Raw genomic sequence first — 56,726 nt, forward strand, 5'->3', positions numbered from 1 at the left:
GCCCGCCGCATGGCCGAGCTGGCCCCGCTGGCAGATGGTGAGCGCGGCGTGATCATCAACACCGCCTCTGTTGCCTATGAGGATGGCCAGCTTGGGCAGGCGGCCTATGCGGCCTCCAAAGGTGCCATTGCCTCCATGTGCCTGCCTGCGGCGCGTGAGTTTGCGCAATCCGGCATTCGCGTCGTGGCGATTGCACCGGGCCTGTTCCAGACCCCGATGATGGAAGGTCTGCCCGAAGAGGTCTCTGCCAAGATCACCGTCAATATTCCGTTCCCCGCTCGTCTGGGTGCGCCCGAGGAATACGCGCTCCTGGCCGAGCAGATCGTGACCAATCCCTTCCTCAACGGAACAACCATCCGGCTGGACGGCGCCGTGCGCCTGCCGCCGCGCTGAAGGATATTCGCAGATGAGCGACCCCATTCTGAAGATCGAGATCGAAGACAGCATCGCCACCTTGACGATGAACCGCCCGGACAAGCGCAACGCCATGTGCGAGGAGCTGCTGGAGGCGCTGGATGCGTTCTTTTCCGCGCCACCAAAGGAGGTGCGTGTCGTGATCCTGACCGGCACCGCAGGGCATTTCTGCTCGGGGCTGGACCTGTCGGAACATGTGCACCGCTCGGCCGAGGATAACCTGTACCATTCGCGCCAGTGGCATGGGGTGATGGAGAAGATCCAGTTCGGCGGCTTGGCGGTGGTTTCGGCCATGTTCGGGGCGGTGATCGGCGGTGGGTTGGAACTCGCGACCTCGACCCATGTGCGCATCGCCGAACCTTCGACGATCTTCCAGTTGCCCGAGGGGCGGCGTGGCATCTTCGTGGGGGGCGGCGCCACCGCGCGGGTGGGGCGTATCCTAGGTGCAGACCGGATGACCGAGATGATGCTGACGGGGCGCAAATATGACGCAGAAACCGGCGTTGCGCTGGGCCTGGCCCATTACGCGGTTGGCGAAGGCGAGGCGATGGAGCTGGCACAGACGCTGGCCGGAAAGATTGCCCGCAACGCGCCCCTGTCAAACTACCTGATGATCCAGTCCATCGCGCGCATCACCGATATGTCGCAGTCCGATGGGCTGTTCACTGAATCCCTGGCCGCCGCCCTGTCGCAGACCACCCCCGACGCCGAGGAAGGCCTGCGCGCCTTCCTTGAAAAACGCGCGCCAAAGTTCCGGTGATCCGATGAAGAAAGCAATGTCCGATCCCGATATGCAGCACCGCTCCGCAGAGGTCAGCGACGAGACCCTGCGCGGTTTCATCGGGTATCACATGAAACGCGCCTTCAACGTGCTGCAGGCGGATCTGACGCAGACGCTGAAGCCTTTTGAGCTGCGCATGCTGACCTATACGGCGCTGACGCTGATCGTGGACAATCCCGGCCTGCGCCAGTCACAGCTGGCAGATGCCATGGATGTGGAGCGGCCCAATCTGGTGATCGTCATCGACGAGCTGGAGCGGCGCGATCTGATCGTGCGCGACCGGGAGCCGACCGACAGGCGCGCCTATGCGCTGCGGGTCACGCTGGCCGGGCGGCAGCTTTATGAAAAGGCCTTTGCCGCGATGAAAGACCACGAGAAGCGGATGCTTGAGGGGCTGGACGCAGAGACCTGCAAGACGGTCGTTGCCGCCCTTGAGGCGATCCAGAAACACCAGGTGAAAGGATAGACCATGAAACGGACCAAGACCTTTCTACCCCATTCGGTCAACCGCGAGGACCGGTCTGATGGCGCGATCCTGCTGCGCTCGGACTATGATTTGGGCCCGGTGACAGACCGCACCGGAGACTGGCTGCATCGCTGGGCGGATGAGGCCCCGGACCGTGTGTTCCTGGCCGAGCGCAGTGGCGCGGGCTGGCGGGAAGAGTCCTATGCGGAAACGCTCCAGCAGGTGCGTGCCATTGCTGCCTCTTTGCTGGCGCGGGGCATGGGACCCGAGACACCGATCCTGATCATGTCCGGCAATGGCGTTGATCACGGGCTGTTGTCGCTCGGCGCGCAATATGCCGGTGTTCCGACCGTGCCCGTGGCGGAGCAATATTCCCTGATCCACGGCGCCCACGGACGTCTGCGCCACGCGATCGAGCTGGTGCGCCCCAGGATGGCCTATGTGGTCGATGCGGACCAATACGGCGAGGCGCTGAAGCTGGATGCCCTTGAGGGTGTCGAGATCGTCGCCACCCGCACTGGCGGCGCCAAGGTCACGCCTTTCGCGGACCTGCTGAAAGGCGATGGGAGCGTCGATGTCGATGCGGGCTTTGCTAGGGTGACGCCCGATACCGTTGCCAAGATCCTGATGACCAGCGGGTCGACCTCAAACCCCAAGGGGGTGCTGACCACGCAGCGGATGATGTGCGTGAACCAGACCCAACTGGCCGACAGCCTGCCGTTCCTGCGCGCCCGCCCGCCGCGCATCGTGGACTGGCTGCCCTGGAACCACGTCTTTGGCGGCTCGCACAATTTCAACATGATGCTGGCCAATGGTGGCAGTTTCTACATCGATGACGGCAAGCCGGTGAAGGGCCTGTTCGACCGCACCGTGGAAAACCTGTCGATGGTGACGGGAAGCCTGGTGTTCAATGTGCCCATGGGCTTTGCCATGCTGCTGGAGGCGCTGGAAAAGGACACGGGGCTTCGCCAGAGGTTCTTTGAAGATCTGGACATGATTTTCTATGCTGGCGCGTCCCTGCCGCAGGAGGTCTGGACGGGTTTCGAGGCCATGGCGATGGAGATCAAGGGCGAGGTACCACTGATGACCTCCTCCTGGGGGCTGACGGAAACAGCGCCTGCGACGATGATCCAGCAGGAGCCGACGGAAAGCTCTGGCGTGGTGGGCGTGCCCATGACCGGTGTGACGCTGAAGCTGATCCCCGACGAAGACATGCGCTGCGAAATGCGCGTCAAGGGACCCAACGTGATGCCGGGCTATTTCGAAGACCCGGAAAAGACCGCCGATGCCTTTGACGAGGAAGGTTACTTCATCACCGGCGATGCGATGGTGTTCGTCGACAAGAACGACATCAACAAGGGCATGCGGTTCGACGGGCGCATCTCCGAGGACTTCAAACTGCTGACCGGCACCTGGGTGCGGGCTGCGGGCCTTCGGATCGAGATGCTTTCGAGCCTGGCGCCGCTGGCCGCCGATCTGGTGGTGACCGGTCAGGACAGGAACGAGATCGGCGTGATGATCTTCCCCAATCGCGAGGCGATCGAGGCAGAGGGCTACACCCTTGAGGAAGATCGCGGCGCATTGGTCTGTCCGCAGCTATTATCCGAGATCCACCACCGGCTGAACGAACGGGCCGGGCGCATTTCCGGCTCTTCCACGCGGGTTGCACGGGCGATTGTGCTGGCCGAGCCGCCCTCCCTCACCGATGCTGAGATCACAGCCAAGGGCAACCTCAACTTCCGCAAGGTGCTGATGCGCCGCGCAGATCTGCTGGAGCGGCTTTATGACGACGCTGCCAGCGGCATTGCGAAACTCTGACAGGAACAAAACGATGGTAGATTTTTCCAAGGTCCGCGCGATCGACATCCACACCCACGCCGAAGAGCCCTGCGGCTGCCACGCCGATGATGGCTATGATGAGCTGCAGGCCACCATGGCCAACTATTTTGGTGCACCCTGGCAGCATCCGCCGACCGTGCCGCAGACTGCGGCCCACTACCGCGAGCAGAACATCGCCGCGGTGATCTTCCCGGTCGATGCCGAGCGCGAAACCGGCTATCGGCGCTACAAGAACGAGGAAGTCGCCGAACTGGCGGCGGAAAACGACGACGTGCTGATCCCCTTTGCCAGCATCGATCCGCACAAGGGCAAGATGGGCGCCCGCGAGGCGCGCCGCCTGATGAAGGATTTCGGCATCAAGGGCTTCAAGTTCCATCCCACCATGCAGGGCTTTTACGCCAATGACCGCATGGCCTACGACCTTTATGAGGCCATCGCCGAAGAAGGCGGGATCGCTCTTTTTCACACCGGCCAGACGGGCGTCGGCAGCGGCATGCCGGGCGGCAATGGCATGCGTCTGAAATACTCCAACCCGATGTATATGGACGATGTGGCGGTGGACTTCCCGGAGATGAAGATCATTCTGGCGCATCCCTCTTTCCCCTGGCAGGAAGAGGCGCTGGCCGTGGCCCAGCACAAGCCCAACGTCTATATCGACCTCTCGGGCTGGTCGCCCAAGTACTTCCCTGAAATCCTTGTGAAATACTGCAACTCGATCCTGAAGAAGAAGGTGCTGTTCGGCTCTGACTGGCCTATGATCACGCCGGAACGCTGGCTTGCGGATTTCGAGAAGATCGCCATCAAGGACCACCTGCGCGAAGACATCATCAAGGGCAACGCCATGCGCCTGCTCGGGGTCGACTGATATGGAGATCCCTGCGCCGCAGCTGCGCCATGCCTTCCGCCTTCGGGTAGAACTGGGTGCCCCGATGGAACTGGGGCAGGGCCGGGCGGGCGTGCGGCGCATCATACCAATCATCGGGGGCAAGGCCCTTGGCCCCGATCTGACCGGCGAGGTGCTGAACCTCGGGGCTGACTGGCAGACCATCTATCCCGATGGCGCCGCGCATCTTGATACGCGCTATGCGGTGAAAACCGAGGACGGCGCGGTGATCGAGATCGTCAATGTCGGCAGCCGCCACGGCCCTGCGGATGTGATCGCGCGCCTCGCCAAGGGTGAGGATGTGGATCCCTCCAGCTATTACATGCGCACCGCCGCGCGGCTGGAGACGGGCGACGAGCGCTATGCCTGGGTCAATCACATGCTGTTCGTCTGCTCCGGCATACGCCGCGCCTCTGCCGTGGAAATCGACTATTACGTTGTGGAGTAATCCATGAAGCCATTTGTTGCGCCGGTTGAGGACATCCTGTTCACGCTCACTCACGTGGCAGGCGCAAGGGAACTGCCGCGTTGGGATGTGGAATTTGTCTCTGAGGTTGCAGGCCATTTCGCAGCCTTTGCTGAGGGCGAGATTGCCCCGCTGGATGAGTCGGGTGATCTTGAAGGGTGCACGCTGACAGAAGGCCGCGTTGCGATGCCTGCTGGCTTCAAAGATCTTTACCGCTCTTATGCCGAACAGGGTTGGCCGGGCCTCACCATCCCCGAGGAATTCGGCGGGCAGGGCATGGGCGCGATGATGCTGGCGATCACGTCGGAGATCTTTTCCGGCGCCAATCATTCTATGCAGATGGTCACGGGATTGGTGCCGGGCGCCGCGCGCACCCTTTTGCGGTTCGGCACGACGGACCAGCAGGCGCGCTACCTGCCGTCTCTGGCATCTGGCGAAACTCTTGCCACCATGTGCCTGACCGAGCCCGGCGCGGGCTCGGACCTGTCCCGTGTGCGCTGCCGCGCGATACCCGATGGGGACAGCTGGCAGATCAGCGGTGAGAAGATCTTCATCTCCGGCGGCGATCAGGACATGAGCGACCAGATCCTGCATCTGGTGCTGGCGCGCACTTCGGACAATGGGATCAAGGGCTTGTCGCTGTTCCTCTGCCCCTGCACCCGCCGGGACGGCAGCCGAAACGGCGTTACCGTCACCCGGATCGAGGAAAAGATGGGCCTTCATGCGTCACCGACCTGCCAGCTGGCCTTTGACGGCGCCGGGGCAGAGCTGATCGGCGCCGAGGGGCAGGGGCTGATGGCGATGTTCACCATGATGAACCACGCCCGCGCCGATGTCGCCCTGCAGGGTGTGGCCCATGCGGCCCGCGCCCATGATGTGGCTTCATCCTATGCGGCCGAGCGTCAGCAGGGGCGCGGCGCAGATGGGCGGCCCGTTGCGCTGGACGGTCACGCGGACGTGCGTCGCATGCTGGACGAGATCGACGCCGCAGCCCTCGGTGCGCGCGCCATCGCGCATCTGGCTTTTGTCACCATGGAGCGGGGCGACACCCCAGATCTGGTGGAGTTTCTGACGCCATTGGCCAAGGTCAGCGGCACCGAGGCCGGTATCCGTGGCGCCGAACTGGGCATGCAGGTACTTGGCGGCTATGGATACCTTCGCGAATACCGTCTGGAGCAGACCTACAGGGACGCCCGGATCTGCGCGATCTACGAGGGTGCAAACGGCATTCATGAACGCATGCTGGCCACCCGGCTGTTGGGGGGCGCGTCCGCGGAGGCCTTTGCGACCTTCCTTGCGGGCGAGAGTGCCGGTGAAGTTGCTGCCGCTCTGGAGGGATGGCACGCGGCGCGGCAAATCCTGCTGCGCCAGGATGACCCGGCCCCCTTTGCTCATGAGTTTTACCTTCTGACGCGCGATACACTCCTGACGGCCGTGTGGCATCGGATCGAGGCGTCGGCTCCGCACCATTCGCAGCCAGAGCGGCTGATCCGTGTCGCCAGGGCGCAGCTGACCGCTCTGGCAGTGCGGCGTGCCGGAGACTTGACGCTTCTTTCAGCGCGGGTAAAAAACCTGGCTCACGCCTAGCAACGGGTTCAGGCTGCGGCGGCCTTCAAAAGAAGACGTCGTCCAGATCATCGTCATCAGCCGGCGCGACTGCCGAATATGAAGCAGGTTCCGTGCCGGGGTAGAGCGTGCTATGGACGTGTCTTTCGTCATCCATACTGTATGAGTTCCACACCTCTGACAGAACCTCCTGCGATGGCGGTTCTGGGTTGTCCACCTGCTCCAGCAGCGTGGCCATGTCGTTCAGCTCTTGCGAGATGTGCTCCACATCCTGCATGCAGTGGATTGCGTCCTGAACCTGCTCCAGCAGTCTTGACGTTACGGAGACGGCCGCGTTTCGCAGCGCATCAAGCTGATCAAACCGCTTCTGCCCGGTCGCGATTTCACCCTCGTATTGGGTAATTGCCTGTTCCAGCGCGGTGCCTGTGTCCATCAGCTCCTGTATGCCGAAAGCGGCGTTCTGGGCCACGGAATCCAACTCACGCTGACTCGCTTTCACGGCGGTCAGACACTTGTTCGCCGTATCGCGCACCTCGAAGGAGAGCGTCGACATGGCATGCCTTGCCTTTTGGGACCGCGATGCCAGCAGGGAGGAGTTCATCGCCGAATACGCCACTGCCCGCGAATTGTCCTCAAGCCGTTTGAAATTCTGCTTGGCGGCTGCGATCATGTCGGGCAGGGCTTCGGCGTCCTTGAAGGTGGAGCGAAGCGCCACGCGTATCTCGGAGAAACGCGACACGATTGACTGAGCGGTCTGTCTGCGCGTTTCCAGGCTTTGTTCGATCGAGTCGGCGATGGTGCCACTTGCGTAGATTGCGGTGCCTTCGCGCCAGATCGAAAGCAGCACCTGCATCGTTTGGGAGACCTCTTGAGCGACGGCTGTCACATCCCTGGACAGGCTGCGCGCCTGCGCTGCTGCCAGGGTTTCAAGATTGCTTCCAGGGCGGTTCAGCATGGCCGCAAGATGGTCAATCCGTTGTGCAAGCCGGTCGGAGAACTGAACGGCCGTCACAAAGGCATTCATGTGCCGATTGGTTCTGCCGACCAGGTCACGGGATGTATCTGCAATACCCTGTGCAGCGGTTTGTTCTTTCTGCTGCAGTTCGCTGATCTGCTGCGCCCTGTTCTGGACGATCGGCAGCAGGCTGTAGATGTGGTTTTGGGCCGACATGCAGCTGCTGATGCTAGCAGCCTCGCGCTCGGCGAGATTGTCCAGCGTTGACAGGACCGTTTCGGATGCCTCGCGGATCACCAAAGCGATCTTGGCAAGATCACCGACATATTCGATGAAAGCCGAAGTGCCGTAAGAGGCGGCAGTTGTTTTTGTCAGGGTTGCGATCACCGACAGGGTTTGGCCATGCCGGTTTATGTCCGCCAAGAGCCGCCCCACTTCGCTTTGGCTGCTGCGTGCGTCTGTGTCGGTATGGGTTCTGCAAAAGGTCTCCAGCGCGGCGTGCATCGACTGGATGTTGTCGTACAAACGCTGCAATGGATCACCGCTCTTGTCGGGGTCTCCTGCCGCCAGGCTTGCAAAGCTATCCAGATCTGAAAGGGCTTTGCCTTGCAGATCACGCACCTCGGACAAGCAGTCAATCAAACGTGAGAATGCGCGCGTTCCTTCCCCGGACAGCCTTTCGGCCTTGTCCGGCAGCGCAAAGAAGGGTGCCTCAGGTTGTAGCGTTTTTGTGCGCATTTTTTGGGCGTTTTTCATTGTTTTGCGTTTGGTTAATGGTGCGATGTGTTCGATTTGTTCTTTGTTGCACAAATTTCTGAACTCTGAGTGAAAATGATTCATTGAATTTTTTATATGACGGCGATTTTCATTAATCTAAATTTCATAATGATACTGCAATTTTTAGCTCATAAAATCCGGTTTGGCGAGCAAGATCATGAATGCAGTTTCGGGATTCGTTGTATCTCATGACATAAGTCCGATTTCCGCAAAGGTGGAGCAATCCGCTCTTCTTGAGGCAATCGGAGGCGGTGATGGAGCAAAATTCCGTTTGGAAATAAGCGATAAGGAGGCAACGCAGGTTGCGCTTCAGCTGTTGTTTTCCGGAATCCGTGAATTGCGGGAGCGTGGCGTTTCATTCGAGGTCGGACCGATCGCGTCAAGTCTAATAGAGCGAAGCCATTCCGAAATAGAGAGGCCAGGGAAATGACAAAAACGATCCTTACAATCGACGATAGCAAGGCCGTTCGGGATATGATTTCGTTCACGCTGGAGCCACAGGGTTTCAGGGTGGTGGCGGCCGAGAATGGTGCGGATGGGTTGCAGAAACTGCGCGCAGAGCGCCCGGATCTCGTAATTACGGATCTGAACATGCCTGTCATGAACGGCATTGATTTCATTTCAAATGCCCGGCGAGATGCAGCCGGAGCGGGTGTCCCGATCGTGATGCTGACCACCGAGTCGTCTCCGGACATGAAAGCAAAGGGAAAAGCCGCCGGCGCGACGGGTTGGATCAACAAACCCTTCGACACGGCAAAGCTGATCGCTGTGACAAGAAAGCTTTTGGGTTGAGGCTATGATTGAGCAGGCGACCGAAGCATTCGTTCTGGAGGCACGTGAGTTACTGACAGAGCTGGAGACCCTGTTCCTTGAACTGGAAGACGAGGTAAGTACGGCCAGAATTGATGAGATCTTCCGAGCCTTGCACACGGTCAAAGGGTCGGGAAGCATGTTCGGCTACACGGCCTTGTCACGCTTCACCCACCATTTTGAAAACGCCTATGACCTTGTCAGATCCGGGCAGCTCGTGGTCGAACGCGGTCTGATCGACCTGTCGCTGTGCGCCCGCGATTTGATGGTATTGTTTCTGGATCTGGGCGGTGACGGTGCGGAGGCCGAAGCCCTGTTGGTTTCCGAGGACGCAACGCGCATCGTCAGCCAACTGTCTGGTCTGACCTGCCAAGGCAGCGACGGGGCGGCGTCTGGACATAGGGATGATCATGCCGTCGAGCGGAGCGAGCCCTCCCGCCCGCAGGCGGAGCAGGCAAGCCCGCGGAAGTTCCGCATCAGGTTTCGCCCGGCAGTTGATGCCCTGCGCAATGGCATGCGCCCTGACCTTCTCGTAAAGGAATTGGCGGATCTAGGCAGGATTTCGGTCGAACTGGAAGTTTCGGCGGTACCGCGCCTGACCGAACTAGATCCTACGGATGGATTGATCGGGTGGGTCGTGGAGCTTGAAACGCCCGAAGGTCGGGAGGCGATCGAGGATGTCTTCATTTTTGCGGACGATGCGGATCTGTCCATCGAAGCGATCGGCGACGAAGTCCCCGCCTCAGGAGAACTGACCGCCCCGCAGGCAGAGGCCGCCAAGCCGGCGCTTCCGGTCGCAGCGCCGGATGCAGTGGCGCCTTCGCAGCCGACGAACACTGCCAGGCAGACCTCGGCGGCAAAATCCGAAAGCATTCGCGTCACCTCGTCCCGGTTGGACGACATGATGGATGCCCTTGGCGAACTCGTGATTGCCCAGGCCCGGCTCGAGGCGGTCTGCGAAGAGGTCGGAAACCCGACGCTGGAAACCGTGGTGGAGGACATGCAGCGCCTGGTGATGGGGCTGAGGGATGCGACCCTGTCGATCCGAATGCTGCCGGTCGAATCCGTCTTTGGCAAGTTCCGGCGCGTGGTACGGGATCTATCTGCCGATCTGGGCAAGGATGTGCGCCTTCTGACCGAGGGGGGCGAAACCGAGATCGACAAGAATGTCATCGACCGCATCAGCGAGCCCCTCGTGCACATGATCCGCAATTCCATCGATCATGGGCTGGAAACCGCACAGGAGCGGGCCGAACTGGGAAAACCCTCGCAGGGTACGGTCTGGCTTTCGGCGTGCCAGGAAGGTGGAGAGATACTGGTTTCGATCGAGGACAACGGAAAGGGTCTCGACGCAGAAGCGATCCGGAACCGGGCCGTTGAACGGGACCTGATCAGCGCCGAGGCAGACCTCAGTGACCAGGACTTGCATCAACTGATTTTTGAGCCCGGTTTCTCAACCGCAAAGGTTGTCTCGTCGGTATCGGGGCGTGGCGTCGGTATGGACGCGGTGAAGACGACGATCGATGCGCTGGGTGGCAGTATCAATGTCCTGTCGCGGGCCGGGCAGGGGACCCGGATTACCCTGCGCCTGCCAGTGACAATGGCCATTATCGACGGTCTTCGGGTCCGTCTGGGAGAGTCCGTCTATGTCATCCCGCTGTCTGCGGTGGAAGAATGCGTCGAAATGGACGAGGCGGAAAACGCGCGTGACAGCGGGCGGTCGTTGATTCAGATCCGCGACGAGACCGTACCTTATCTGGAACTGGACAAGCTGTTCGGGCAGGAAGCGCGCCCCGAGGAAGGGCGCCGTGTCGTGGTGGTGCGGGTCGATGGGATGCGGGCCGGCCTGATCGTGGATGACATCCTCGGACAAGGCCAGACGGTCATAAAGGGGCTCAGCATCTACCACCGCGATATCCCGGGGCTTGGGGGGGCAACCATTCTTGGGGACGGTCGCGTGGCGCTGATTATCGACGTCGCTACGCTGATCCGTTGGGCTGAAACGCGCCGGGGCCAGGGCCCCAGGAAGGCAGCTTGAGAGGCGCAGATGAAAAACAAGGACATGGATGTGACAAGTTCCGATCTCTTGCTGATCTTTCGCCTCGAAGGCGAAGCCTTTGCGCTGTCGGTGAGCTGGGTCCATGAAATCCTGGATGCCCAGCCCTGGGCACCGGTCCCGAATTCGGGCCCCTTTGCGCCGGGTCTGATCAATGTACGCGGCGCTGTGGTGCCGGTGATCGACATCCGGTACCGGCTGGGGCTGCCTCCGGCCGGGCCGGACCTGACGGGACGCATGATCGTCTTCGAACATGTGATCGACTGTGTCTCGCACAAACTGGCCTTCAATGCGGACAGCGTTGAACAGGTCATCGAATACGATCTCTCTTCGCTCGAACCGGTCCCTCCTCTGGGCACCTCGTGGCCGCAGGACTGCCTGCGCGGTGTTGTCCGCCACGACGAGGAACTGGTCATTCTTCTTGAAACCGAAACAACCTTTGCGCCGCCTACAGAACCCTTTGTGGCAGCCTGATACCTGGAGACCTTGGCATGCATATGACTATCAAGAAAAAATTGATCGGCGCCTTTGCCATCGTTCTGATCCTGATGAGCGGTCTGGCATGGGTATCGATCACCCGTCTGGCCGGATCGCATTCGGACCTCGAGCACCTTGTGAGCGTGACATCCAAGAACGCTCTGATTGCGGCAGAAATGGAGGCAGATTTCATCGAGATCGAAGCGGCACAGGCCGAGATGATACTGGTCCGGGGCGATGCAGAGCTGGATGTCTTTGATCGCAAGATAAAAGAGCGACTGGCAAGCCTTCAGGCGCATCGTGCGGCTTTGGAGGAAACCTCCGACAATCAGGTGCGCGCGCAGCTCAGGGAACTGGATGCCGCGTTTGATCGCTATGCGGAACTGGAAGGGCAGATTTCCGAGCTACTCCACACCGACAGCGAAGGGCGTGCACTGGCCATGTCTCAAGGTGAGGGCCATGAGGCTTACACGCGCTTCCTTGCCGGTCTTGAACGGCTTGAAGGCGCCCTGCCGTTTGGAACGTCCACTGCCGGTGGAGAAGCAGCCGGTGTCCGAAACGGCCTTCTGCCGGTGAGAAATGCCGTGAGTGCAGCGCGCATTGCAGAACAGTCTGCCCTGATGCAAAAGGACCCGGCAGAGCGCAAAGCTTCCATGGAGACCGTCGAAAAGCAGTTGGCGCAAGCCGTAGCCGCTCTGGACACATTCCGTCGCACCAACCGCCAGGCAGATCCCGCGGCCGTCTCTGATGTGAGCGATGTTCTGGCTGAAATTCAGAGCAGATCCGGCGAAATTGCTGCGCTCGCGCTGTCAAACACCACCGGGCAAGCAGTCGACCTCTTTTCGGGGCCAGTGATGTCCCTGATTGCGTCCTCAAAGGCCATCCTGGCGGATATTGCCCAGCATAACATCGATGCCATGCAGGCGGAAACCCAACTGTCTGCAGAGCACTACACCACGGCCCGTAACACGCTGCTGACTGTTGCCGCCGTCGCCATAGTGGTCGGTCTGACGGCTGCGATCCTGCTGGCGGTGTCCATAGGACGGGGGCTGGACCGGGCCACCGCCCTGGTGCGCAAGGTCGCGGCCGGGGACCGCCGCGTGGACACCTCTCACGTATCGCGTGACGAGATCGGCGATCTGATGAACGAAATGAAAAAGATGAATGATGCCCTTGGCGAGATGGCGAATGCAGCAGAACGGATTTCCGACGGGGACCTGACCGTCAAGGTAAAGCGCCGTTCTGACTACGATGGCCTTGGCATCGCCCTGGAGAAGATGATCGAAAAACTGCGGGAGGTCATGGAGGGGGCGACGGTCAGCTCGGCCGCGGTGGCCGACAGCAGCCTTGCCATGAGCGCAACCGCCGAACAGCTCAGCCAGGGGTCCACCGAACAGGCCGCTGCTGCAGAAGAGGCAAGTGCCGCGATGGAGCAGATGACCGGCAATATTCGCCAAACGGCGGACAATGCGGCTCAGACCGAAAAGATTGCCGTGCAGTCCTCCAAGGATGCCGCCGAGAGTGGTGCGGCCGTTGCGGAAGCCGTGACAGCCATGAAAACGATCGCCGAGAAGATCAACATCATTCAGGAAATTGCCCGTCAGACCGATCTTCTTGCGCTGAATGCGGCGGTCGAGGCAGCCCGTGCCGGCAACCACGGCAAAGGCTTTGCCGTGGTTGCCTCCGAGGTGCGCAAACTGGCCGAACGCAGTCAGCAGGCCGCTGCAGAGATTGGTGAGCTGTCTGGCAAGACGGTATCCGTCAGCGAGCGGGCCGGGGAAATGCTTCAATCGCTCCTTCCCAGCATTCAGCGAACCTCTGATCTGGTGCAGGAAATTTCGGCTGCAACGCGTGAACAGAATGTCGGGGCCGATCAGATCAACCTTGCCATCCGCGAGCTGGATGCCGTGATCCAGCAGAATGCGGCCTCGGCAACCGAAGCGGCCTCGGTGTCACAATCGCTGGCAACACAGTCCGATCAGCTGCGCGGCCTGATTTCCTATTTCGATCTGGGAACGAAGATGGCCGGATCCTCACAGCGGGCAACATCCGGGCACATCCCGACCGGGCAGAGCCAGTCCTCGTCGCCGCGGATGTCGATGGCGCGCCCGCAGGCTGAGCGCGCACGTCCGGCTGCACAGGCCGAAGAGGGCGGGTTTGCGCTGGATCTGGGGCCGGAAGAGCTTTCGGACGCCGAGTTCGAACGCCATCAGGCTGCGTCCTGAAGGCAGAAAAGGAAACAGCCATGAGGGTCGAAGCGCTACGCGGAGAAATCGTTGCGGACAGCCGGGTCGAGGATGAGGCCGAGGAGGGAAAATCCTCATCGGCCACCTACCTGATGTTCCAGCTTGGGCAACGCATCTTTGCGGTGGATGTCCGCTGTGTTCGGGAAGTCTTGGCGGTTTGCGAGATCCTGCCACTTCCCAATGCGCCGCCTGACGTGGTTGGGGTAATCGACCTCAGGAACCAGGGCATTGCGATCGTTGATCTGGCATCCCGTCTCGGGATGGCATCAGCATCGTCGAAGGATGCAAGGATCGTCGTTTTCGAAATTCCCAAGGGTGCCGAAATTGTATCGCTGGGAGTGGTCGCGGACCAGGTCTTGCGCGTGCATGAGGTTGCGGATGAAGACGTTGAAGCCGTGGCACAAACTGGGGCGGATTGGCAGGGTGACGGGGTGAAGGGCATGATCAGAACCGAGGATGGACTTGCACTTGTTCTCGGGATCGAGCGTTTCCTGACCGTCTCTGACACTGCGGGTGAATATGATTTCGAGTGATCTGCGGCGCAGTGAGTTCGGGCGTACCGTGCTGTGACAGTCAACCATCAACAAGACTGGACAAGAGGCATGAAAACGGTGAGCCCTGTCTTGCAGCTGACCGCAGAGGATTGCCGCTTTCTGGCGGAACGCGCCTTTGCGGTTGCGGGGGTAAAGATCGATCCCGGCAAACCGGATTTTTTCCAGTTGCGGATTTCCCGCCGTTTGAGAGCGCTTGGGCTGGACTGTTTCGACGAATACATCCGAATTCTGAAATCGGATGACGCTGGCTCCGAAACCAGGTGTCTGGTCGAGGCTTTGACTACACACACCACCAGTTTTTTTCGCGAAAACCATCAATATGACTGGTTGAAGGATGAGGGGCTCAACCGGCTTGGGGCATCCGGCGTTGGGTTCGATCGCCCGCTTGTGGTCTGGAGTGCGGCGTGTTCCACTGGCGCTGAACTGTGGTCGGCGGCCATGATCCTTGAGGATGCCTCACATCAACCCGGTGGACTGCGCAAATACCAGCTGGTCGGTACGGATATTTCTCGGCCGGTGTTGAAAAAGGCAAAGGGCGCCACCTACACCGAGACAGAAGTCGAAGGGGTCGGCGCAGCGCACCGAGAGCGCTACCTGATGCGTTCGACCACAGCAACGGACCGGGAAAAGCGGCCCTACTACCGGATCGTGCCCGAGTTGCGACAGCGCGCCGCGTTCGAAGGGGCAAACCTCAGCAACCTGGTCGGGTTCAGGGATTGCGCGGCCGATGTTGTCTTCTTGCGCAATGTGCTCATCTATTTTTCCCAAGAGGTACAGGAACGGGCGTTGAACGGCGTGATCGCAAGAATGCGCCACGGGGGCATACTGATGACGGGCCACGCCGAGGTTGTATCCCCCAGACCGTCTTTGCGCATGATCGGCCCGTCCATCTACGAAAAGGTCTGATGTCATGGCAATCGAGAGAAAGCGCGGTCCATGGAAGGTGCTGATTGTCGACGACAGCGCTGTCGTCAGGCAAACCATGCAGCAGATTCTTGACGGTGATCCCGATCTGGATGTCATCGCAGTCGCTTCGGATCCACTGGTCGCGGCGGAGCGGATCAGGCGTCAGGTTCCCGATGTCATAACCCTGGACGTGGAGATGCCGCGCATGGATGGCATCACCTTCTTGCGGCGTCTGATGGCGCAGAAGCCCATTCCGGTGGTGATCTGTTCGACTCTGGTGACGGATCGGTCCGAAACACTGTCAGAAGCTCTTGACGCTGGGGCCGTCGACATCGTTCTGAAGCCGGAACTCGGGGTCAAGGAGTTCTTTGAAGAGGCCTGCACGACCCTGCGCGATACGGTCAAGGCTGCGGCCCAGGCCAAACTGCAAGTCGTGCGGCGTCCGAAAGTTCAGGAGAAACTCAGCGCCGACGTCATGCTGGCCCCGCCCAGCAAGGCCATGGCCCGCACCACCGAAAAGGTGGTCGCAATCGGTGCTTCAACCGGTGGCACCGAGGCCTTGCGTGTTGTGCTTGAGGGGTTGCCCATGGACTGCCCTCCGGTCCTCATCGTGCAGCACATGCCCGAGACGTTTACGGCTGCCTTTGCCCGTCGCCTCGACAGCATCTGTGGTGTGACCGTGCGCGAGGCGCGGTCCGGTGATCGGATGTTACGAGGCCACGTACTGATCGCGCCGGGCAATAAACACACGCTCCTGACCCGCAGCGGCGCGCATTACAGTGTCGAGGTGAAAGACGGTCCCCTCGTGTCGCGCCACCGCCCGTCGGTTGATGTCATGTTCCGCTCGGTGGCGCGCTATGCGGGCAAGAATGCGGTGGGCGTCATCATGACCGGAATGGGGGATGACGGGGCCAAGGGGTTGTTGGAACTGCGTCAGGCCGGCGCCCGCACCGTGGGGCAAAACGAAGAAAGCTGCGTGGTCTACGGCATGCCGAAGGAGGCCATGAAGGCGGGCGGGGTCGAAGAGGAGGTACATCTGGACCGCATTGCGGGTGTGATCCGGCGGCTTTCCAGTTCGTGAACGGCTGAACCCGACATTCGATCCGGCTGACTGTCTTACTGGTTGTTGTCTTCAGGGGGAAATGGCAGCCCGTAGGGGAATCGAACCCCTCTTTCCAGGTTGAAAACCTGGCGTCCTAACCGATAGACGAACGGGCCACGCTCTGCATGTGGCGCTGTTTACTCATTGCGTTGGGGGCGTGCAAGAGTGTTTCTTGCTCAATTGCGAAGAAATCATTTGGACGTCTCCCGGGCCGCAAGTGTGCGAGGCTTTTGTCCGACAGGTTTTCGTTTCGCGGCGGTTTGGGGGCGTGGCGCAGGTTCAAGAGATGTTGCGGAGCAGTTGAATAAGCTGCGCGCTTTCGTTCTGGCCCAGTTGGTCCAGAATTGCGGCGTCCTGTTCTTCGATCTCCTTGCGGATCTGCATCATCCTCTTGCGGCCAAGTGCCGTGGGTAGAACGTTAATCTGGCGGTGATCGTTCTGGGCGACCTGCCTATGCACCAAACCGTCAGAGACCATGCGGTCCACCAGTTTGCTCAGGGTCGGGGGATTCATCAGAACGATCTCGGCAAGCTCACCCATGGTCAGCCGTTGACCGCTTTCCAGTGTCTCCAGCACGCGCCAGGCTTCGATCTGGATGCCATGCTCGCGCAGGCGCGCACTCAGGGACGCGTTGACCTTCCTGTGGGCGGCGGCCAGTGCATAGGACAGGTAGTTGTGGATCGGGCTGCGAGGCTCCATATGCTCACCGTTTATGCTCAGCGATTGCAGGTTGTCTAAATTTAGTTGACTTGGAAAGTAAACTCAATTGCTATGTGACAGTCCCCTATCCGGTTGGAAAGGGCGTGCCTGCCATGACGCCATGTTTTTCTGCTCCGAGTGTTCCCACTGAACTGGAAGAGCTTCACGATCATCCGCTTGCGCATAGCAAGGGAATGTACCGTATTGCCTTGCTTATTCCCCTGTGCGGATCAGCGGGGCTTTGGGCGCCGTCCTGCATATCCAGCGCCCAGGTGGCGGTCGAGGAGTTGAACAGGGCAGGAGGCATCAACGGGCGCAAGATCCAGTTGATCATGATCGATGCCGCGCTTGAGGCCAGCATCTCGATCGAGAAGGCGGTCAATGACCTGATCGAGACCGGATCGATCGATGCAATCGTCGGGATGCATATCAGCGCCATCCGCCAAAGGCTCAGCAAGGTTGTGCGCCAGAGGATCCCCTACGTCTATACGCCTTTGTACGAGGGCGGAGAGAGCACGGCGGGCCTGTTCGCCATCGGTGAAACACCGCAAGAGCAGCTTGGCCCGTCGATGGACTTGATCCAGCAGCAATACCGGCCCAAGAGCTGGGCCTTGATCGGCAACGACTATGTCTGGCCCCGCACCTCGCACCTCTTTGCCAAGTCCAAGCTGCGCGAGATGTCGGTGGGGCTGGCCTATGAGAAATACCTTCCCTTCGGTCTCAGGAACATGGCGCATCATGTCGAGGAAATCGCGGCAACCGGCGCAGAGGCCGTGCTGATCTCTCTGGTCGGGCAGGACGCGGTCGCCTTCAACAGGGCCTTTGGCAGTGCAGGTCTGCATCGGCGCATGGTGCGCCTGTCCTGTGCTGTTGAGGAAAACGCCCTGATGGCCAGTGGATCCCGCAACAGCCAGCGCCTTTTTGTGGCGTCCTCGTATTTTGCAACGCTGCCAACCGAAGCGAATGCTGCCTTCAAGGAGCTGTACTATGGCGTGCATGGCGACCAGGCGCCTGCCTTGAATGCCCTTGGGCAATCGACCTATGAGGGGGTCCACTTCCTGGCCGGATTGATGGGCGGGCACGCATCGGTCTGGCGCGAACACGGTAGCTATGACGTTTTGCCGGTGCGCCATCGAAGCGGGCGGAAATCAATGACTTCGGATCAAAGCAAACGCGCTCCCATTTATCTGGCACGCGCCGATGGCCTTCGATTTGAGGTCATAAAAGAACTTTAAAACAGTGCATTAGGGCGTATTATTTTCCATTTCAAATTTTTACTTGATTTGGAAAATAAATTCTCTCACCGTAAAGCGAGAATGATCTCGTCCCGTCACAGGGCCGCGAGACACACGCAAAGTCGGGGAGAATTGCCTTGCTCTGGATCTCAATTTTGGTGCTGGCGCTGCTGATCGGACTGATCGGAATCTGGTTTCTGCAACGCTATTTTGCAAAGGCAACTCTGGACACGGCCCTGGTCCGCACCGGGTTTGGCGGGCGCAAGGTGCTGATCGACAGGGGCTGTTTTGCCTTGCCGATCCTGCACCGGCTGCAGCGGGTTTCGATGGGGGCGATCAGTTTTCAGATCGAGCGCAAGGGGCGCGATGCGGTTCTGACCCGGGACCAGATGCGCGCGGACCTTGGTTTCGAGTTCGAGCTGCGCGTTGCGCCAACAGATGCGGCCATCGCAACGGCCGCCCAGGCGCTGGGCCAGCGGATCGCGCGGGGCGGAGAGACCGTCTCCGAACTGTTGTCCGGTTCCCTTGTCAACGCGATCCAGAACGCCGCAGCTGCCCGCAGCCTTGAAGAGATCCATCTCGATCGCAGCGGCTTTGCCCGCGAAGTGGCCGAGGTCGTGGAAGGGCAGGCCGAGCGTCTGGGTCTGACGCTGGTCTCTGCCGCGCTCGTTTCCTTTGATCAAAGCGATCTGACACAGTGGAACGAGAACAATGCCTTCAACGCGCAAGGCATGCGCCGTCTGGCCGAGCTGGTGGCGGACCAGCGCAAGGCCCGCGTGCGGGTGGAGACAGAGGCGGATATTTCCGTGCGCGAAAGCCACCTGGCCCAGCACCAGCGCCAGCTTGAATTGCAGCGCGCCGAGCGGGAAAGCGAGATCGCCCAGAAAGAGCACCTCGCCAAGCTGGAGGCCGATGCCGCCTCGCGCGAAGAGCAGGTCCGCGAAGAAGCCCGGTTTGCCGTCGAAACCGCCCGTGTCGAGGCCGAAAGCCGCGCCAAGGCCGCGAAGGTCGAATATGACGAGGCGCTGCGCAAAAGCGAAATGGCAGCCATCCTGGCCTTGGAAGAGGAGCGGATTTCCAACGACATAAAGCTGGCCCGTAAACGCACCGAAGAGGCCGAGGCCAAGGCCGCCGAGGAAGAATCCCGCGCCAAGGTCATTCTGGCCGCCGAACAGGTGCAGGCCCAGAAGGAGCGTGCCGTGGCCGAGCGCGAGCGCGAAATCGCGCGCCTCAGGCAGCAAAAGGATATTGAGCTCGAAGATGCGCGGGTCAAAAGCGATGTCGAAACCCTGCTGGCACGGGCGCAGGCCGAAGCCACGGCCACGACCCGGGCGGCCGAGGCCGAACGCCTTCGCATGGAGGCCGAGGCCGCGGGGCGCGTCGCGCTCAATTCGGCTGAAAACACCCTCAGCGACGCCATCATCCGGATGCGCCTCGAAGAGCACAAACTGGACCGTCTGCCCGAGATCATGACCCAGATGATGAAGCCGGTGGAGAAGATCGACTCGATCCGGATCAACCAGATCACCGGCGCGGGCGGTGTTGGCGGCGGCGCCGCAGAAGGCGTCGACGGGGCCTTTGGCGCAGCGATGGACCAGATCCTTGGCATGGCCGTGCGCCTGCCCGCGATGAAGCAGATGGGCGAGGAGATCGGCCTCGATTTCGACGCCAACCTCGCCGGGCGCACGGCCGATTACGCCAACCGTATCAAATCCAAAAAGGAATGACGAAGGGAGACACCTTCGCACCCCATCACAGACAACAGAGAGGGAATATCATGTCGTTGAACAGACGCACTTTTCTGGCCGGAACGGCGGCCATCGCAGGGGCGGGCTTGATGCCGCGCGCCACCCTGGCCGGGGACACGATCAAGCTGGGCTCGATCCTGGATACGTCGGGCATCTTCGATGCCTATGGCAAGCCAATGGACATGGCGATGCGCCTTGCGGTCGACGAGATCAACGCCGCCGGCGGGCTGCTTGGCAAAATGGTCGAGGTCGTCGCCTATGACACCCAGTCCGACATGGCGCTCTATTCCCAGTATGGCCAGCAACTGACCCGTCAGGACAAGGTGGATGTGGTCCATGGCGGGATCCTGTCCGCCTCGCGCGAGGCGATCCGCCAGACCATGCGCAAGACCAAGACGCTCTATTTCTATAACGTTCTGTATGAGGGCGGAGTCTGCGATCGCAATATCTTCATCAATGGTGTCACCCCCGCCCAGCAGGTCGAGGCGCTGGTGCCCTATGCGATGAGGAAATCCGGCAAGAAGGTCTACATCCTTGCCGCCGACTACAACTACGGCCAGATCACCGCGCGCTGGATCCAGAAATTCGTCGGCGACAACGGCGGGGAAACCGTGGGTGTCGATTTCTTCCCGCTGGATGTGAGCGATTTCGGCTCCACCATCGCCAAGATCCAGTCGGTCGGCCCGGATCTGGTGATTGCGCCGCTTGTGGGCGGGGCGCATCTCAGCTTCTTCCGCCAATGGGCGGCGGCCGGCATGAAGGACAGGATCCCGCTGGCCTCCACCACGCTTGGCGTCGGCAATGAACACAAGGTGCTGACCCCGGAAGAGGGCAATGGCATCATGGTCGCCTATAACTACAGCCAGGAGCTGGACACCCCCGCCAACGCCGCTTTCAAGGAGAAATGGGCGGCGGCCTATGGCGACAGCAACCTGATCCACGAAATCGCCGTGTCGAACTATCAGGGCGTGCTGACCTGGGCCGAAGCCGTGCGCAAGGCCGGATCGATGGACCGTGACGCGGTGATTGCCGCGCTGGAAACCGGGCTCAGCATCGAAGGCCCCGCAGGCAAGGTCACGGTTGATCCCAAGACCCACCATGCGGTGCTGGACGTCCACATCATGGAGTTCGAAAACCAGGGCATGAAGGTGATCGAAACCCTGCCGCAGCGCCAGCCCGTTGACACGCAGGCGGTCTGCGATCTGTCGGCGAACCCGAACGACAACACCCAGTACGAAATCCAGATCTAGCGCTCGTCCAGAACCGAGCTCCGGGGCGGCCGAGGCCGCCCCGACCCTCCTATGGAGGACCGATGAAGCTGTGCCCAAGGACATGAGGTAAGATGGACCTTTCATTCGTCATATTGGTTGAGATGCTCTACGCGGTGGCCTCGCTGATCCTGATCAGCGCGGGCCTTGCCGTGGTGTTCGGCATGATGAAGGTGATCAACCTTGCCCATGGTGAGTTCATGATGATGGGCGGCTATGCGACCATCACGGCGGTGAACCTCGGCGTGAATGTCTTTGTTGCCATGATCGTGATCGCGCCGCTGGTGGTCGGCCTCATCGGGCTGGTGGTGGAACGGCTGGTGATCCGGCACCTATATGGGCGGCTGGTCGATACCATGCTGGCAACATGGGGGCTGAGCCTGTTTTTCATCGGTCTGGCCACGATGATCTTTGGTAATACCACCACGGGGATTTCGACTCCCATTCCCGGATTTGCGGTCGGCAATTACCAGATCAACGGCTACAACTTCTTCATCATTCTGGTGTCCATCGCGCTCTTGATCGGGATCCTGTTCGTGCTGAAGGCCACCCGCGCAGGGTTGATCGCGCGCGGTGCGATGCAGCGCTCGGACATGGCGGCCGCATTGGGGTACAGCCCCGACCGCATCTACATGGCGACCTTCTTTTGCGGCTCGGCCCTGTCGGGGCTGGCGGGGGCGGTGCTGGCGCCGCTGGTCGGGTTGGTGCCCACCTCGGGCGGCGCCTATATCGCCAAGGCCTTCATCACCGTGATCGCGGGCGGCCCGTCGCTGATTGCGGGGCTGTTCTCCAGTGCGTCCTTCTTCGGCGTGATCAACCAGGTCTTCACCTTCGCCATCTCCCCGGTGATCGGAGAGGTCGCGCTTCTGGTGGCCGCCGTCGTGCTTCTGCGCCTCTTGCCGCAGGGGATCACCGGCTCCTTCTTCAAGGGAAAACTGTGATGCCCGGAAGCCTGCAAAAGGACGTGATCGTCACCGTGGTTGTGACCGCGCTGCTGATCTGGCTCATGCCGCTTTTGATCGGGACCTACACGCTGACGGTTCTGGTGATCTACGGGATGCTGGGCCTCAGCCTTGGCCTGATCTGGGGTTTCGGCGGAATCTTGTGTTTCGGTCAGGCCGCCTTCTTCGGGCTTGGCGCCTATACCTATGCCATCGCCGCCATCAACATCGGCGAAAGCACCCTGCCGATGATCCTTGCTGTGCTGGTGCCTGCCGTGTTTGCCGCGCTTCTGGGGACGATGATGTTCTACGGGCGGCTAACGGATGTCTACCTGGGCGTGATCACTCTGGTGGTAACGCTGATCCTGTTCAAGTTCATCAACTCGACCGCCGGGCCGCAATATGTGATCGGCACCGCACGGCTGGGCGGGTTCAACGGCATTCCCGGCTTTCAGACCCTGAACGTACCGGGCGATCCGGAGGCCTATATCTGGGGGGATGCCTATTTCTATGTCTGCGCGATTGCACTGGCCGTGGTCTATCTCCTGGTCTCGGCGCTGCTGCGCTCCAGCTTTGGCCGCATCGCGGTGGGGATCCGCGAGAATGAGACCCGCCTGTCGCTGATGGGCTATGATGTGCGGGCGCGCAAAACCGTGCTCTTTGCCATCGGTGCGGCCATCGCGGGGCTTGCGGGGGCTCTTTTTGCCAACTGGGGCGAGATCGTCACGCCCAATCTGTTCTCGCTGGGGCAGTCGGCCGAGATCATCATCTGGTGCATCGTCGGCGGCCTTGGCACCCGGCTGGGGCCGATCCTGGGCGCGGCGGGGCTGGCCTATCTGAAGTTCCTTCTGGGCCAGCAAAGCCTTGTCGACAATACGCTGATCACGGGGCTGATCCTGGTTCTGTTCGTGCTGTTCCTGCCGCGCGGTGTGGTGCCTGCGCTGGCAGGCCTGTGGCGCATCAGCTTTGGCCGCCGCCCGCTGGGACGGATCCATCAGGCAAGGCGCTATCGCCGAAGGGAGCGCGGGCATGGCTGAGATCGTTCTGGAAACCCAAGGCCTGACCATGCGCTTTGGCGGGGTCGTGGCCGCGAATAACGTGGATTTCAAACTGCGCGCGCGGGAGCTGCGCTGCCTCATCGGCCCCAATGGCGCCGGGAAATCCACCTTCTTCAAATGCGTCACGGGGCTGCAGACCCCGACTGACGGCCAGGTCTTCATGCGCGGCGAAGAGACGACCACCTGGATGCCGCACCAGATTGCCTCGCTCGGGGTGGGGATCAAGACGCAGACGCCCAATGTGATGGACAGCCTCACGGTGTTCGAAAACATCTGGCTGGCGGCACGGCGGTTTTGTGATGTGGCAGAGGCGAACCGCAAGACCGATGAGGTAATTGAACGGCTGGCCCTTGGCAGCATCGCCCGCAGCGATCTGGGCCAGCTTGCACACGGCGAACGGCAGCGGGTCGAACTGGGTTTGGTTGCCGTTGGCGATCCGTGGCTTGTGCTGCTGGACGAGCCCGCCGCCGGCATGAGCGCCGAAGACGTTGAGCGCATGACAACCATCATTCACGAGCTGAACAAGACCGCGGCCATCGTGATCGTCGAACACGACATGCAGTTCATCCGCTCCATCGCAACGCAGGTGACGGTCTTCCATCAGGGATCGGTGCTGATGGAGGACCACGTCGATCGGGTGATGTCCGACCCCACGGTGCGCAATGTCTATCTTGGAAAGAAGGCCTGACATGGCGGAAGAGACAAGAGATATCCTTGAGATCAAAAGCCTGTCCGGCGGCTATGGCAAGGTGCCGATCCTGCACGGCATAGACTTCAGCGTGGGTGAAAACGAAGTGGTCGGAATCCTTGGCCACAACGGCATGGGCAAGACCACCCTTTTGAAAACCGCGATGGGGTTCTTGCCCGCTGGCACGGGGAACCTGCGCTTCCACGGCACCGATATCACCCGCATGTCGCCCTATGAACGCGCAGGCCTGGGCCTTGGCTATGTCCCGCAGGGGCGGGGGATCTTTCCGCAACTGTCTGTGCGCGACAACCTGCGCTTTGCCTGGCACGACTACGCAGGTGCCCCCGAGGGCGAGTTCATGGAGAGCGTTCTGTCGGATTTCCCCCGTCTGCGCCCGCTGCTGGATCGCGACGGCGGCGCGCTTTCGGGCGGGGAGCAGCAGCTTCTGGCGCTGGCCCGCTGCCTGATGGGGGATCCCGACTTCTTGCTCCTGGACGAGCCGACCGAAGGCATCCAGCCTTCGATCATCGAGGAAATGGCCGAAACCCTTTTGCGCCTGCGCGAGACCCGTGGCCTGTCGATCTTGCTGGTGGAGCAGAACTTCGATTTCATCTCGGACCTGTCGGACCGCGTGCTGGTGCTTGAGCGGGGCCGCATCACTGGCGAGTTGAGTCGCGCCGATCTGGCCGATCAGTCGAAAGTGGATCAGTTCCTCGGCTTTGGCGCTGCACGCTCAACGCGGGGGCAGGGGGCACCGGCAGCTCCGTCCGCTGCGCAGGGGCGCCAGCCACAGACAAATTTGCAGGCACCCGAGCCGCTGCCTGCCTCTTCTCAGTCCAATCCCGTGGGGACCAATATGACAGTGAAACGCCCGACCCTTGCCCAGATGCGCGACATGGCCAGCCGTTTTGGCATGAGCCTGACAGATGCGGAACTGGCCGAGTATTCCGAGATCATGGAGCCCTATATTCAGGCCTATGATCGGCTGGACGCGACCCCCGACAACCTGCCGCCGGTGCGCTATCCCCGCGCGCCCGGGCATTTCCCCGATTTCAGCGAAAACCCTCTTAATGCCTGGTACGTAAAGACCGAGGTGCGCGGCGCGCCGGATGGCCCCTTGCGCGGCAAACGCATCGTTCTGAAGGACACCGTGTGTCTGGCCGGGGTTCCCATGATGAACGGCTCTTCGATCATGGAAGGCTACACGCCCGAGATTGACGCCACCATCGTCACCCGCATGCTGGATGCCGGCGCGCTGATCGTGGGCAAATCCCACTGCGAGAACTTCTGCCTTTCGGGCGGCTCGCACACCGGGGCCAAGGGGCCGATCCACAACCCCTGGAAACAGGGCTACATGGCGGGGGGCTCTTCGGGCGGCTCTGCGGCGCTGGTCGCAACCGGCGAGGTGGATATGGCCATCGCGGGCGATCAGGGCGGCTCGATCCGGATCCCGTCCTCCAACTGCGGAGTCTATGGCATGAAGCCGACGCACGGGCTGGTTCCCTATACCGGCGTCATGCCGGTGGAGCAGACCATCGACCACGTAGGCCCTGTCACCAATACGGTGGCCGACAATGCGCTGCTGCTGGAGGTGCTTGCCGGTGAGGACGGTCTTGATCCACGCCAGTACAGCCCGCAGACCTATCGCTATACCGAAGCTCTGGGGCGTGGTGCCCATGGGTTGCGGATCGGCGTGCTGAAAGAGGGGTTTCACCGCCCCGAAAGCGAGCCGGATGTGGATCAAAAGGTCCTTGCCGCTGCCGACCGTTTCCGCGAGCTGGGCGCCCGTGTCGAAGAGGTTTCGATCCCCGAACATCACCTTGCCGTCGATTGCTGGACCGCGATCACCCTTGAGGGGCTGCAGGATCACATGATGCGCGGCAATTCGGGCGGTACCAATTATCGCGGCCTCTTTCTGCCGTCGATGATGGACCATATGGCGCAGTGGCGCAGCCGGGCGGATGAGCTGTCCCATTCGCTCAAGGTCTGCATGTTCCTCGGCGAGTTCTTTCAGGAACAGTATCGCGGGCGGTTCTACGGCAAGGCCCAGAACCTGATGCGCAAGGTGAACGACAAATACGCCGAGGCGCTGAAACAATACGACCTGTTGCTGATGCCCACGGTGCCGATGAAGCCGCAGCCCATTCCGCCCGCCGACTGTTCTATCACGCTTTTTGTGCAGCGCGCGTTCGAGATGATCGGCAACACCGCGCCCTTCAATGGCGGCCTGCCGGCCATGTCAGTGCCCTGCGGCCTCAGCGAAGGGCTGCCCATCGGGATGATGCTGGTGGGGCCGAAATTCTCGGAGTTGAAAATCTACCAGGCGGCGCATGCCTTTGAGCAGAGCGGCGACTGGCGTGACATGTGAGGGAGGCAGGAGATGTCGATCCTGAATGAAAGTCTGGCCAGCCGTATCGCGGAGTGGAACAGCGCAACGCCCGAGGCGCACGCCGGCGGCGCGCCTGTCGAGGGCATGTCCTATGTCAGGGGGGGGGCCACGCCGCCCCTGGCCTATGTCACCATTCCACGGCTCTTGCGCGATGCTGTCTCGCGCTTTGGCCCGCGCGAGGCAATGGTCTTTTGCCAGCAGGGCGTCAGGATGAGCTACTACGATCTTGACCGTGCCGTCGATGAGCTGGCTTCGGGACTGCTTGCGCTGGGGCTTGAGAAAGGCGACCGCGTCGGCATCTGGTCGCCGAACCGATGTGAATGGGTGCTGACGCAGTTTGCCACGGCCCGCATCGGAGTGATCCTGGTCAATATCAACCCGGCCTACCGCCTGTCGGAACTGGAATATGCCTTGAACAAGGCGGGATGCAAGGCACTGATTTCGGCCAAGTCCTTCAAGTCATCCGATTATTCCGCCATGATCCGCTCCCTTGCCCCCGAGCTCGAGACCTGCGCGCCAGGGAGGCTCCGGGCCGCCAGGCTGCCGCATCTGCGCAGCGTGATCGTGATGGAGAATGAGCCGGGGCCGGGGGTCTATTCCTTTGCCGAGTTGCAACGTCTTGGCGGACCAGCACAGCAACTCCGCCTGCCGGATATCGACCGCACCCTCAGCCCCGATGATGCGATCAACATCCAGTTCACATCCGGCACCACGGGCAGCCCCAAGGGGGCGACCCTGTCGCACTACAACATTGTCAACAATGCCCGCTTCGTGACCGACCGGATCAACCTGAGCGAAACCGACCGGCTCGCAATCCCGGTGCCGCTCTATCACTGTTTCGGCATGGTCATGGGCGTTCTCGGCGCGGTCAGCAAAGGGGCCGCGATGGTCTTTCCGGGCGAGGCCTTCGTGGCCGCGGATACGCTCGACGCTTTGGCGGGAGAACGCTGCACGGCGGCCTATGGCGTACCGACGATGTTTGTCGCCATGCTTGAAGAGCTGGACCGCGCACCCCGTGATCTGTCCTCCTTGCGTACCGGCATCATGGCCGGCGCCCCCTGTCCGGTCGAGGTGATGGAGAAGGTGAACCGGAAGATGAACATGAGCGAGGTGACGATTTGCTACGGGATGACGGAAACCGCGCCTGTGTCCTTTCAAAGTCTCGTGGACGATCCCATCGACAAACGCTGCGAGACGGTGGGCCGCGTGCATCCGCATCTGGAGGTCAAGATCGTCGACGGGGCCGGGCAGATCGTTCCTGTCGGCACATCGGGTGAATTGTGCACGCGCGGCTATTCGGTGATGAAGGGCTATTGGGACGACGCCGAAAAGACCGCCGACAGTATCCGCGATGGGTGGATGCACACGGGCGATCTGGCGGTTCTCGATGATCAGGGCTTTTGCGCGATCGTGGGCCGGGTCAAGGACATGATCATCCGGGGCGGCGAAAACATCTACCCGCGCGAGATCGAGGAATTCCTGATCCGCCATCCAAAGGTGAGCGATGTTCAGGTCTTTGGCATCCCGGACGTGCGCTTTGGCGAAGAGGTCTGCGCCTGGGCCGTGGCCGCTCCGGGAAGCGATCTGAGCGCCGAAGAGCTGAAGACCTTCTGCGCAGGCCAGATCGCCCACTTCAAGATCCCGCGCCATATCCGCATCGTGGACGAACTGCCGATGACCATCACGGGAAAGCCGCAGAAATTCGTGATGCGGGAGAGGATGCTCCGCTCTCTTGCAGAAACGACGTGAGGGCGCCGATGCAGGCGCGCCAACTCCTACATCTGACTTGGCAGGAACAGAACAATCGCCGGGAAGGCCAGCAACAGCACGAGGCGCAGGATGTCCATCAGCCAGAAGGGTGTCACGCCGCGAAAGATAGTCGCGGTTGAAACGTCGCCGACAACCCCCTTGAGGATGAAGACATTCAGGCCCACCGGAGGCGTGATCAGGCTGATCTCGATCACCACGACGACAACGATGCCGAACCAGACCGGATCGAACCCCAGCGATGTGACCAGCGGAAAGAAGATCGGCACGGTCAGAAGCAGCATCGACATGCTTTCGAAGATGCAGCCCAGAGCCAGGTAGATCAATATGATCAGGACCATGACGACCCAGGGCCCCAGATCAAGAGATGTGACCAGCGCCAGCAGGCCTTCGGGTAGGCCGGCCAGGTTGACGAAGTTTGAAAACACCCAGGCCCCGATCAGGACCGCAAAGAGCGAGGCCGTGGTCAAGGCGGTCTCGCTCAGCACTTCGCGCATGTCCCTCCAGTTCAGGTTGCCACGGGCCAGGGCGATCAGAAACGCACCCATTGCGCCCATGCCTGCGGCCTCGGTCGGGGAAAAGGCGAGGTTCAGCGGCCAGAAGTCGAGCGCGCCGTAAAGGCCTCCGATGACGAGGAAGAACAACAGCAGCACGGCCCAGACATGGCTGAGCGCCTTCAAACGTTCGCCCCACGTGGCCCGCGATCCGGCTGGGCCGGCCTCGGGGTCGCGCATCACCGTCAGGCGCACGGCCGCGAGGTAGAACAGAATGCCAAGAAAGCCGGGAACGATGCCCGCGATGAACAGTTTGCCGATCGAGGTTTCCGTCAAGAGCCCGTAGATCACCAGAATGACGGAGGGCGGGATGAGAATGCCGAGGGTGCCGCCCGCCGCGATGGACGCGCTGGAAAGCCCGTCAGCATATCCGTATTTTCGCATCTCCGGCATGGCGACCTTGGCCATGGTGGCCGCCGTGGCCAGCGACGATCCGCAGATGGCTGCAAACCCGCCGCAGGCGACGATGGTCGCCATCGCCAGACCGCCGCGGAAATGCCCCAGAAAGGCGTTCGACACGCGGTAAAGCTCGCGGCTGATCCCGCCCTTGTTGACGAAAAGACCCATCAGGATGAACAGGGGAATGACGCTGAGCCCGTAGTCTTGGGAGGTGTCGATGATCAGACGCCCAACCATCGAAATCGCCGCGCGATAGCTGGTTTCGTAGATCAGCCCGATCATGCCGACAAAGCCCATGGCAAAGGCAATCGGGATACGCAGCAGGACCAGCGCGAAGACTGCAAAAAAACCAAGGACGGATTCAAGCATTCTTGGTCTCCAGCATATGCGGTGCAATGAGATGCAGCAGGCCGCGCCCGATCAGTGCGACAGCGGTGATGTAGATCATCGCTGCGATGAAATAGGCGATGTAGAAGGTGGGGAACGACAGGTATTCTGTCACGTCCCCGTAACTGCGCGCGCGCTCCGCCAGATCGACAACACGGCCTGCCGGAAACCACAGCATCACCGCACAGATCAGGGCAACCGCCGCATCGCGCCAGCGCTCAAGTCTCATCTTGCGGAAGGGGCCATCCATGAGATCGACGGCGATATGGCCGTTCTGGGCGCTCAGCACCGGCAGGGCGGCAAACACGATGAGTGCAATGCCGATACGGATCAGTTCGGTTGCCGCTTCGATCGGGGCGTTGAAGACCGAGCGCATAAGAACATCCGCAAAAGTCAGGCACATCAGGGTGAACAGAGCAAGGCTGGCCAGGAACATTGGCAGTCTTGCAAGGGTGGTCAGAAACCGGAGGGCGTAGTGCATCGGGCCTCGCTTGCACGCAGAAGGGCACGGAAAGACCGGCGCGCAGATGGGCGCCGGTCCTGTTTTCCGGATCGTTTACTTGCTGGAAGCCGCAGCCATTTCCCTGACCATCATGTCATAGGCAGCTTGCCCGTCGACCCCTGCGGCTGTCACCTCAGCGATGATTTTCTCGCGCACTTCTGCGGCCATGACGGCAAAGGCGGCCTGATCTTCGGCGCTGGCCTCGACGATCTTGTTGTCGGCCGAGTCCATGGTCAGCTTGCGTGCGGTCGCGTCGCTCTTGTCCCAGACAGCGCCCATCATCCGCGACGCGGGCTCACCGAAGACCTTGCTGTCAAGCGCCGCCTGAACATCGGCGGGCAGGCTGTCGAATTTCTCCTGGCTCATGATGACGGAAAAGGAGCCGCGATAGAAACCGCCGGGCATTTCGTAAACGTTCTTTGCCACTTCGTTCAGCTTGAAGCTGATACGTTCGCCAAGGTTCATGGCAACGGCATCGGCTGCGCCGGAATCAAGCGTCTCATAGACTTTGGGGGCTGGAACCTGAATGCCGACCAGGCCCAGTTTCGCGCCCACGTCAGCGGAGACACCCCCGCCCAAACGGGTCTTGAGACCGCCCAGATCGGCCAGCGCGTTGACCTCTTTGTTCGAATGGACCTGCCCGGGGCCATGCGTGGTCAGCGCGATGACCTTGACGCCGCGATGTTCGTTCAGGTCCTTGAGGATGGCTTCATGTACCCGCCAATGGGCGACCGAGGAGGCTTCGGCGTTGCCCTCGTAGCCGGGGATCTCAACCAGCTTGGTGCCGACGAACCGTCCGGGCGTGTAGCCGTGAAAAAGGATCGCCACATCCGCCACGCCATCCAGGATCAGATCCATCTGCGCGGGGGGCGAGGCGAGGCCGCTTTTCAGTTCGGTCGTGACGGCGCCGCCTGTTGCCTCTGACATCATCTCGCCCAGCTGTGCGAACATTTCGGTGTTCACCGGATGGGTGGGCGGCAGCCACGTGGAAATGGTGATCGTTTCTGCAGAAAATGCATTGGTACCCATGCTGATCGCAACCGCGGCGCTGGCCAGAATCTTGGTTAGCTTGGTCATTGGAGTGTCTCCCAGAATGTTGGTTTCATACCATTTTCAGGGTCTACCGCCCCAATTCAGCAGGTATATGTATTTTCATGTAACTCCATTTTTTCCGTCTTGAAAACTGTTTTCTGCTTAAAGCTTCTTTGGCGCATCCTGCTCGAGGGCGTTCAGCAAGGCGCTCAGAATGGGTTTGAGGTTGGTTCCTCCGTGCTCTGTCAGACGCTCCAGCAAGGCTTGTTCGTGGGCCTTTGCCTGCGGAACCAGTTGGTTGGTCAGCGCGCGCCCGTCGGGTGTCAAAAAGACGCGCACCCGCCTTCCATCTTCGGGATCGCTTTGGCGGATCAGCAGGCCGCGCTTCTCCATCTGTGCAATGATACGGGTGAGGCGGGATTGCTCAACCAGTGCAATCCGCGCCAGTTGCGTGATCATCGCGCCTTCGCAGTCGTGCAGGCAGGCCAGAACCCGCCATTCCGGCACGCGCAGGCCAGAGCTTCGGACTTTGGCGTGAAATTGCGCACTGGCTCCCTCGCTCGCGGCAGCAAGCAGATAGAGCAGGTAGTTGCTGACGAACTCCGGTGTGTCATCCGGGCTGATTGGCGCCGTCATCGGCCCACCCTGCGTGCGCCGAGGGGGCGCGCAGAAATGTCTTGACCTGAGTTATATGAAAAATCATATTCTTTCAAAAGGAGGACTCCCGTGAGCAGAATTGATGGTGTCGTACTGGAGGTTACACCGCTGACCGATCGTATCAGCAGCCTGACAGTGGCTGCAACAGATGGTCGCACATTGCCCAGCTGGGAGGCCGGCGCGCATGTCGAATTCGACGTGCCGGGCGGGACCCGCGCCTATTCGCTGGTGGCATTTGATGCAGACCTGATGTCCGCGCCGACCGAATACTGCATTGCCGTCCAACGCGAAGACGAGGGGCAGGGCGGCTCCAAGGCGATGCATGCGCTGGCGGTGGGAGATTCCATCAGCTTTGCAGCGCCCAAGAATGATTTTCCGGTGAAACTGGACGCACCGGCCGTGCTGTTGGCAGGCGGGATCGGGGTCACGCCAATGATTTCGATGGCAGCAGCCTTGCAGGCGGCGGGCCAGAGATTTGCGTTTCACTATGCGGGCCGCACGACCACCGCCATGGCCTATCGCGAAAGGCTGGCGACCGCCTTGGGTGACGCGGTCCACCTGCATTGCGACGACAACGAAACGGCGTTGGATCTGGATGCGCTCATCACCGGGGTCGGAGATGCTCATCTTTATGTCTGCGGTCCGCGTGGCCTGCTGGATGCCGTGCGCGCCAAGGCCGAAGGCGCCGGTATTGACGCGGGGCATGTGCATTTCGAACTCTTCACTGCGGCCGGGGCCCAGGACGGTGACTCCGCCTTTGAGGTCCAGATCAACGATGGCCGTGTCTTCACCATTCCGCCGGGCAAAACCATCGTGGAGGTGCTGGAAGAGCATGACGTCGATGTCCTCTATGATTGTCAGCGCGGCGATTGCGGCATCTGCCAATGCGACGTGATCGAAGGTGTGCCGGACCACCGCGATGTTGTGCTCAGCGAGGCGGAACGTGCCGCCGGTGACGTGATGCAGATATGCGTGAGCCGTGCGAAATCCGCGCGTCTGGTGCTGGATATTTAGGGGAGCAGACAGGTGAGCTATTCAGGAAATCCAGAGGCAGCGGCTTCCCTTGTGCAGCCCCATCAGGTGCACCGGGATGTCTATATCGACGAGGACATCTTCAAGCTTGAGATGAAGCATGTCTTTGCCAATTCCTGGGTGTTCGTCGGTCACGAAAGCCAGACCCCGGCCAAGGGCGACTACTTTGCGACCCAGGTGGGGGATCAGCCGGTCATTCAGGTGCGTCACAAGGCGGATGACATCCAGGTTCTCTACAACCGCTGCCCGCATAAGGGCACCAAGATCGTCATCGACCGGCAGGGCAACACCGGCAAATTCTTCCGCTGCCCCTATCATGCATGGTCGTTCAAGACCGACGGCTGCCTGCTCGCGATCCCACTCAAAAAGGGATACGAGGGCACCGGCCTTGAAGAGACCGAAAGCGGCAAGGGGATGAAGGCAGTCGGCGCCGTCAGAAACTATCGCGGCTTCATCTTTGCGCGGCTGGCCGAAGAGGGCATCAGCTTCGAGGAGTTCTTTGGCGACAGCCTCAGCTCGCTCGACAATATGGTGGACCGCTCGCCCGAAGGCCGGCTCGCGGTGGTTGGCCCGCCGCTGCGCTATCTGCATCACTGCAACTGGAAGATGCTGGTCGAGAACCAGACCGACACCTGTCATCCGATGGTCGCGCACGAAAGCAGCGCCGGCACCGCATTGAAGCTTTATGAAGACCTGAACCTGCCGGAAGGCACCCCCAAGCCCCCCGCGATGGAGATCATCGCGCCCTTCATGTCCCCTTATGAGTTCTTCGAAGGCATGGGCATCCGCACCTGGCCCAATGGACACGGGCATACGGGTGTGAGCCATTCGATCCATTCGGATTACTCCGCCATTCCGGGGTATTTCGAAGCCATGACGGAAACCTATGGAGAGGAACGGGCCAAGGCCATTCTGGACGACAACCGCCACAACACCGTCTATTTCCCCAATATCATGATCAAGGGGCCGATCCAGCAACTGCGGGTCTTCATCCCGCTGGCGGCCGACAGGACCATCGTGGAAAGCTACATCTACCGTCTGGTTGGGGCGCCGGATGCGCTGACCGCCCGCACGGCGATGTACAACCGCATGATCAATGCGCCCACCTCGATCGTGGGGCATGACGACCTTGAGATGTACGAGCGCGCTCAGGAAGGCCTGCACGCCGACGGTATGGAATGGGTGAACGTCCAGCGACTTCTCGAAGAGGACGAGGATTTCACCGAGGAAGCCGTGCACAATGGCACCACGGAACGCCAGATGCGCAACCAGTTCAACGCCTGGGCCAAATTCATGACCTATGATGTTCCGGCGCAGGAGGTGGCGGAATGAGCGTCACACGGGATCAGCTGATCGATTTCATCTATGACGAGGTGCGGATGCTGGACGAAGGCCGCTATGACGAGTGGCTGTCGCTCTGGCTGCCCGACGGCATCTACTGGATGCCGCTCGATTACAAGCAGACCGATCCGGTCAATCAGACCTCGCTGCTTTATGAAGACATGTTCATGCTGAAACTGCGGGTCGAGCGGCTGAACGGCGCACGCACCTTCAGTCAAAAGCCAAAAAGCCGCTGTCACCATGTCATTCAGCGCCCCTTTGTGGACGAGATGCACAACGATCGCTTCGTGACCAATACCTCGATGCACTACGTGGAAACGCGCCTGGACGAACAGCAGTTGCTGGCCCTGACCGTCAGGCATGATCTGGCCCTGGTGGACGGGGCGCTTCGGATTGCAGGCAAGCGGGTTGATCTCCTGAATTGCGACGCGGCCTTCCGCAATATCCAGTTGCTGCCATGATCGCCGCAAAGACTGTTTTTGGCGCCTTTGCAGACAGCGCCGCCCGCTGGCCGGGCCGTTCGTTCCTGAATGTCCTGCCGGAAACGGCAGAGATCTACGGGATCGACGCGGGCGAGATCACCTACGCCGAGGCCCTAAAGACGGTGCAGGACCATCTGGCAGAAATCGAGGCGGCCGGATACGTCAAAGGTCAGCGCGTCATGCTGCTGCTGGAAAACCGGCCCAGCTACTTCCTGTGGTGGCTGGCCTTCAACGCGCTCGGGATTTCCGTTGTCCCCGTAAACCCCGATCTGCGCGCCGCCGAAATGGAATATATGATCGGGCACGCCGAACCCGTGCTGGCCTTGTCGCTGGCGGCTCGGGCGGAGGAGTTGCGCAGCGCTGCGAAAGTCGCCAGTGTTCAGATGCCTGTCGTGACGCCGGGCGAGGCGCTGCCGCAGGCCGTAACAACCGAGGCCATCGCCGCGCGGAGCGGCGATGCGGAGGCGGCGCTTCTTTATACCTCCGGCACCACCGGACAGCCCAAGGGCTGCATTCTGACCAATGCCTATTTCATCGAGGCGGGCCGCTGGTACAGCACGGCAACCGGCGTTTGCGCGCTGAACACGGGCGGTGAGCGGATGATCACGCCACTGCCGATCTTTCACATGAACGCCATGGCCTTTTCCTTCATGGCGATGGTGGCCGTGGGCGGCTGCCTTACGGCACTTGACCGCTTTCATCCGCGCAGCTGGTGGGAGTCGGTGCGCCGCAGCCGGGCAACCTGCCTGCACTATCTGGGCGTGATGCCCTCGATGCTGATGGGTGCCCCCCCTCATGAGGAGGACCGCAATCATTCGGTGCGCTTCGGGTTTGGTGCAGGTATTGATCCCAAACTCCACGCCCCCTTCGAAGACCGCTTCGGCTTTGCCCTGACCGAGGCCTGGGCGATGACCGAAACCGGGGCAGGGGCCACCATCTGCGCCAACCGCGATCCGCGCAACGTGGGCACCTCCTGCATCGGCTGGCCGCAGGACACGGTCGAGGCGCGGCTGGTGGATGACAGCGGCGCAGATGCCGATCAGGGTGAACTCCTGGTGCGTCATGCGGGGCCGGATCCGCGCAAGGGCTTCTTTGCGGGGTATTTCAAGAATGCGGACGCCACGGACGAGGCCTGGGAAGGCGGCTGGTTCCACACCGGCGATATCGTGCGGCGCGCGGCGGACGGGACGATGTATTTCGTCGACCGCAAGAAGAACGTGATCCGCAGATCCGGGGAAAACATCGCCGCAGTCGAGGTCGAATCCATCCTGGCCCGCCATCCGGCAATTGCAGGGGTTGCAGTCGCAGCAGTCCCCGATGAGATCAGGGGAGACGAGGTCTTTGCCTGCATCATTGCCAAGGATGCGCCCAGCCCGGAACTCGCCCACGAGATTACCACATGGTGCCTGGCTCAGCTGGCCTACTACAAGGCGCCCGGCTACATCGCCTTTGTCGAAGACCTGCCCGTCACCGCGACCCAGAAACTGCAACGGGCGGTGCTGAAGACGCGCGCGGCTGAGCTGCTGAAGGATCCGCAGACCATCGACACCCGCCATCTGAAAAAGCGGAGCGCGGCATGAGGCGTCTGCCCTATGACGGGGTTGTGCTGACGGCGCCCGTATCGGTGCCCTACGTCCGCTACACCAACGAGACGGCCCATTGGTGGATCGCCCGCGCCCTGCGCAAGGCGCTGAATGTGATCGGCATGACACCGCAGCAGCTGGACGGGCTTTCGGTCTCCAGCTTTACTCTGACGCCCGACACACCTGTTGGCCTGACACAGCATCTGGGCCTTTCGCCCCGGTGGCTCGATACGGTTCCGATGGGCGGGGCTTGCGGTGTTGCCGCCCTGCGCCGGGCGGCGCGCGCAGTGCAATGCGGTGATGCCGGTGTCATCGCCTGCGTGGCGGGGGATACCAACCGGATCGACAGTTTCCGAAACCTTCTGTCCGCCTTTTCGCGCTTCTCGATGGATGCGACCTTTCCTTATGGGTTCGGCGGCCCCAATGCGAGCTTTGCCCTGTTGCAGGACGCCTATATGCAACAATTTGGCGCCACGCGGGAGGATTTTGGCCGCATCGCGGTGGCGCAACGGGCCAATGCCCTGAAGAACCCGCAGGCGCTGATGAAAAAGCCGCTGAGCCTGGATCAGTACCTCGAAGGTCGCATGATCTCGGACCCGATCGGCCTGTTTGACTGCGTGATGCCCTGCGCCGGTGCTGAGGCCTTTGTGGTGATGCGCGAAGAGATGGCCCGGGCCAAGGGGCTGCCCTTTGCCCGGATCAGCGCCACCATCGAGCGCACAAATGCCTTTCCCGAGGATCCCATGCAGCTGCGCGGCGGCTGGGCCGTGGATGTGGATGAGCTGTGGCAGATGGCGGGCCACGGTCCTGACGAGATCGACGTCTTGCAAACCTATGATGACTACCCGGTGATCTGCATGATGCAATTCGAGGATCTGGGGTTCTGCGCCAAGGGCGAGGGGGCAGACTTCGTGCGTCGCCATGATCTGACCATCGGCGGTGATTTCCCACATAACACCTCGGGCGGGCAGCTGTCGGTCGGGCAGGCCGGGGCGGCGGGCGGCTATCTTGGCCTGGTCGAGGCGCTGCGGCAGGTGACAGGAACAGCGGGACCAACCCAGGTCGAAGGCGCCCGCCGGGCAGCCGTGTCGGGCTTTGGCGTGATCAATTATGATCGGGGCCTCTGTTCCTCGGCCGCCGTGATCGAAGGAGGGGCGTCATGAGTGAACCGCTTTCCCCGCCGAAAAAGAAAAACCCACAAAGACGTACGACGGTGCCGGTGCTGCCCCCTGCGACGCGCAGCCGTGCGGCACTGGGCTTGGGCGTGATGGCCGCGCAGGGCCGCTTTGGCCTGCAGGTCTGTGCAGAGTGCCAAGCGGTGCAGTATCCGCCGCGCGATGCCTGCCACAAATGCCTGTCCACTGACCTGCGCTGGCAGGATGTGGATCCATCCGGCACTGTCATGGCCGAAACAACGATCCGTGTGTCACCCGAGCCTTACTTTCGCGAACGCATGCCCTGGCGCATGGGCGCGGTAAAACTGGATGCCGGGCCTATGCTCAATTGCCATCTGCATGGGGAGGTCGGTCGCGGCGATGCGGTGCGCATGGCATTGAAACTGGACAGAGCCGGGCAGGGCGTACTGGTTGCGCTGCCGCAGAAAGGAAGTGCCGCGATGCAAGATGATCCCGTGCTGCGGGCGATGTCGTCCGATCCCAAATACCGCCGCGTTCTGATCAGTGACGCCCGGGCGCCGGTGGCCCTGGCCCTGACGCAGGCTCTGCTCAAGGCCGGTGCCACCCATGTGTTCCTGGGGGAGCCGGAAGCCTGGCGCAGCTGGCCGGAGCGTGCGGCGTTCGAAGCGATGGAAAACGTCTCTCTGCTGCCGCTGGATGTGACGGATGTGACATCGATTGAAAAGCTCGCCGCCGAGATCGGCGGCAAGGTCGATATCCTGATTAACACGGCCAGTTTCGTGCGCCCCGGCGGCATCATGGCGAACGACACCATTTTTGCCCGCGACAGTTTCGAGGTGAACACCATGGGCCTGATGCGGCTGGCGCAGGGGTTCGGCCCTGGCATGGCTTCGCGGGTACAGGATGGCACCAACTCGGCGGCGGCTTTCGTGAATATCCTCTCGGTGCAGGCGCTGGTGCCGGATCCGGGCTTTGGCGCATTCGGCGCATCCCAGGCAGCGGCGCGGTCAATCTCGCAAAGCCTGCGCGCCGAGTTTCGCAACAGCGGCCTGCGTATGATGAATGTCTACATCGGCCCCATCGAGGGCGATTCCTGGTTCCAGCCGCTGCCGCCGCCCAAGGTGACGCCAAGCGCCGTCGCGCGCTCGGTCGTGGCAGGACTGGTTGATGGGCTGGAGGAGGTCACCTGCGGCGATATCGCGCGTGACCACTATGCGCGCTGGCAGGCGGATGCGCTCTTGCTGGAGCGGGAAATGACCGGAGGCGGATCATGAGCGATCATATTGCAGATCTGGCGGTGGCGCTGGGCAGTGGTGCGGTGCGGATCGTGGATCTGACCCATACGCTGGACCCGGATTTTCCCGTCATCGTCCTGCCGCCGGAATTTGGCCAATGCGCCCGGTTTCGCATGGAAGAGGTCAGCGCCTATGATCATCGCGGGCCAGCGTGGAAGTGGCACAACCTGACCCTCAATGAACACACTGGCACGCATTTTGATGCTCCCATCCACTGGGTGTCGGGCAAGGATGTCCCCAATGGCGCGGTGGATGAGATCGACCCGAACACCTTTGTCGGCCCGGTCGTGGTGATCGATTGTTCCGAAGGGGCGGCCAGGGATGACGATTTCGAGCTGACGCCCGAGATCATCGAAGCCTGGGAAGCTGAACACGGGGTCATCCCCGCCGATAGCTGGGTTCTGATGCGCACCGATTGGTCCAAGCGCAGCGGAGCGGCCTATCTCAACATGGCAGAGGACGGGCCGCATTCGCCGGGGCCGACCCCGGCCGCGATCGAGCTGCTGCTGAAGCGGGATATTCGCGGGTTCGGCACCGAGACCGTCGGCACCGATGCCGGGCAGGGTGCCCATTACGTGCCGCCCTATCCGGCGCATTATCTCTTGCACGGGGCGGGTAAATTCGGACTGCAATGCCTTCGCAACCTCGAACAGCTGCCCCCCACGGGCGCGCTGCTGATCGCCCCCCCTCTCAAGATTAAAGGCGGAACAGGCAGCCCTCTGCGTGTGCTGGCAATGGTGACGACATGAGCAATTACACGGCCGTGATCACGGGTGGCAGCAAGGGCATTGGCGCCGATCTGGGGCAGCGGCTGATTTCACGGGGGTATACGGTCGTCTCCCTGTCACGCGGCGCGCCGGAGTGGTCGGATCCGGGCCTGCATCATGTGGAGGTCGACCTGCTGGATCCAAGCGCCACCGAACAGGCCGCAGCAGAAATCGCAACCAATCATGATGTGACGCATCTGGTGAACAATGCCGGGATGATCTGGCCCAATCTGGTTGAACAGGCGACGCCCGAGGATCTGACCGGATTGACGCAGCTGCACCTTGGGGCACCGCTGACGCTGTTGCAGGCCTTCCTGCCGACAATGAAGGCGAAGGGCTTTGGACGCGTTCTTTTCAACGGCTCGCGCGCGGCGCTTGGCGTGCCGACGCGCACCGCCTATTCCGCGACCAAGGCGGGCATAATCGGAATGGCCCGCACCTGGGCGCTGGAACTTGCCGGGCATGGCATCACCGTGAATGTCGTCTCTCCGGGGCCGGTGCAGACCGACAATTTCTGGGGCATCATTCCCAAGGGCAGCGACCGTGAGGCACAACTTGCGGAGCGCATTCCGGTGGGACGTCTGGGCACAGTGCGCGACATCTCGAATGCATTCCTGTTTTTCTGTGATCCGGAGAACGGATTTGTCACTGGCCAGACGCTTTATGTCTGCGGCGGCGGCAGCGTCGGGGCAATGTCGCTTTGATGGGGGACGTCGCACAGTGACAGCACAGCGCGGTGATCTGCGCTGAGCTTGCAAAAAAGCCGATGTCGCTTTGGAGGCAAGCCGATTGATGCGCAGGTGTCCCACGGCGCAAAGAACCGACAAACTGTTCCTTGCAGGTGGTCAGCGCAGCATTGCAGTAAAGGGAAAAGTGGCAGCCCGTAGGGGAATCGAACCCCTCTTTCCAGGTTGAAAACCTGGCGTCCTAACCGATAGACGAACGGGCCACTCTGTTGTGTGAGCGGTGTTTAGTTATTCCCGCAGCCCGCCGCAAGCGAAAAAATGCGCCCGGGAAAAGATTCTTTCGGGGCTGCGAAACCGGTGGATCAACTGGCCGGAGCGGCGTCTTCCAGACGCAGTTGCGGGCTTTGGCGACCGCCCCAGGTGTTGACCTCGAGGCGACCGGCAAAGTGGAACCTTGCGCCACCGTGCTCAAGCAGGCGGGGGCCCATAGCCGTGTCGAATGCGCCAAATGCAATCGCGTCGATCCCGCCGCCAAGGCCATCGCTGAGCGACAGTTTCAGATGTGATTCTCCCACCCGTTTGGCAAAACGCACCTCAAGATCGGGAAAGGCATAGCGCGGGGCCGGGGCGCCCGCGCCAAAGGGGCCGGCCTGTTCGATCTGCTCGATCAGGTCCACCGTGGCCGCGCCGGGCATCAGCATCCCGTCCAGTTTCAGATCCGCAGGACCCAGATCACCGGCGCCCTGTTTCGCCAGAAGATCGCCCAGTCGCGCCATCGCCTCTTCCAGCTTGTCACGCGCAACGGTCAGACCGGCGGCCATCTTGTGGCCGCCGCCCTTGATCAGATGGCCCTCGCTGGCCAGCCGCTGGATTGCGGCACCAAGGTCGATGCCGCTGACCGAACGGCCCGATCCCTTGCCCTCATCGCCATCCAGGCCGATCACCACCGCGGGACGACCTGCGGCCTCTTTCAGGCGCGAGGCGACGATGCCGACAACGCCCGGATGCCAGCCTTCGCCTGCCGCCCAGACCAGCGGCGCGTCCAGTCCGCGCGCCTCGGCCTGCTCCAGCGCCGCGGCGCGCACGGCGTTCTCGATGTCGCGGCGTTCGGTGTTGAGCTGGTCGAGCCGTTCGGCCAAAGCCGCCGCTTCATGCGGGTTGTCGGTGGCCAGCAGCCGCGCGCCCAGATCCGCTTTGCCGATGCGCCCGCCCGCGTTGACGCGCGGGCCCAGCAGAAAGCCGAGGTGATAGGTGGAGGGCGCCGAATCCATCCGGCTGATATCGGCCAGCGCCACAAGGCCCACCCGTTTGCGCGCGGCCATGACCTTCAGCCCCTGACGCACCAAGGCGCGGTTGGCTCCAATCAAGGGCGCCACATCCGCCACCGTTGCCAGCGCCACCAGATCCAGCAGTGCCATCAGATCGGGCCCGGTGCCGAGCCCCTTGTCGCGGGCCTGGCGGCGGACCTCCACCAGCATCAGGAAGACCACGCCAGCGGCGCAGAAATAGCCCAGGTCGCCGTCCTCGTCCTGCCGGTTCGGGTTCACCACGGCAACGCAGTCGGGCAGGGTCTCTGCGCCAAGGTGGTGGTCCAGCACGATCACGTCCGCGCCTTTGGCGGCGGCGATGGGGCCATGGGACAGCGTGCCGCAGTCCACACAGACGATCAGGTCGTGATCGCGCGCCAGCGCCGACATGGCGGCATCGTTCGGCCCGTATCCTTCGTCGATCCGGTCGGGGATATAGAGCGTGGCATCCTGCCCCATGGCGCGCAGCCAGACCAAGAGCAGCGCCGCCGAGCTGCCACCGTCCACGTCGTAATCGGCAAAAACGGCAATGCGCTGGCGCTGCTCCACGGCCTGCAAAAACCGCGCGGCGGCTTTTTCCATGTCTTTCAGGCGGCGGGGATCGGGCAGCAGATCCTTGAGCGCGGGAGCAAGGAAGCCGGTCGCCTCATGTGGCGGGACGCCGCGCCGGGCCAGCACCTGGCAGACGGCGGCAGGCAGGCCGGTCTGCTGCACCATCGCCTCGGCTGCGCGTTCCTGATCTATGCCGGGACCCAACCAGCGGCGCCCGTTGAGAGACTGTTCAACCCCAAGAAAGCTCACGCATTACCCCCATGAAAGAGGGCCGGATCCTGCGTGGACCCGGCCCGGAACGTTGCCTGCACGCGTTGAATGGCCGCAATGGCGGCAATCCGCGTCAGGTGGTATTTGGCTCAGGCCTTGCTCTCGACCGGGGTGCGGTAGGACATGCGGCGCACCGATCCGGTTTTCGAGCGCATCAGCAGCGTAGTGGTTTCCAGCCAGCCCGGCTCGCGCTTGATGCGCGGCAGGAGCGAGCCACCAGTGACGCCGGTCGCGGCAAAGATCACGTCCTGGGTGACCATCTCGTCGCGGCTGTAGACGCGGTCCAGATCGGTGATTCCCGCCTTTGCGGCGCGGGCCTTTTCGTCATCGTTGCGGAACAGGAGGCGGCCGAAGATCTGACCGCCCATGCATTTCAGCGCCGCTGCGGCCAGAACGCCTTCGGGGGCGCCACCCTGGCCCATGTACATGTCGATGCCGGTCACTTCGCTTTCGGCGCAATGCATGACACCGGCCACGTCGCCATCGGTGATGAGGCGGATCGAGGCGCCGGTCTCACGGACCTCGGCGATCATCGCCTCATGGCGCGGGCGCTCAAGGATGCAGACGGTGATGTCCGACGGTGCGCAGCCCTTGGCCTTGGCCAGCGCCTCGACCCGTTCACGCGGGGACATGTCGAGCGACACGACGCCTTCGGGGTAGCCCGGACCGATGGCCAGCTTGTCCATGTAGGTGTCGGGCGCATGCAGCATGGAGCCGCGCGGACCCATGGCGATCACGGTCAGCGCATTGGGCATGTCCTTGGCGGTCAGCGTGGTGCCCTCGAGCGGGTCCAGCGCGATATCGACGCCGGGGCCATTGCCGGTGCCGACCTCTTCGCCGATGTACAGCATCGGGGCTTCGTCGCGCTCGCCTTCGCCGATGACCACGACACCCTTGATGTCCAGAAGGTTCAGCTGTTCCCGCATGGCGTTCACGGCGGCCTGGTCGGCGGCCTTTTCATCGCCGCGGCCCACCAAGGAAGCCGAGGCAAGCGCCGCCTGTTCGGCGACCCGAGCGAGGCCCAGGGACAGCATGCGGTCGTGGAAAGGGGCGTCAGAGCTGGTCGAGGTCATACTCAATAATCCTATGTCAATCCGGTTCGGTTGATTGTCGATACCCCGTGCGGGGCGCTGCGGGCAAGGGATGATGCGCTGATCATCCCTGTTGCGATTTGTCCGCGTTCTGTTTCGGTCGCTCTTGCGTCAGAGCTCTTCGATGCGCAGGGCGACGGGTTCGCCGTCGACAACCTTTGTGGCCGCCAGCCCCGCAAGCGCATCGTCCAGCATGGCGCTGGTGCACTTGTGGGTCACGATCAGCACGGGCGCGGTGGGTTCGGAGTGGCCGTACTGGCGCATCCGGTCGATCGACACGCCAGCATCCCCGAGGGCCGCTGCAACCTTGGCGAGGGCACCGGGTTTGTCCTGAAGCGACAGGCGCAGATAGTAGGGCGCGGGCAGGCCCGAGATCGCCGAGGGCGCCTCCTGCAGGGTGGTGGCGGGCTGACCAAAGGTCGAAATGCGAAAGCCCCGCGCGATATCGCAGATGTCGCCGAGAACGGCGCTGGCGGTTGGCCCTTCGCCTGCGCCGGGGCCGCGCAGAACGATCTGATCCACCGCGTCGCCTTCGATCACGACCATGTTGGTGCCGCCTTCAAGCTGGCCCAGTGGAGATTCCGCAGGCACCAGGCAAGGCGCCATGCGCTGTTCCAGGCCGCGGGCGGATTTCTGGGCAACACCCAGGAGTTTGATCCGGTATCCCATGTCTGCCGCATGGCGGATGTCCTCGATGGCGATGCGCTGGATGCCTTCAAGCTGCACATTGCCGAAATCGGGCTTGGTACCAAAGGCGATCGCCGCCAGCAGCGCCAGCTTGTGACCGGCATCGATGCCACCCACATCCAGATTTGGATCCGCTTCCAAGTAACCGAGGCGCCCGCATTCCTCGAACAGCGCGTTGTAGCCGCGCCCGGAGGCTTCCATCTGGGTCAGGATGTAGTTGCAGGTGCCGTTCATCACGCCCATGACGCGGGTGATCTCGTTGCCGGCAAGGCCTTCGGTCAGGGATTTGATCACCGGAATGCCACCCGCAACGGCGGCTTCAAAGCGGATCACGCGGCCTGCCGCCTCGGCCTGCTCGGCCAGGGCCTGGCCGTGGATGGCCAGAAGCGCCTTGTTCGCGGTGACCACATCCTTGCCAGACGCCAGTGCGGCCTCGGTTGCCTCCTTGGCCGCGCCTTCATGGCCGCCCATCAGCTCGACGAAAACATCCACATCGTCGCGTTTGGCGAGCGCAACCGGATCGGTTTCCCATGCGTAGGAGGAGAGGGATACGCCGCGGTCCTTTTCGGCATCGCGTGCCGACACGGCAGTGATCACGATCGGACGTCCGGTGCGCGCCTCAAGCAGCGCGGCCTGGCGGCGAATGATTCTCACCACGCCCACGCCGACGGTGCCCAAACCTGCAATTCCAAGGCGAAGCGGCTCTGTCATGGCGGGAGGTCCTTTGTCTCAACTCGTTTGCCCCGCCTTAGCCGGTTCGGGCCAGCGGTGCAACGCTGCGGGCGAGGGCAGGGGCGAGAAAGGAGCGTGTGAGCCGCGCTGATGGCGAAATCCGGTCAGTTTGTTGCGCGCCGCAGCGCTTCGGCGCGCGCTTTCAGCCGGGCGCTGCGTGCATCAAGCTGCTCTTCCAGCTCCCGGCTTTGATCCTGGGGGGCTGGCAGTGGGGCCAGACCTTGGTCCAGTGGCAGAAGGTCCGGGTAGTCGGCATCACGCAGATCCGCAGTCAGCCGACCCTCGATTTCCGGCACGCGGGTGCAGGCCCCGCAAGCGGCGGCCAGCACGATGAGCAGGGCGGAAGTGGTAAAGCGGCGGTGGGTCATCGGAAGGGGTCCCGGCTCGTCATCTGTCGGCGCACGGTGCGCTGTCCCTTGATGCACAATTGCGGCTTTCCGCACAAGCAGGGCTTTTTTCTGAACGGATGTTCAGTTAGCTTGCAGACATGGCACGTACGCAAGGCTCTCATTCCGATATCACTGGCCCGCGCATCCGCGAGGCGGCGCTCAGGCTGTTTGCACAGCACGGGTTCGCCGCGGTCTCCATGCGCCAGATCGCCTCCGACGTGGGCGTGCAGGCAGGGGCGCTTTACAACTACACCTCTGACAAGCAGAGCCTGCTGTTCAGTCTCATGCAGGGTCACATGAGCGATCTGATCGCGGCCTGGCAGAGCGAGCCGACGACGGACAGTGGGGTGAGCGAGCTGGAGCGTTTTGTCCGCTTTCACATCCGTTATCACATGGAACGCCCCGACGCGGTCTTTATTGCCTACATGGAGCTGCGGAACCTCTCGGACGAGAATTTTGCCACCATCGAATCCATGCGCGGCAGCTATGAGAACGCGCTTGAAACCGTGCTGAAGCAGGGGGTGGCGGAAGGCGTGTTTCAGATCCCGGACACCAAGATCGCGACCCTGGCGGTGATTGCCATGCTGAACGGCGTGATGACCTGGTATCGCGCGGGCGGGCGCCTGTCGCTGGAAGAGGTCGAGACGATCTACTGGGATATGGTGCGCAAGGCGGTTGCGGCCTGAAACGGGACCTGCCCCCGCAGGGACGGGGACAGGGCGGCGTCCGGCTCGGTCAATGTGCCGGTTTGATGAAGGTGCCGTTGTTCAGGTCGCGGAAGGCCTGGCGCAGTTCTTCCTGAGTGTTCATCACGATGGGGCCGTGCCAGGCTACCGGCTCTTCGATCGGGGCGCCTGAAATCAGCAGGAAGCGCACCCCGTTAGGGCCGGCCTGAACGGTGATCTCATCGCCGGTTCCAAAACGCACCAGTGTGCGGTCGCCCGACATGTCGCGGATGTGCAGCTCTTCGCCTGCGACTTCTTTCTCAAGCAGAACTCCCTGCGGGCGGGACGCGTCCACAAAGGCGCCTTGCCCTTCGAAGATATAGGCGAATGCGCGCCGGTAGGTGTCGATCTTGAAGGTCTTGCGCACACCGGCGGGCACATAGACATCCAGATACTGCGGATCGGCGGCGATGCCGTCTACCGGGCCTCTCTTGCCCCAGAACTCACCCACGATCACCTTCACGCGGGTGCCATCATCGTCGATAACCTCAGGGATCTCCTTGCCCTGAACGTCCTGATAACGCGGCGCGGTCATCTTCTGGCTGGAGGGCAGGTTGCCCCACAGCTGGAAGCCGTGCATCTGGCCATTGATGTTTCCCTTGGGCATTTCCTGGTGGAGGATGCCCGACCCGGCGGTCATCCACTGCACATCCCCGGCGCCCAAGGTGCCGGTATTGCCAAGCGAGTCGCCATGCTCGACCGTGCCGGACAGCACATAGGTGATCGTCTCGATCCCCCGGTGCGGATGCCAGGGAAAGCCCCGCAGGTAGTCCTGGGGGTATTCGTTGCGAAAATCGTCGAACAGCAGGAACGGGTCCAGCTCGCTCGGATCCTGAAAGCCAAAGGCGCGGTGCAGCTTCACGCCTGCGCCCTCCATCGTTGGCATGGCGCTGCGGGTTTCGAGTATCGGTCTGATGGACATGGGGCTGTCTCCTCGCCTGGTCGCTGAAAGACAAGATAGGCGGGAAAGCTGCGCCCGGAAATCCACGCGATGTGACACCTCCTGTGCAAAAACGCGCAGCTTTGCGCAATGGCCCGGACCAGGGAGCGGTTTTCGGTCGCGAACGGCCCGCCCGTGTCGCTTTCCGGGATGTCTGGCATCGCGATCCCCCGCAAGCTGGATCGCAAAGGACATCAGGAGAGAAAGGGCGCCACAATGGAAGCAGGGCTGAAAACCGGATTTATCGGGCTGGGCAACGTTGGCGGAAAGCTTGCCGGAAGTCTGTTGCGCAACGGGGTGGATCTGAGAGTACATGACCTCGACGCGGAACGGGTGGCGGATTTCGTATCGCGCGGGGCCGCTGCGGGTGGATCGCCCGCTCAGATGATGCAGACCTGCGATGTGGTGATCACCTGCCTGCCATCGCCTGCGGCCTGCGATGCGGTGATGCAGGACATGTTGCCCCATGTGACGGACGGCAAGATCTGGATCGAGATGTCCACCACGGACGAGGCCGAGGTGCGCCGCCTTGCTGCCGGGGTCGAGGCGCGCGGCGGGCTGGCCATGGAATGCCCGGTTTCGGGCGGATGCCACCGGGCGGACACCGGCAATATCTCGATCTTCGCGGGCGGGCCGCGCGCGGGCTTCGAGCGGGTCTTGCCGCTGTTGACGATCCTCGGGCGGCGGGTGCTGCACACCGGTGAGATCGGCACGGCCAGCACGCTCAAGGTGATGACCAACTATCTGGCCACGGCGAACCTGCTGACCCTGTGCGAGGCGCTGACGGTGATGAAGGCGGCGGGGCTTGACCTGGCAACCACCTATGAGGCGATCCGCATCAGTTCGGGCACCTCCTTTGTGCATGAGACAGAAAGCCAGTTGATCCTGTCGGGCAACCGCGACGTGAATTTCACCATGGACCTTGTGCTAAAGGATATCGGATTGTTCCAGGCGATTGCCGATCGCAACCATGTGCCGCTTGAGCTGTCGCCCGAGGTGATCCGCATCATGGAGGATGGCCAGGCGCGCTATGGCGCGCGGGCGCAGTCCGATCAGATCATCGAACGGTTGGAAGAGGCCGCAGGCGTCAGCGTGCTTGCTGATGGTTTCCCGACCGAGCTGGTCGACGATGAACCCGAGGAGCGCGGTTACGAGGTGGTCATCCGCAGGGCCGCCGCCGAGTAGGGGCCCTGGTCCACGCCGGGGCTGTTCGTCCGCGTCAAATCAGGCTATGCCGCGCCGCAGGACGCGACAGGAGGCAGGCGCATGACAGATGAGGTAGTGGCAACGATAGAAGCATCGGCGCCCCGGCGGATCATGGGGGTTGGCATGCTGGCCGCCGTTGGCGTGATCCTTTTGTACGTTGCCTTTTCCACGCCGCCCTCTGCGGCCTGGCTGGTGTTCCTGCTGGCGGTGGGCCTTGGCGCGCTCTGGCTGGCCGTGCGCATGTGGCAGGCGACGGCGCACCGGATCGAGCTGACAGAAGAGGTCCTGCGGTGCTCTGACGGCACCGAGATCGCGCGCGTGGCCGATATCGAGATCATCGATCGCGGCTTTTTCGCCTTCAAGCCCTCGAACGGCTTTCTGATGCGCAGGAAAACGCCCGGACCCCGTGCCTGGTTTCCCGGGCTGTGGTGGCGTATCGGGCGGCGTATCGGTGTGGGCGGGGTGACACCCGGTGCCCACAGCAAGGCAATGTCTGAAATCCTGGCCGCGATGATCGCCAAACGCGATCTGAAAATCGATCTGGACCAGTGATCTGACCGAAGGTGTGAACCTCTCCGTCTCGCGCGGCAGCCGGATCAGTTCGTGACGGCGACGTCTTCCGTGCCATCGTCATGGCTGCCGCCTGCGCTGACATCGCCCTCAAAACGGACAAGCGGTGCGAAACGCGGGCGTGTGAACACGAAATTGTTGATGTCGAGATCCGGTAGCCCGACCCGGAAGGCAGGTGTCATCTGGTTGCGGGTTTCCACCAGGATCACCCGCTCCTGATCGGGCATGGTGGGCAGATCGTCCTCGACATTTGCGATCGTTGCGTCTGTCCATTGCACCATGGCCCCGCCGCGTACCGCTGACCAATCCACGTAGTACTTCTGGTCTCCCTCATCCCAGCGGATGACTGAGATCCTCAGGCTGATGCTGGAGTCGGACCGGATCAGCAGTTTGGTCATCTCATACATGCTGTCGATGTAGTCGTTGTTGAGCGCCGTTGTTTCCCGCGAGATCAGGTCAGACACCGTGTAGGCAGCCTTGAGATTGACGCTTTCCTGCCGAAAGGCGTCAAAGAAGGTGTAGAAAGCCGCAAACAGTCCCAGCAGCACCGGAGTGTAGATCGCGAATTCTACAGATACGGATCCCGAGTTGGATTGGCGGAACCGCTTCGCGAGAGAAATGAGAGCTTGCAACATGGCTTACCTTGGCTCCTGCACAAAGGCCGATGCGGCGAAAAGGCTGACACGCCCGTCGGCATCCTTGCCCATGCTGCCGCCAAGACCCCAGTCCGAGAAGATGGGCTTGAACTTCATGCAGGCGCGGATCAGCATCAGCTGGTTCGACTGGCCGCTGGTGAAGGTGCGGACGGGCTGCACTTCTTCGACGCGGTTGACGCAATCGGGTTCTGCGCTGACACCGGTCCAGTTGAACGGGTCAAGGCGTACCATTTCCAGCCGCAGGGAGGTCGCGCAGTTGTCGATAAAGCCGGAGCGGGAGCAGACCTCATCCCGGATCTGGTCGTGCTGTGCCACGGCCCCGGTGGACAGCCGGATCCCGCGCACGGTCTGATCCAGCGCCCGTTCAAGCTGCGACTGGCGGATGTTCACCAGCCCCAGTTCCACGGTCGACATCAGGATCATCAGAAAGGCAGGGATGATGATCGCGAATTCCAAAGTCGCGTTGCCGTCTTCGCGTTGCCGGAAGAGGCGGAGGGCAGAGATGGTGCGGCGTATCATTGCGTCAGCCTCAGCTGGCGGATGGAGGTCGCGATCGAGGCAAAGGCATCCGAGATCTCAAGCCCGTTCACATCGAAATAGTGGGCATCCGAGCTGGCGCAGTCCTGCAGCACCGCCACGCCGTCACTGGGGGCTTCGAAACCGATCGTGAAGACGATAATGCCCTGATCCTTGGCTGCCTGGCAGATGGCCCGCGTACGGGTGTTCTTGGTCGCGTTGCCATAGGAGGAGTACACGTTGTTGTACCACAGGCTCCGCGCCGTGGTGCTTCCCATCCATTCGCGGAACATGTTGTAAACCGATTTGACTGACTTGTAGGCGTAGAGATCGGGCATGGTCAGCTCGCTGAGGGTCGCGGGGGAACCGCCTTCCGTTGCGGTACGGGTGCAGCTGCCGTAGTACCACTGATAGCAGTAGGTGGTGCCGGGACGTTCGCCATAGGGGTGATCCATCCAGATCCTGCGATTGTGCCAGAAGTACCTGTCGTTGTTGGCGTCATAGGTCGAATAGACCTCTGACGTCGTGTCGTACCAAACACCCGTGGTGCCGCTGCGATAGTTCGGGTTCATGAAATACTGGGACGTGTTCTGACCGTCTGTCATCAGCACGATGACCTTCACCGTTTCATGGTCTGTATACTCGGCAGGGCGGTTGCCGAATTCGGCCGGAACGATGGCATCAGCCCCGGAGCTGAGCGCGCTGATCACCGGGCGTGCGCTCGGGTCCAGCAGGGCTGTGCCCCATTTCATGCCGATGTCGATAGAGGTGTTGCCCCAGGCGTACAGTCTGTCAATGAAGGTCTTGAGCGCCGTTGCATCCTTTTCGAACAGCAGGACTTCACGTTCTTCATCGGGTTCGCAAACCGAGTATTCTAGCGGGTTGCCACTGCTGCGCGTGTCGTGGGTGTACCACGGGTCCATCAGCATCGATCCCTCCAGCGCTTCAGTCGTCGACACCCCTGCGGTGTTGAAGTGCTGGCTTTTGAAATTGACGCAGTTGGCGTAGGTCTGCGGGCGGTCAACGTTGTACTGCCCGATCAGTTCCTCGGGGAGCGACACCTGCGTTGCATAGGGAATGATCGAGATCGACATCTTCCCGTCGGTGGTATTCGCCACCATCGTGTCGACAAAATCCTTGGCGGCGACTTTCAGGTTGGTCAGGCGGCTGTTCGAGTTCATTGAACCCGATACATCCAGCACCAGCGAGATTTCGACGCTGTCGATGCTCTCCTCGGCGCGGGAGTTGGCATAGATCGGCAGGTCGCCGCCGCCAGAAAACTCCAGCATGTGAGAGTCGAAGGTGGCGTTGATCGTGCTTTCGACCTTTCTGTAGCCAAGGCCCTGCTCGACAATGGGGGTTTCGTAATATTCCTGAAGACCTGCTTTGCTCAGGTAATCCATCACGACTGCCGTCGGAGCCAGGGGCTGATCAAGATCCGCCGCCGCCAGGACCGCACGGTCCAGGGTATACTGAAGGATGGTGCGATCCCGCTCCATCCGCATCAGGTCGATGCCGATCCCGCCGACGGCGAGCATCGCCAGGAAAAAGAAAACCGTAGGGGCCGCCATGGCACCGCTGTCGTCCTGCGCAAAGGCCCGCAGCCTGGCGGCTTGCGCTGCCAGTAGGGACTTTTTTGGACCTTCTTCGATCTTGCGATGCGCACGCATGCAACACACCCCCATGCCCCGTGCTTTACAAAAAAGGACGGACGACGCCCTTTCGCGACTGATCTTCATGAATGCTTGGGGAAGATGGCGGAATTGGGGCGTGGGCGGGGCGAAACCTTAACGATTGTTGCAGGGTTGCCGATCAATGTGCCCTGTCGTTCACGGATTGTTGACGTAAGTGAGGAAATGGCAGTGCAAAGGGATACCGAATCACAATCCGAATTCGCAAATGATGATTCTTTAGAAGGGAATGGTCAAAATGGTCGCATGTCTTAAACTTCCATGCATAGAGTTGCCGTAAATGTCTATTTTGAGTCGCCCAAAAGCACGGAGAAACGCCAATGAGCAGCCAGAACGAACCCAGTTTTCGCGAGAGTGTCGATTTGATGTTCAACCGCGCGGTATCCATCATGGATCTGCCGCCCGGGCTGGAGGAAAAGATCCGGGTCTGCAACGCGACCTACACGGTGCGCTTTGGTGTGCGCCTGCGTGGCAAGATCCAGACCTTCACTGGCTATCGCTCGGTCCATTCCGAACATATGGAGCCGGTCAAGGGCGGCATTCGCTACGCCATGGGCGTGAACCAGGACGAGGTGGAGGCGCTGGCGGCGCTGATGACCTACAAATGCGCCCTGGTGGAGGCGCCCTTTGGGGGCTCGAAAGGCGGGCTTTGCATCGATCCGCGGGAGTATGAAGAACACGAACTGGAACTGATCACCCGCCGCTTTGCCTATGAACTGGCCAAGCGCGACCTGATCCACCCCAGCCAGAACGTCCCCGCGCCGGACATGGGCACGGGCGAGCGCGAAATGGCCTGGATCGCCGACCAATATGCGCGGATGAACACCACCGATATCAACGCCCGTGCCTGCGTCACCGGCAAGCCGCTCAATGCCGGCGGCATCGCGGGCCGGGTCGAGGCGACGGGGCGCGGCGTACAATATGCCTTGCGCGAATTCTTCCGTCACCCCGAGGACATTGCCAAGGCGGGGCTGACAGGGAAACTCGATGGCAAGCGGGTGATCGTGCAGGGCCTGGGCAACGTGGGTTATCACGCCGCAAAGTTCCTGAGCGAGGAAGACGGCGCCCTGATCACCGGCATCATCGAACGTGACGGCGCGCTGCACCGCGAAGAGGGGCTGGATGTGGAGGCCGTGCGCAACTGGATCGTCAAGCACGGCGGGATTACCGGTTATCCGGACGCCACCCATACCGTAGATGGCGCCACCTTGCTGGAACAGGATTGCGATATCCTGATCCCGGCGGCGCTGGAAGGTGTGATCAACATGTCCAACGCCGCGCGCATCAAGGCGCCGCTGATCATCGAGGCGGCCAATGGCCCGGTCACGGCGGGCGCGGACGAGATCCTGCGCGACAAGGGCACGGTGATCATCCCAGACATGTATGCCAACGCGGGCGGTGTGACGGTGTCCTACTTCGAATGGGTCAAGAACCTCAGCCATATCCGCTTTGGCCGCATGCAGCGCCGCCAGGAAGAGTCGCGCCACCAGCTGGTGGTGGACGAGCTGGAGAAACTTTCCGAAAGCCTCGGCAAGACCTGGACGCTGGATCCCCGCTTCAAGGAGAAATACCTGCGCGGCGCCGATGAGCTGGAGCTGGTGCGCTCGGGGCTCGATGACACCATGCGCATCGCCTACCAGTCCATGCGCGAGGTCTGGCATGGCCGCGATGACGTGATGGACCTGCGCACGGCGGCCTATCTGGTCTCGATCGGCAAGGTTGCCGCCAGCTACCGCGCCAAGGGGCTCTAGTCCTTGCTCAGATTGCTGAACGTTGTCGTTCTCGTTGCGGCGGGCCTTTTGCCCGCCGTTTCCTTTGCAGATGAGCTTCCTGCCGGTCTGAAGGCCATCAATGGGTTTGGAAACACCATTTACCAGATGGGCGAACGCACCGGCGGATCCCCTGCCGAGTGGGATCGGGCCGAGGCCGACCTGCTGGCGCAGCTTCAGTCCCTTCGGGCGCAGGGGCAGCTTCAGCCGACGCAGCTGGATGGCAAGGGTCGTACCCTTTTGATTCATGCCGCCATGAATGGCTATGCCTTTGTCGTTTCCTATCTGCTGACCCTTGATGAGGTGCAGGAGACACTGGATGTCGCCGATAAGCAGGGACTCACCGCCTTTGCCCACAGCCAGCTTGCCCTGCGCCAGACCTTGCTGGCCTGTTTTCCGGACGTTGAGCAGATGAACCCCTTCGTTGCGGTGCCGTTCATGGTCAAACAGCCCTATTATCAGGATCGCGCGCCTTACCCCCGGATCGCGCAGATGCTGGCCGGGGCTGGCGCTGCCACCGGGGTAGAGGCTGCACGGGCCATGTTTCTGGATCGCTGCGAAACCGCTGATCCCGCGTTGCGCGCGGAAGTTGCCACCGCGGGCGATCTTCAGGCCGTCCTGTTCGGGGAGACACGCAAAGCCAAAATCCGCGCCTGTGAACGCGAGGCTCAGGATGCGATTGAGCTTGTGGAGAGCCTGGCGCCCGAAGGCAAACCGCTCGACGAGAAGTGGCAGGGATTACTGACGCATTTGCAGCAGGCGCTTTCTGATTGCAGCGCCTCGGACATCAACTGACATTCTGTCTCGCCCTGTTACTCAACTCGCGTCACAACAGGTCGCATTTTGCACTGGACATGCCTGCTCAGATTGCGTGCAGTGCCTCGGGGAATGCCTGCGGCTCTGTCGAATTTCCTGCAAAAAGGGGTGGGACAGCCCCGGCAAAGCCGCTAGCACTAGGGCAAGATCTGCGGCAGGCCGTGCTGCCTGCAGGCGCGACGGAGAGGTGGAGGTCACGATATGCGGTTTTCCGGCTGGCGGGTGCTGAAGGAAGGGCTGACCGGCAACAAGGGCTGGCGTCCGCATTGGCGCGATCCGGACCCGAAACGCGAATACGACGTGATCATCATCGGGGGCGGCGGGCACGGGCTGGCCACGGCATACTATCTGGCCGCCGAACACGGAATCACCAATGTCGCGGTACTGGAACGCGGCTATATCGGTGGCGGTAATGTCGGGCGCAACACCACCATCGTGCGCGCCAACTACTACCTGCCGGGCAATTCGGAATTCTATTCCCACTCCCTGCGCCTGTGGGAGAGCCTCGAGCAGGAGCTGAACTACAACGCGATGATGTCCCAGCGCGGCATGATCAACCTGTTTCACAACGACGCCCAGCGCGATGCTATCGTGCGGCGGGGCAATTCCGTCATCAACCAGGGCGACGATGCCGAGCTGCTGGACCGCGAAGGCGTGCGCCGCATGGCGCCCTATCTCAATTTCGACAATAACCGCTTTCCGATCATGGGCGGCCTTTTGCAGCGCCGCGCGGGCACCGCGCGCCATGATGCAGTGGCCTGGGGGTTTGCCCGCGGCGCCGACAGGCGCGGCGTGGACCTGATCCAGAACTGCGAGGTGACCGGCATCGATGTCGAGAATGGCCGCGTCACTGGCGTGCAGACCGTGCGTGGCCCGATCCGGGCCAAGAAGGTGGCGCTGGCGGCGGCCGGGCGCTCGGGGCAGGTGGCGGCTATGGCGGGGCTGACCCTGCCGATCGAAAGCCATGTGCTGCAGGCCTTCGTCTCGGAAGGGATCAAGCCGCTGGTCGATCACGTGATCACCTTTGCCGAGGGGCACCTTTATATCAGCCAGTCCGACAAGGGTGGGCTGGTCTTTGGCAGTTACCTTGATTTCTACAGCTCTTACGCCGCGCGGGGGAACCTGCCCATGGTCGAGCACACGATGGAGACCTGCATGGCCATGGTCCCCGCCGTGGGCAAGGCGCGGCTTTTGCGCAGCTGGGGCGGGATCATGGACATGACGCCCGATGGATCGCCCATCATCGACCATTCCCCCATCGACGGGCTCTATCTCAATTGCGGCTGGTGCTATGGCGGCTTCAAGGCAACGCCGGGGTCGGGCAATGTCTATGCCCATTTGATCGCAACCGACCGCCCGCATGGCGCGGCGACCCGGTTCAAGCTGGACCGCTTCCGCAGCGGCATCGGCCTCATGGACGAGGAGGGGACCGGTGCCCAGCACAACCTGCACTAAGCGCGCGAGATCAGCCAAGACACATCCTACGAACGACAACGCAGGGGAGCGGCAGACATGAGGATCACCTGTCCCATATGCGGTGAAAGGGACCGCCGCGAGTTCACCTATCGCGGCGCGGCCCTTCCTCGCCCCGCCGAGGATGCGGATCTCGATGCCTGGCACGCATATGTGAACCTGCGCGAAAATCCGGCGGGGCCGCTGGATGAGCTGTGGCATCACGAAATGGGCTGTGGTGCCTGGCTCAAGGTGCGGCGCAATACGGCGACGCATGAGATCCATGAGGTCTCGCTCGCCTCGGCCGCAGGTCTTGGAGGTGCGGCATGAGACTGCCCGGCAAAGGACTGATCGAAGGCGCAAAACCCGTTACCTTCTCTTTCAATGGCCAGCACATGATGGGCCTTGAGGGGGACACGCTGGCCTCGGCCCTGCTGGCAAATGATGTGCATCTGGTGGGACGCTCGTTCAAATACCACCGCCCGCGCGGCATCCTGACCGCAGGCAGCGAAGAGCCGAACGCGCTGGTGACCATCGGCGCAGGCGCCCATCAGGACCCGAACATCCGCGCCACCACGCAGGAGCTGTACGAGGGTCTGAGCGCGCGCAGCCAGAACTGCTGGCCCTCGGTGGAACACGACGTGATGGCGGTCAACGATCTGGCCGCGCCCTTCCTCGGCGCGGGCTTCTACTACAAGACCTTCATGTGGCCTGCGGCCTTCTGGGAAAAACTGTATGAGCCGATGATCCGCCGCGCGGCGGGGCTGGGCGCCCTCAGCGGCGCGGCTGACACGGACACCTATGAGAAGGCCTATGCCTTCTGCGACCTCTTGGTGATCGGATCGGGACCTGCCGGTCTGATGGCAGCGCTTACGGCTGCGCGCGCGGGCGCGGACGTGATCCTGGCCGAAGAAGACAGCCGCATGGGCGGCCGCCTTCTGGCCGAGGTCGAAGAGGTGGACGGCATGCCAGCCCACCTGTGGGTGGCCGAGGTCCTGAAGGAGCTCTCTGCCATGGAGAACGTGCGCCTGATGGTGCGGACCGCCGTCACCGGCGCCTATGATCAGGGCACCTATGGCGCGCTGGAGCGTGTCGCCCATCACAAGCCGCGCCGCCACTCCCTTAAGGAAAGCCACCTGCCACGCGAATGTTTCTGGCGCATCGCGGCGAAACGTGCGGTTCTGGCGGCAGGCGCCATCGAACGCCCCGTGGCCTTTCGCAACAACGACCGCCCCGGCATCATGACCGCCAGCGCCCTGCGCGCCTATCTGAACCGCTGGGGCGTGGCGCCAGGTGAACGGGTCACGGGCTTTGCCAATAACAACGACGCCCATCGCACCGCCCGCGATCTGGCGAACGCGGGCGTCCATGTGGCCGCCCTGATCGACAGCCGCCACGATGCGCCTGACAGCG

General features: G+C 61.9%; 52 protein-coding genes and 2 tRNA genes (2 of these 54 running past the window's edge). 38 read left to right on the plus strand and 16 right to left on the minus strand.

From position 1 onward, the window contains the following. The 7 genes in view from AADA15_RS03315 to AADA15_RS03345 are tightly spaced (at most 16 nt apart) and all read left to right on the plus strand, a layout consistent with a single transcriptional unit that may run on beyond the window. Nucleotides 1-393 carry the 3' portion of an SDR family NAD(P)-dependent oxidoreductase gene (locus tag AADA15_RS03315; protein WP_341640127.1) on the plus strand. Its footprint begins 372 nt before the window's first position, so the window shows 393 of its 765 coding nt (coding positions 373-765); its start codon lies off the left edge, out of view; the stop codon is at nt 391-393. Between the two features lie 13 nt (nt 394-406). After that, nucleotides 407-1,174: a crotonase/enoyl-CoA hydratase family protein gene (locus tag AADA15_RS03320; RefSeq protein ID WP_341640128.1), complete on the plus strand. Its 768-nt coding sequence runs from the start codon at nt 407-409 to the stop codon at nt 1,172-1,174. A 16-nt stretch (nt 1,175-1,190) separates the two neighbouring features. Next, entirely contained in the window at nt 1,191-1,661 is a 471-nt protein-coding gene (locus AADA15_RS03325; protein WP_341640129.1) for a MarR family winged helix-turn-helix transcriptional regulator, read from the plus strand. 3 nt (nt 1,662-1,664) lie between these two features. Continuing rightward, on the plus strand, nt 1,665-3,479 hold the full coding sequence (locus tag AADA15_RS03330; protein WP_341640130.1) for a feruloyl-CoA synthase: 1,815 nt from the start codon (nt 1,665-1,667) through the stop codon (nt 3,477-3,479). Nucleotides 3,480-3,492: 13 nt separating this feature from the next. Beyond that, entirely contained in the window at nt 3,493-4,365 is an 873-nt protein-coding gene (locus AADA15_RS03335; protein ID WP_341640131.1) for an amidohydrolase family protein, read from the plus strand. Nucleotide 4,366: 1 nt separating this feature from the next. Further along, nucleotides 4,367-4,831, plus strand: coding sequence for a DUF3237 domain-containing protein (locus tag AADA15_RS03340; RefSeq protein WP_341640132.1), 465 nt, complete (start codon nt 4,367-4,369; stop codon nt 4,829-4,831). Nucleotides 4,832-4,834: 3 nt separating this feature from the next. Continuing rightward, nucleotides 4,835-6,436 (plus strand): acyl-CoA dehydrogenase family protein, encoded by a 1,602-nt coding sequence (locus tag AADA15_RS03345; RefSeq protein WP_341640133.1) that lies wholly within the window; start codon nt 4,835-4,837, stop codon nt 6,434-6,436. Nucleotides 6,437-6,461: 25 nt separating this feature from the next. Here AADA15_RS03345 and AADA15_RS03350 read toward each other — a convergent pair whose 3' ends face one another. After that, complete coding sequence (locus AADA15_RS03350) at nt 6,462-8,108, minus strand: hypothetical protein (protein ID WP_341640134.1); 1,647 nt, start codon at nt 8,106-8,108, stop codon at nt 6,462-6,464. 465 nt (nt 8,109-8,573) lie between these two features. Between AADA15_RS03350 and AADA15_RS03355 the strand changes: the two genes are divergently transcribed. The 7 genes from AADA15_RS03355 (at nt 8,574) to AADA15_RS03385 (ending at nt 16,277) form a co-directional block, all read left to right on the plus strand. After that, nucleotides 8,574-8,939 (plus strand): response regulator, encoded by a 366-nt coding sequence (locus AADA15_RS03355; RefSeq protein ID WP_341640135.1) that lies wholly within the window; start codon nt 8,574-8,576, stop codon nt 8,937-8,939. A gap of 4 nt (nt 8,940-8,943) precedes the next feature. Further along, nucleotides 8,944-10,995: a chemotaxis protein CheA gene (locus tag AADA15_RS03360; protein WP_341640136.1), complete on the plus strand. Its 2,052-nt coding sequence runs from the start codon at nt 8,944-8,946 to the stop codon at nt 10,993-10,995. 9 nt (nt 10,996-11,004) lie between these two features. Then, on the plus strand, nt 11,005-11,487 hold the full coding sequence (locus tag AADA15_RS03365) for a chemotaxis protein CheW (RefSeq protein ID WP_341640137.1): 483 nt from the start codon (nt 11,005-11,007) through the stop codon (nt 11,485-11,487). Nucleotides 11,488-11,504: 17 nt separating this feature from the next. After that, on the plus strand, nt 11,505-13,715 hold the full coding sequence (locus AADA15_RS03370) for a HAMP domain-containing methyl-accepting chemotaxis protein (RefSeq protein ID WP_341640138.1): 2,211 nt from the start codon (nt 11,505-11,507) through the stop codon (nt 13,713-13,715). Between the two features lie 20 nt (nt 13,716-13,735). Then, on the plus strand, nt 13,736-14,269 hold the full coding sequence (locus AADA15_RS03375) for a chemotaxis protein CheW (RefSeq protein ID WP_341640139.1): 534 nt from the start codon (nt 13,736-13,738) through the stop codon (nt 14,267-14,269). Nucleotides 14,270-14,338: 69 nt separating this feature from the next. Further along, complete coding sequence (locus tag AADA15_RS03380) at nt 14,339-15,196, plus strand: CheR family methyltransferase (protein WP_341640140.1); 858 nt, start codon at nt 14,339-14,341, stop codon at nt 15,194-15,196. Nucleotides 15,197-15,200: 4 nt separating this feature from the next. Beyond that, entirely contained in the window at nt 15,201-16,277 is a 1,077-nt protein-coding gene (locus AADA15_RS03385; RefSeq protein ID WP_341640141.1) for a protein-glutamate methylesterase/protein-glutamine glutaminase, read from the plus strand. A 62-nt stretch (nt 16,278-16,339) separates the two neighbouring features. Here the strand turns inward: AADA15_RS03385 and AADA15_RS03390 are convergent. Continuing rightward, nucleotides 16,340-16,414: transfer RNA gene (locus tag AADA15_RS03390), tRNA-Glu, on the minus strand. A gap of 163 nt (nt 16,415-16,577) precedes the next feature. Then, entirely contained in the window at nt 16,578-16,997 is a 420-nt protein-coding gene (locus AADA15_RS03395; RefSeq protein ID WP_341640142.1) for a MarR family winged helix-turn-helix transcriptional regulator, read from the minus strand. Nucleotides 16,998-17,191: 194 nt separating this feature from the next. Here AADA15_RS03395 and AADA15_RS03400 point away from each other — a divergent pair, with 194 nt between their 5' ends. From AADA15_RS03400 to AADA15_RS03435, 8 genes are all read left to right on the plus strand, one after another. Then, on the plus strand, nt 17,192-18,232 hold the full coding sequence (locus AADA15_RS03400) for a substrate-binding domain-containing protein (RefSeq protein WP_341640143.1): 1,041 nt from the start codon (nt 17,192-17,194) through the stop codon (nt 18,230-18,232). Nucleotides 18,233-18,369: 137 nt separating this feature from the next. Beyond that, on the plus strand, nt 18,370-19,959 hold the full coding sequence (locus AADA15_RS03405) for a flotillin domain-containing protein (protein WP_341640144.1): 1,590 nt from the start codon (nt 18,370-18,372) through the stop codon (nt 19,957-19,959). A 50-nt stretch (nt 19,960-20,009) separates the two neighbouring features. Next, complete coding sequence (locus AADA15_RS03410) at nt 20,010-21,230, plus strand: urea ABC transporter substrate-binding protein (RefSeq protein ID WP_341640145.1); 1,221 nt, start codon at nt 20,010-20,012, stop codon at nt 21,228-21,230. A gap of 92 nt (nt 21,231-21,322) precedes the next feature. After that, nucleotides 21,323-22,189 carry an ABC transporter permease subunit gene (locus tag AADA15_RS03415; RefSeq protein WP_341640146.1) on the plus strand — a complete coding sequence of 289 codons (867 nt, stop codon included), beginning with the start codon at nt 21,323-21,325 and terminating at the stop codon, nt 22,187-22,189. After that, nucleotides 22,189-23,226, plus strand: a complete 1,038-nt coding sequence (locus AADA15_RS03420; protein ID WP_341640147.1) for a branched-chain amino acid ABC transporter permease — start codon at nt 22,189-22,191, stop codon at nt 23,224-23,226. Before AADA15_RS03415 ends, AADA15_RS03420 begins: the two co-directional genes overlap by 1 nt. After that, the gene (locus AADA15_RS03425; protein ID WP_341640148.1) at nt 23,219-23,935 is read left to right on the plus strand and encodes an ABC transporter ATP-binding protein; all 717 of its coding nucleotides are present in this window, start codon (nt 23,219-23,221) and stop codon (nt 23,933-23,935) included. Before AADA15_RS03420 ends, AADA15_RS03425 begins: the two co-directional genes overlap by 8 nt. Before the next feature lies 1 nt (nt 23,936). Continuing rightward, on the plus strand, nt 23,937-26,303 hold the full coding sequence (locus AADA15_RS03430; protein ID WP_341640149.1) for an amidase: 2,367 nt from the start codon (nt 23,937-23,939) through the stop codon (nt 26,301-26,303). 12 nt (nt 26,304-26,315) lie between these two features. Further along, complete coding sequence (locus AADA15_RS03435) at nt 26,316-28,073, plus strand: AMP-binding protein (RefSeq protein WP_341640150.1); 1,758 nt, start codon at nt 26,316-26,318, stop codon at nt 28,071-28,073. Between the two features lie 26 nt (nt 28,074-28,099). On the opposite strand, the gene AADA15_RS03440 is transcribed toward AADA15_RS03435, so the two are convergent. From AADA15_RS03440 to AADA15_RS03455, 4 genes are all read right to left on the minus strand, one after another. Then, a complete protein-coding gene (locus AADA15_RS03440; protein WP_341640151.1) occupies nt 28,100-29,413 on the minus strand; it encodes a TRAP transporter large permease in 1,314 nt (437 codons plus the stop codon). Continuing rightward, nucleotides 29,406-29,912 (minus strand): TRAP transporter small permease, encoded by a 507-nt coding sequence (locus AADA15_RS03445; RefSeq protein WP_341640152.1) that lies wholly within the window; start codon nt 29,910-29,912, stop codon nt 29,406-29,408. Before AADA15_RS03445 ends, AADA15_RS03440 begins: the two co-directional genes overlap by 8 nt. Nucleotides 29,913-29,987: 75 nt before the next feature. After that, complete coding sequence (locus tag AADA15_RS03450) at nt 29,988-31,010, minus strand: TRAP transporter substrate-binding protein (RefSeq protein ID WP_341640153.1); 1,023 nt, start codon at nt 31,008-31,010, stop codon at nt 29,988-29,990. 117 nt (nt 31,011-31,127) lie between these two features. Beyond that, the gene (locus AADA15_RS03455; protein WP_341640154.1) at nt 31,128-31,601 is read right to left on the minus strand and encodes a MarR family winged helix-turn-helix transcriptional regulator; all 474 of its coding nucleotides are present in this window, start codon (nt 31,599-31,601) and stop codon (nt 31,128-31,130) included. A 90-nt stretch (nt 31,602-31,691) separates the two neighbouring features. Between AADA15_RS03455 and AADA15_RS03460 the strand changes: the two genes are divergently transcribed. The 8 genes from AADA15_RS03460 to AADA15_RS03495 are packed head-to-tail and all read left to right on the plus strand — an operon-like array spanning nt 31,692 to nt 39,962. After that, nucleotides 31,692-32,636 (plus strand): PDR/VanB family oxidoreductase, encoded by a 945-nt coding sequence (locus AADA15_RS03460; protein ID WP_341640155.1) that lies wholly within the window; start codon nt 31,692-31,694, stop codon nt 32,634-32,636. A gap of 12 nt (nt 32,637-32,648) precedes the next feature. Further along, a complete protein-coding gene (locus AADA15_RS03465) occupies nt 32,649-33,986 on the plus strand; it encodes an aromatic ring-hydroxylating dioxygenase subunit alpha (RefSeq protein ID WP_341640156.1) in 1,338 nt (445 codons plus the stop codon). Then, entirely contained in the window at nt 33,983-34,456 is a 474-nt protein-coding gene (locus tag AADA15_RS03470) for an aromatic-ring-hydroxylating dioxygenase subunit beta (protein WP_341640157.1), read from the plus strand. The genes AADA15_RS03465 and AADA15_RS03470 overlap by 4 nt, the downstream gene beginning before the upstream one ends. Beyond that, nucleotides 34,453-36,057, plus strand: coding sequence for an AMP-binding protein (locus AADA15_RS03475; protein ID WP_341640158.1), 1,605 nt, complete (start codon nt 34,453-34,455; stop codon nt 36,055-36,057). Before AADA15_RS03470 ends, AADA15_RS03475 begins: the two co-directional genes overlap by 4 nt. Further along, entirely contained in the window at nt 36,054-37,223 is a 1,170-nt protein-coding gene (locus tag AADA15_RS03480) for a thiolase family protein (protein ID WP_341640159.1), read from the plus strand. The genes AADA15_RS03475 and AADA15_RS03480 overlap by 4 nt, the downstream gene beginning before the upstream one ends. Further along, on the plus strand, nt 37,220-38,470 hold the full coding sequence (locus AADA15_RS03485; RefSeq protein ID WP_341640160.1) for an SDR family NAD(P)-dependent oxidoreductase: 1,251 nt from the start codon (nt 37,220-37,222) through the stop codon (nt 38,468-38,470). The genes AADA15_RS03480 and AADA15_RS03485 overlap by 4 nt, the downstream gene beginning before the upstream one ends. Next, the gene (locus AADA15_RS03490) at nt 38,467-39,240 is read left to right on the plus strand and encodes a cyclase family protein (protein WP_341640161.1); all 774 of its coding nucleotides are present in this window, start codon (nt 38,467-38,469) and stop codon (nt 39,238-39,240) included. The genes AADA15_RS03485 and AADA15_RS03490 overlap by 4 nt, the downstream gene beginning before the upstream one ends. After that, a complete protein-coding gene (locus AADA15_RS03495) occupies nt 39,237-39,962 on the plus strand; it encodes an SDR family NAD(P)-dependent oxidoreductase (protein ID WP_341640162.1) in 726 nt (241 codons plus the stop codon). The genes AADA15_RS03490 and AADA15_RS03495 overlap by 4 nt, the downstream gene beginning before the upstream one ends. Before the next feature lie 170 nt (nt 39,963-40,132). Here the strand turns inward: AADA15_RS03495 and AADA15_RS03500 are convergent. The 5 genes from AADA15_RS03500 to AADA15_RS03520 form a co-directional block, all read right to left on the minus strand. Further along, nucleotides 40,133-40,207, minus strand: a tRNA-Glu gene (locus AADA15_RS03500). A gap of 99 nt (nt 40,208-40,306) precedes the next feature. Next, the gene (gene recJ, locus AADA15_RS03505; protein WP_341640163.1) at nt 40,307-42,052 is read right to left on the minus strand and encodes a single-stranded-DNA-specific exonuclease RecJ; all 1,746 of its coding nucleotides are present in this window, start codon (nt 42,050-42,052) and stop codon (nt 40,307-40,309) included. Between the two features lie 110 nt (nt 42,053-42,162). Beyond that, complete coding sequence (glpX, locus tag AADA15_RS03510; protein ID WP_341640164.1) at nt 42,163-43,146, minus strand: class II fructose-bisphosphatase; 984 nt, start codon at nt 43,144-43,146, stop codon at nt 42,163-42,165. A 129-nt stretch (nt 43,147-43,275) separates the two neighbouring features. Then, nucleotides 43,276-44,562 carry a homoserine dehydrogenase gene (locus tag AADA15_RS03515; RefSeq protein ID WP_341640165.1) on the minus strand — a complete coding sequence of 429 codons (1,287 nt, stop codon included), beginning with the start codon at nt 44,560-44,562 and terminating at the stop codon, nt 43,276-43,278. A gap of 125 nt (nt 44,563-44,687) precedes the next feature. Continuing rightward, complete coding sequence (locus AADA15_RS03520; protein WP_341640166.1) at nt 44,688-44,951, minus strand: hypothetical protein; 264 nt, start codon at nt 44,949-44,951, stop codon at nt 44,688-44,690. 119 nt (nt 44,952-45,070) lie between these two features. On the opposite strand from AADA15_RS03520, the gene AADA15_RS03525 reads away from it, so the two are divergent. Then, on the plus strand, nt 45,071-45,658 hold the full coding sequence (locus AADA15_RS03525) for a TetR/AcrR family transcriptional regulator (RefSeq protein ID WP_341640167.1): 588 nt from the start codon (nt 45,071-45,073) through the stop codon (nt 45,656-45,658). Between the two features lie 49 nt (nt 45,659-45,707). Here AADA15_RS03525 and AADA15_RS03530 read toward each other — a convergent pair whose 3' ends face one another. Beyond that, the gene (locus AADA15_RS03530; protein ID WP_341640168.1) at nt 45,708-46,619 is read right to left on the minus strand and encodes a pirin family protein; all 912 of its coding nucleotides are present in this window, start codon (nt 46,617-46,619) and stop codon (nt 45,708-45,710) included. 246 nt (nt 46,620-46,865) lie between these two features. Between AADA15_RS03530 and AADA15_RS03535 the strand changes: the two genes are divergently transcribed. Beyond that, nucleotides 46,866-47,822 (plus strand): NAD(P)-dependent oxidoreductase, encoded by a 957-nt coding sequence (locus tag AADA15_RS03535; protein ID WP_341640569.1) that lies wholly within the window; start codon nt 46,866-46,868, stop codon nt 47,820-47,822. A gap of 81 nt (nt 47,823-47,903) precedes the next feature. Further along, entirely contained in the window at nt 47,904-48,395 is a 492-nt protein-coding gene (locus AADA15_RS03540) for a hypothetical protein (protein ID WP_341640169.1), read from the plus strand. A gap of 44 nt (nt 48,396-48,439) precedes the next feature. On the opposite strand, the gene AADA15_RS03545 is transcribed toward AADA15_RS03540, so the two are convergent. From AADA15_RS03545 to AADA15_RS03555, 3 genes are read right to left on the minus strand one after another with little or no spacing between them, the layout of a single operon-like run. Then, the gene (locus AADA15_RS03545) at nt 48,440-49,048 is read right to left on the minus strand and encodes a TadE/TadG family type IV pilus assembly protein (RefSeq protein WP_341640170.1); all 609 of its coding nucleotides are present in this window, start codon (nt 49,046-49,048) and stop codon (nt 48,440-48,442) included. 3 nt (nt 49,049-49,051) lie between these two features. Continuing rightward, complete coding sequence (locus tag AADA15_RS03550; RefSeq protein ID WP_341640171.1) at nt 49,052-49,588, minus strand: TadE/TadG family type IV pilus assembly protein; 537 nt, start codon at nt 49,586-49,588, stop codon at nt 49,052-49,054. After that, nucleotides 49,585-51,255, minus strand: a complete 1,671-nt coding sequence (locus AADA15_RS03555; protein WP_341640172.1) for a pilus assembly protein TadG-related protein — start codon at nt 51,253-51,255, stop codon at nt 49,585-49,587. The genes AADA15_RS03550 and AADA15_RS03555 overlap by 4 nt, the downstream gene beginning before the upstream one ends. A gap of 341 nt (nt 51,256-51,596) precedes the next feature. Here AADA15_RS03555 and AADA15_RS03560 point away from each other — a divergent pair, with 341 nt between their 5' ends. From AADA15_RS03560 to AADA15_RS03580, 5 genes are all read left to right on the plus strand, one after another. Next, the gene (locus AADA15_RS03560) at nt 51,597-53,027 is read left to right on the plus strand and encodes a Glu/Leu/Phe/Val family dehydrogenase (RefSeq protein WP_341640173.1); all 1,431 of its coding nucleotides are present in this window, start codon (nt 51,597-51,599) and stop codon (nt 53,025-53,027) included. A 3-nt stretch (nt 53,028-53,030) separates the two neighbouring features. Continuing rightward, entirely contained in the window at nt 53,031-53,840 is an 810-nt protein-coding gene (locus AADA15_RS03565; RefSeq protein WP_341640174.1) for a hypothetical protein, read from the plus strand. A 222-nt stretch (nt 53,841-54,062) separates the two neighbouring features. Next, nucleotides 54,063-55,316, plus strand: a complete 1,254-nt coding sequence (locus tag AADA15_RS03570; RefSeq protein ID WP_341640175.1) for a sarcosine oxidase subunit beta family protein — start codon at nt 54,063-54,065, stop codon at nt 55,314-55,316. A 57-nt stretch (nt 55,317-55,373) separates the two neighbouring features. Beyond that, nucleotides 55,374-55,643, plus strand: a complete 270-nt coding sequence (locus AADA15_RS03575) for a sarcosine oxidase subunit delta (RefSeq protein ID WP_341640176.1) — start codon at nt 55,374-55,376, stop codon at nt 55,641-55,643. Then, a protein-coding gene (locus tag AADA15_RS03580; RefSeq protein WP_341640177.1) for a sarcosine oxidase subunit alpha family protein crosses the window boundary here: on the plus strand, nt 55,640-56,726 show its beginning. 1,859 nt of this gene lie beyond the right edge of the window; 1,087 of the gene's 2,946 nt are visible here — the first part of the coding sequence; its start codon is at nt 55,640-55,642; its stop codon lies off the right edge, out of view. The genes AADA15_RS03575 and AADA15_RS03580 overlap by 4 nt, the downstream gene beginning before the upstream one ends.

Origin of the sequence: Phycobacter sedimenti, from assembly GCF_038148855.1 — a bacterium.
Lineage (GTDB): Bacteria > Pseudomonadota > Alphaproteobacteria > Rhodobacterales > Rhodobacteraceae > Phycobacter > Phycobacter sedimenti.

Bases quoted from the DNA above. Each gene is read 5' to 3' on its own strand.
- glpX (WP_341640164.1), bottom strand. From the start codon at position 43,146: ATGACCTCGACCAGCTCTGACGCCCCTTTCCACGACCGCATGCTGTCC.
- AADA15_RS03330 (WP_341640130.1), top strand. From the start codon at position 1,665: ATGAAACGGACCAAGACCTTTCTACCCCATTCGGTCAACCGCGAGGAC.
- AADA15_RS03350 (WP_341640134.1), bottom strand. From the start codon at position 8,108: ATGCGCACAAAAACGCTACAACCTGAGGCACCCTTCTTTGCGCTGCCG.
- AADA15_RS03450 (WP_341640153.1), bottom strand. From the start codon at position 31,010: ATGACCAAGCTAACCAAGATTCTGGCCAGCGCCGCGGTTGCGATCAGC.
- AADA15_RS03415 (WP_341640146.1), top strand. From the start codon at position 21,323: ATGGACCTTTCATTCGTCATATTGGTTGAGATGCTCTACGCGGTGGCC.
- AADA15_RS03470 (WP_341640157.1), top strand. From the start codon at position 33,983: ATGAGCGTCACACGGGATCAGCTGATCGATTTCATCTATGACGAGGTG.
- AADA15_RS03360 (WP_341640136.1), top strand. From the start codon at position 8,944: ATGATTGAGCAGGCGACCGAAGCATTCGTTCTGGAGGCACGTGAGTTA.
- AADA15_RS03340 (WP_341640132.1), top strand. From the start codon at position 4,367: ATGGAGATCCCTGCGCCGCAGCTGCGCCATGCCTTCCGCCTTCGGGTA.
- AADA15_RS03425 (WP_341640148.1), top strand. From the start codon at position 23,219: ATGGCTGAGATCGTTCTGGAAACCCAAGGCCTGACCATGCGCTTTGGC.
- AADA15_RS03480 (WP_341640159.1), top strand. From the start codon at position 36,054: ATGAGGCGTCTGCCCTATGACGGGGTTGTGCTGACGGCGCCCGTATCG.
- AADA15_RS03345 (WP_341640133.1), top strand. From the start codon at position 4,835: ATGAAGCCATTTGTTGCGCCGGTTGAGGACATCCTGTTCACGCTCACT.
- AADA15_RS03455 (WP_341640154.1), bottom strand. From the start codon at position 31,601: ATGACGGCGCCAATCAGCCCGGATGACACACCGGAGTTCGTCAGCAAC.
- AADA15_RS03560 (WP_341640173.1), top strand. From the start codon at position 51,597: ATGAGCAGCCAGAACGAACCCAGTTTTCGCGAGAGTGTCGATTTGATG.
- AADA15_RS03400 (WP_341640143.1), top strand. From the start codon at position 17,192: ATGTACCGTATTGCCTTGCTTATTCCCCTGTGCGGATCAGCGGGGCTT.
- AADA15_RS03430 (WP_341640149.1), top strand. From the start codon at position 23,937: ATGGCGGAAGAGACAAGAGATATCCTTGAGATCAAAAGCCTGTCCGGC.
- AADA15_RS03365 (WP_341640137.1), top strand. From the start codon at position 11,005: ATGAAAAACAAGGACATGGATGTGACAAGTTCCGATCTCTTGCTGATC.
- AADA15_RS03555 (WP_341640172.1), bottom strand. From the start codon at position 51,255: ATGCGTGCGCATCGCAAGATCGAAGAAGGTCCAAAAAAGTCCCTACTG.
- AADA15_RS03355 (WP_341640135.1), top strand. From the start codon at position 8,574: ATGACAAAAACGATCCTTACAATCGACGATAGCAAGGCCGTTCGGGAT.
- AADA15_RS03495 (WP_341640162.1), top strand. From the start codon at position 39,237: ATGAGCAATTACACGGCCGTGATCACGGGTGGCAGCAAGGGCATTGGC.
- AADA15_RS03335 (WP_341640131.1), top strand. From the start codon at position 3,493: ATGGTAGATTTTTCCAAGGTCCGCGCGATCGACATCCACACCCACGCC.
- AADA15_RS03420 (WP_341640147.1), top strand. From the start codon at position 22,189: ATGCCCGGAAGCCTGCAAAAGGACGTGATCGTCACCGTGGTTGTGACC.
- AADA15_RS03545 (WP_341640170.1), bottom strand. From the start codon at position 49,048: ATGTTGCAAGCTCTCATTTCTCTCGCGAAGCGGTTCCGCCAATCCAAC.
- AADA15_RS03490 (WP_341640161.1), top strand. From the start codon at position 38,467: ATGAGCGATCATATTGCAGATCTGGCGGTGGCGCTGGGCAGTGGTGCG.
- AADA15_RS03550 (WP_341640171.1), bottom strand. From the start codon at position 49,588: ATGATACGCCGCACCATCTCTGCCCTCCGCCTCTTCCGGCAACGCGAA.
- AADA15_RS03410 (WP_341640145.1), top strand. From the start codon at position 20,010: ATGTCGTTGAACAGACGCACTTTTCTGGCCGGAACGGCGGCCATCGCA.
- AADA15_RS03370 (WP_341640138.1), top strand. From the start codon at position 11,505: ATGCATATGACTATCAAGAAAAAATTGATCGGCGCCTTTGCCATCGTT.
- AADA15_RS03520 (WP_341640166.1), bottom strand. From the start codon at position 44,951: ATGACCCACCGCCGCTTTACCACTTCCGCCCTGCTCATCGTGCTGGCC.
- AADA15_RS03515 (WP_341640165.1), bottom strand. From the start codon at position 44,562: ATGACAGAGCCGCTTCGCCTTGGAATTGCAGGTTTGGGCACCGTCGGC.
- AADA15_RS03320 (WP_341640128.1), top strand. From the start codon at position 407: ATGAGCGACCCCATTCTGAAGATCGAGATCGAAGACAGCATCGCCACC.
- AADA15_RS03445 (WP_341640152.1), bottom strand. From the start codon at position 29,912: ATGCACTACGCCCTCCGGTTTCTGACCACCCTTGCAAGACTGCCAATG.
- AADA15_RS03575 (WP_341640176.1), top strand. From the start codon at position 55,374: ATGAGGATCACCTGTCCCATATGCGGTGAAAGGGACCGCCGCGAGTTC.
- AADA15_RS03375 (WP_341640139.1), top strand. From the start codon at position 13,736: ATGAGGGTCGAAGCGCTACGCGGAGAAATCGTTGCGGACAGCCGGGTC.
- AADA15_RS03385 (WP_341640141.1), top strand. From the start codon at position 15,201: ATGGCAATCGAGAGAAAGCGCGGTCCATGGAAGGTGCTGATTGTCGAC.
- AADA15_RS03325 (WP_341640129.1), top strand. From the start codon at position 1,191: ATGTCCGATCCCGATATGCAGCACCGCTCCGCAGAGGTCAGCGACGAG.
- AADA15_RS03395 (WP_341640142.1), bottom strand. From the start codon at position 16,997: ATGGAGCCTCGCAGCCCGATCCACAACTACCTGTCCTATGCACTGGCC.
- AADA15_RS03570 (WP_341640175.1), top strand. From the start codon at position 54,063: ATGCGGTTTTCCGGCTGGCGGGTGCTGAAGGAAGGGCTGACCGGCAAC.
- AADA15_RS03540 (WP_341640169.1), top strand. From the start codon at position 47,904: ATGACAGATGAGGTAGTGGCAACGATAGAAGCATCGGCGCCCCGGCGG.
- AADA15_RS03380 (WP_341640140.1), top strand. From the start codon at position 14,339: ATGAAAACGGTGAGCCCTGTCTTGCAGCTGACCGCAGAGGATTGCCGC.
- AADA15_RS03485 (WP_341640160.1), top strand. From the start codon at position 37,220: ATGAGTGAACCGCTTTCCCCGCCGAAAAAGAAAAACCCACAAAGACGT.
- AADA15_RS03435 (WP_341640150.1), top strand. From the start codon at position 26,316: ATGTCGATCCTGAATGAAAGTCTGGCCAGCCGTATCGCGGAGTGGAAC.
- AADA15_RS03440 (WP_341640151.1), bottom strand. From the start codon at position 29,413: ATGCTTGAATCCGTCCTTGGTTTTTTTGCAGTCTTCGCGCTGGTCCTG.
- AADA15_RS03475 (WP_341640158.1), top strand. From the start codon at position 34,453: ATGATCGCCGCAAAGACTGTTTTTGGCGCCTTTGCAGACAGCGCCGCC.
- AADA15_RS03525 (WP_341640167.1), top strand. From the start codon at position 45,071: ATGGCACGTACGCAAGGCTCTCATTCCGATATCACTGGCCCGCGCATC.
- AADA15_RS03530 (WP_341640168.1), bottom strand. From the start codon at position 46,619: ATGTCCATCAGACCGATACTCGAAACCCGCAGCGCCATGCCAACGATG.